Consider the following 54,741-nt stretch of genomic DNA (forward strand, 5'->3'; position numbering starts at 1 on the left):
GACAGCAAAGAGAAAACCAGCTAAAAAGACAGCTAAATCAAAAAGAAAAACTAGGCGCCGATAGGCTCAAAATTTGCCAAATTATTTAACGAATTTATGTCCAATTTAGTGTGAGTATCCATGAGTAAGCTAGATTCAGTATTTTCCAAGGCATGTAGTGAAATCACGCAAAATCTACTAACAATTAGTGAGCCTAGTAAAAAACAAGTAAAAGAAGAGATTAAGAAAATATGTGCAAAATATTCACTAGAAAGAATTCCAAGAAATCATGAAATACTTTCAATGGCAAAAGAATCAGATTTTGACAAGCTAAGAAAAGTTTTGCTAAAAAAACCTGCAAAGACAGCATCAGGAGTTGCAGTGGTCGCACTAATGCCAAAACCATACGCATGTCCACATGGAAGATGTACGTATTGTCCAGGAGGAATTGAATTTAATTCTCCAAATAGCTATACAGGAAATGAACCATCAACACTAAATGCAATTGAAAATGATTATGATCCAAAATTACAAATCACTACAAAAATTGATAAACTAATTGCATTTGGACATGACCCATCAAAGATGGAAATAGTTATTGTTGGAGGAACGTTTCTCTTTATGCCAAAAGATTACCAAGAGAATTTTATCAAATCATGTTATGATGCACTAAATGGAACAAATTCAAAAGATTTGCAAGAAGCAAAATCAAACAATGAACATGCTTCAATTAGAAATGTAGGGTTTACAATTGAAACAAAACCAGACTTTTGTAAAAAAGAGCATGTCAACTGGATGTTAGATTATGGAGTAACAAGAATAGAGATTGGTGTTCAATCATTACAAGAAAGAGTTTACGATATTGTTAACAGAGGTCATAACTATAATGATGTTCTAGAATCATTTCAAATTTCAAAAGATGCAGGTTACAAAATTGTTGCACATATGATGCCAGGATTACCAACAATGACTCCAAAAGAAGATATTGAAGATTTTAAGAAATTATTTTCAGATTCTAAACTACGCCCAGATATGCTCAAAATATACCCATCATTGGTAATTGAAAATACTCCAATGTATCAAGAATACAAAGATGGAAAATATGCACCATACTCAGATGAGGATATGATTCAAGTGCTAACTGAAGCAAAGAAAAACATTCCAAAATGGGTCAGAATTATGCGTGTTCAAAGAGAAATATCCCCCAATGAGATCATTGCAGGGCCAAAATCAGGTAATCTAAGACAGATTGTACATCAAAACTTAGCAAAACAAGGAATGAGATGTAAATGCATCAGATGTAGAGAAGTAGGATTAAACAAAAAATCAGACCACGAAGATATCAAACTAAACAGAATCAATTATGATTCTTCAGGAGGAAAAGAAGTGTTCTTGTCTTATGAAGACAAAAATGAGTCAATCTATGGATTTTTGAGATTAAGAAAACCAAGTAAAGATGCACATAGAGATGAAGTTGGAAATGACTCTTGTATCGTAAGAGAACTTCACGTTTATGGAAAATCAATAAAGATTGGTGAAAAAGAAGAAAATGAGATACAACATTCAGGATTAGGAAAAAATTTGATGAAAGAAGCAGAGAAAATTTCAAAAGAAGAATTTGATGCAAAGAAATTATTGGTAATCAGTGCAATTGGAACAAGGGAATATTATCAAAAGTTGGGGTATTCGTTATATGGGCCATATATGTCCAAAAAATTGGATTAGTGAGAAGATATGTCAGAACAAGAAATTATTGGTAAAGGAACTTGGATTGACAAGTTAGCTTCAGAATTACTTGAACGTGAAAAATCACTTGGAAGAAATTTAGAACTTCTTAGAGTAGAAAGTGGACTAGGGGCATCAGGAATTCCACATATTGGAAGTTTAGGAGATGCAGTAAGAGCATACGGAGTAAAATTAGCATTAGAGAACTTGGATTACAAATCAGAACTTATTGCTTATTCAGATGATTTAGACGGATTACGAAAAATTCCAGAAGGGATGCAAGAGTTTGGATTAGAAGAACATTTGGCAAAACCAGTATCACTGATTCCAGATCCATATGGATGTCATGATTCATACGGAATGCACATGAGCAGTATTCTTTTAGACGGTCTTGACAAGGTCGGAATAAAATATGAATTTCGAAGAGCAGTTGACACGTACAAACAAGGATTGCTCAAAGATAACATACATACCATTTTACAAAATAGCACAAAGATTGGAGATAAAATATCAGAATTGGTGGGACAAGAAAAATATCAAAAATATCTCCCATATTTTCCAGTTTGTGCAAACTGTAATCGTCTTTACACAGCAGAGGCAACAGAATACATCACAGACGAAAAGAAGGTCAAATACAGATGTCATGATGCAGAAATTGGCTCACAGATGATCAAGGGTTGTGGTCATGAGGGAGAAGCAGACATTGGAAAAGACCTTGGAAAATTAGCATGGAAAGTAGAATTTGCAGCAAGATGGGCAGCATTTGACATTAGATTTGAAGCATATGGAAAAGACATTATGGATTCTGTCAAAGTAAATGATTGGGTAGCAGATGAGATTTTAGATTTCCCACATCCTCACCATGTAAAATATGAAATGTTCTTAGATAAAGGAGGGAAAAAGATTTCAAAATCATTGGGAAATGTACTAACTGCACAAAGATGGTTAGAATTTGGTAGTCCAAAATCAATTCTTTTATTACTTTACAAAAGAATTACTGGTGCACGTGAGCTTGGAGTAGAAGACATACCATCTTTGATGAATGAATATAACGAATTGGAAGACATTAACTTTGGAAGAATTAAAATAGACAATCAAGCAAAACTTGTAAAATCAAAGGGACTGTATGAATATGTTAATCTTCTAAACCCTCCAAAACAAGCAAGTACTCATGTAAACTATAGACTATTAATTGAACTTGCAAAAATATTCAAAGAAAATAGAAATGAAAGAGTGATGAAAAAATTACTTGATTACGGAGTAATAAAAAAGCCAGAACCAGAAATAGAAAAACTTATTGAACTTGCAGGAAATTTTTCAGATGAATTTGACAAACAAGAGAAAACCCAAATCGATTTAGATGAAACAACAAAAAAAGCATTAAAGATTCTGTCAGAGGCACTTGGAGCAGATGAAGAGCCAGAAGATATTCAAAATACAATCTACCAAATTGCAAAATCAAATGATGTACAACCAAAAGATTTCTTCAAGATATTGTATCAAATCATTTTAGGTACATCTAGAGGACCAAAGATCGGACCATTCATTTCAGACATAGGAAGAAAACAAGTAGCAAAAACACTATCAGAGTATACGTAGAAAATGGTCCATTCTGAGCACAACAAATCAAAAAACAGTGGAGGATTTGCATTAATCATTATGGGAGCATTGTTGTTAATTATAGGCCCACAAGAGGCAATTATTCCAAAAAGCATGAGTGTGATAACATGGATTGCAGGTCTACTAATTGGAGGATTTGGATTCTACCTCAAATTCATCAGACATAGAACAAAACAACAATAAAGAAAGATTCATCTTTTAGAGAAAGACGGTGAGAAATGAAATGGGGCTTTTTGGTAAAAAAGAAGACACAGTATCAGAAAATAGTGATGAATATATTCTAAAGGAAGAATTAGAAACAGAAGTTGAAAACCTCCAAAACGAGTTTAGAGCAAAGCAAGATGAACTAAACAATATTCAACAAAAAATTGATTCAGTTAAAGAAGAATATGAAACAGCAGTGAGTAATTTAATGCTAGTAAAAAAAGAACTTAATCAAAAAAGAATGGATCTTGACATCGTTATTAGAGAACACAAAGAAATCAAAGAAAAAATAAAAAATTCAGAACAAACCAAAGATTCAAAATCATTTGAAGAGTTTGGTAAAACAGAAGGAAATCTATCAAAAATAAAAGAAGAGTTAGAAGAAATTACAAAAGAATATGAAGAAACAAAAGAAAAAATTTCAATAGAGCAATCAAAATTATCCCAAATCAGAAAACAACAAGTCGAGGCAGAAAAAGAACTAGATGAAGCAAATTCAAGATTATACAATGCAAAAGAAGAACTAAACAAAAAAGATGAATTTCAAGATACAAGTATTCTTACACCAAAAGAAAAGGAATTCATTCAAGGAGACAACAAAAGTTCTGCAGGAGTGATTGAGGCAGCAAGTGCTGTTGTAGGCTCGTTAAAATCAAAACTAAGTATGACACAAAAGGAGTTAGAAGCAATTCAGTCACTTTTGGAAAAAGAAAGAGAAGCGCATGAAGAGACAAAAAAAGAATTAAACAAACTCAAATCAAAAGATCAAGAATCATAAACTATCAAAATGTTTTTTCCATTTTGATTTAATTTCTTCTTCAGTAATGCCCATATCATACAATGGTGATGTTACTTCAGAAATTTCAGTTACATCAACTAATACAATTGAGTTAATTGTACTCTTGATGCCATTGTCACGATAATGTTTTAAAATGTCATCATAAAGAGGAGTTTTTTCAAGTATTTTAGCAAGGCCTTTGAACAAGAATCCTTTTCGCAATAATGGATCAATTACATTAATTTCCACATTAGGATTGTTCTTCAAATTTTTCATGGTATCTGGAGAACGAATGTCTGCAAATGCCAGTTGATTTTTGGACCACCCAATTATAGTTCCCTTTGGAGAAATGTTTGGGGTTCCATCAGTGGAAACTGTTGCGACATAACCTAACTTTTGTGAATTCAAAAAGTTTTTGATTTTTTCAGTAATTTCAGACAATGTTTTTAGAAATTATTAGGATGTAATTAATTTTTGAGAGTTATCGCATAAATTCTGCAGCTTCGATAGAAAAGAAGAAGAATCCTATTCCTCCCCCAATAATTCCAATCCAAATAGCAATTTGTTTAATTCTAGACATATGAGATGAATTATTCAATCTCATTATTGAATCTAATCAAAATCATTTAGACAATTATAATTAGAATGAATACAGTAGAGCATCATTGGCAAGCATAAAGGATGTGGGCAAATTTTTTGTATTTATCGTTGGAGGCCTAGTAGCCATCATTGTAGGCTCTTTTATGATAAGAGGAACCATGCACATGTGGGACAACCCAGAAGATGCCAATGATGAGAAAAAGGACTAAAAAACAAGTATTCTAAACAAACTATAATTGCTACAAGATTCAACAATAAGAAAATCACTTGATCAATACATAAAAAACAGGATTTTAGAAATTGACTCAGAAATCAAACAGACATTTCCAAACATCAAAAAAATTTGGAAGTGTGAAAATGAAATAGATTTTTTGTACGGGTATTATATTGGGAAAATTGAAGAAGGTGCATTACATTATTTACTAAAAGCAACTCGTGCATCAGCAGGAGGATATGTGGATTCATTTGAGATAAGAGGAATCATTGAAGAGCACAAAAAGGAATTACTCAACACAATAGAATCTGCAATAAATCAGTGAACTAGAAATACTACATCATACATCCAAAATTATGGTAGGCCCACAAGACGGAGGTTTTGGATTTGACCAATCAAAAAAATACACATCTGTTGAAAACATCGAGGAGATTTGTGTTCAGTGTCAAGCAGGTCAACACAAAAACTGTTTGAAAAAAGCAAAGAAACAAGATGAGTGTGAATGCGAACATTGTATGATTTATGGATAAATCAACCAAAAACCAGGAAATTTTTTAATAATATTATGTTTCAGAGTTATTCTTGTCAAATGAGTACACATTTCATTGTAAGTTTTGCGGGAAGGATTTTGGCAGTAGTGTAATTGACCTTGCCACCCATATTGGCAAAGACCATGACGAGTCAAAGTAATTTCTAATTTGAGAAACCAAAATGAAGTGCAATAATAGCGTAGTTGGATGTTACCACGATAATTCAATTCATATGGATGGTAATGGAAAATGTCTAGTTAAAGGCTGTAAATGTGAAAAATATCAATCTTAGAGTGCAGATAATTTGTTTTCAAGTTCTGTGATTTCTTTTTGATAAGAATCAGCAACATTTTTTGCAAATTCTTTGTGTGCAGAAATAATTGCAGTAAGTGCAGCCTTGTATTCAGGATGACCATTCTTTAGAACATCACAAGAATCCAAAGAAGTTACATGTCCGGTAACTGTTGCAATTGCATTTTTTTGATTAAATTTTACAATTCCACCAAAGGCTTCAATCAACATGTAAGCTGATTCTGCTTTGCATTTGTAAGTAACACGACCAGTATCAGTATTGAATAGTTGTGTTACTCCACCAGGTTTTCGTGTAACAGTTACTGTCATGAAAGAATTGAAAACAATGGAGTATTAATTATTTTAGAAATTTTATGCCGCAGGATCTGATTCAGGAGCTGCTGCATCTGCTGCAAGAATTTTATCAATTTCATTGATTGCAATTTTATCTCTTCCTATTAGATCAAACTTTTGCAATATTGTTTCAAACTTTGTTTCTTCTTGAACTTGTTCATTTACGAACCATTCCAAGAATGCATAAGTTGAATGATCTTTTTCCTTGTGGGCAAGTTCTACCATTTTGTGAATTGCTTTAGTAACATCTTGTTCATTTTTTAGTGCAGTTTTAACAAGGCCCTCAAGAGATTTGTAAGTTCCAGAAGGAGCTTTGATTGCAGGAATTGTTGCAGTTGCACCAATATCATTAAGATAATGAATTATTTTGATCATGTGAGTTCTTTCCTCATCAGATTGTGCGTAAAAGTAATCAGCAGCACCTTTGTAGCCTGTTACTTCACACCAAGAAGCCATTGCCAAATAACTGCTTGATGCAAGTCCTTCCAAGGCAATTTGATCATTTAGTGCTTTTTTCATTTTAGTGGAAATTCTCATAAAAATAGGAATTTTTTTATTAAATTTAAAGGATTATGAAACGAATTTCATCACTAGGAAGAATATTGCAAAGCCACTAAGGAAGATTATTCCTGCAAAACTCAAAATCTTCAATATTGCGGAAGGTTGAGATTCTTTGTTTAGGAATTTACCAGTAACCAATCTAAAATTAAAGACTGCAATTATTGGAGCAATAACAAATGACAAAACAGTTGCAAAGTCAACTAGTTCCTTGAGATTATTTCCAAATTGAAATATCACAGTAAGAGAACCTACAGAAATTACCAGTAAGAAAAGGACATACAAAACTCTGAATTTTGTGCGTATTTTCTCTTCTTTTTTGGTAAAAATCAACTCTATTGTTCTTTGGAGCGAACGAGAATAGCCATCAAGAACGGCAATTATTGTTCCAAACATCACAGTGAAAGCTGAAGCTGCAATTATGATGTAGCTCCAATCACCAATGGTATTAGTATACAAAGAAACAATCTCATTTGCAAATAATGCATTATTATTTGGCAGTTCATCGCCAGAACCATAAAAGATGAAGGCTCCTAATGTGACAAACATGATTGCCAAAATACCTGTAACCAGATATGCTAGTCTAAATTCAAACAGAGTCTCTTTGAGTTTTGGTTTGTAGTCTGTTTGCTTCATTCTCTCCAATGTCCACAAGCTATTCCAACTAGAAAGATCAACTGCGGTAGGCATCCACCCCATTAGTGCAAGTAAAAAAAATATTCCAGATACATCCCAAAGATCTTTTGGTTCAAATCCTGCAATAGGTTCTATTGGACCATTATACAATGTCAACAAAAACGCAGAAACTGTAGACACTAACAAAACAATTGCAATAATCTTAATCAGACTATCAAGAACTTGGTACTTTCCAATTGCTAGAATTCCAACACATACTGCAAACAAAATGATTATTGTCCATTCCCCAAGAAAATCTAATCCAAATAAATTTTCAAAAAATCCTGCAGTAACAAATCCAACTGCACCAGTAACAAAAAACATTGATGCAATAGTAATTAGAAAATACAACCATAATGCAGGAGTTCCTAGTTTCTTGTATCCATCAATAATACTGGTTTGAGTAGAGTTTGCATATCGCGAACCATATTCAAAAAATGGATATTTCAACAAAGTAACCACAATAACAAAACCCAAAATCAGCAAACCATAATCTGCGCCTGCTCTAGTTGACTGTACAAGATGAGACACTCCTATGGCAGTACAAGCAAATAAGATTCCAGGACCAGCTGTTTTAGAAAAATGAGAGAGTTTTGAATCCATTATTCTATAATGTGTTGATATTCCAAGTGTTGTCAACCCAAACTCCGATAACTTTAGCACCAGTGTTCCAAGATGAAATTACTTCAACGCCTTTTTTGATTTGGGTTTTATGTTCTTCATCTGAAACTGGATTACCAGCACAGTCATAGTGACCTGACACTACAATTAGTTCGGATTTGTGTGCATTAATTGAAATTCCAACTTTGGTCTTAATTGATTCAAGATCAGAATTGTCTGCAACTTTTTTGTCAACACCTGGTTCTGTGATTGCATCCACATAATCAACAGAGTAGTTCTCTTTGATCCATTTTGCAAGGGGTAGTTGTATTCTACCATCCATACAAGTTACAGATGTTGCAAATTTTCCTTCTGCCATGATTTGTCAAGATTGTAGGAGAATAAAATTATTTTCCATGTAAAAAGCACTCAGACGTATGATCATTGACCATTCCTATTGCCTGCATTAATGCATAACATATTGTGGGCCCTACAAAATTAAATCCACGTTTTTTGAGGTCTTTGCTTAGTTTTTCAGATATTTCAGTAGATGCAGGCAAATCAGAGGGTTTTTTGAATTTGTTTTTGATAGGTTTACCATTTACAAAACTCCACAAGTACTTGTCAAAAGAACCAAACTCTTCTTGGATTTTGAGGAATTGTTTTGCATTATTAATTGCAGAGTTGATTTTGAGTTTATTTCGAATAATTGATTCATCTTGGAATAATTTTGAGACTTGTTTTTGAGAATATTTTGAGACTTTGAGGGCATCAAAGTTAGAAAATGCCTTTTTGTAGCCATCTCTACGCTTGAGAATAGTCAGCCATGAAAGACCAGCCTGAGCACCCTCCAATATTAGAAATTCAAATAATTTTTGATCGTCATGTTGTGGTCTCCCCCATTCTTTGTCATGATAAGTAATGTTTGGTTCTTCAGTGGCCCACTGACATCTTTTCATATTTTTTACAGACTCTAACAAAATATTAGTTATCAAATTTTTAAAAGTTCATGAAATTAAATCAGCAATTATTAAGAATCAACAGGAATTTTCTGATTTGTTTTATAATTTCAGCATCACTTTCAGCAGCATTTGCACAGATGTTAATAGATTATGACAGTTTTCTTACTACAACATTTACCATAATTTTTGGATATTTGGTATATTTTGGAATTTTTGCAATGTTGTTCTATTGGGATAACAAAGAGCGCTACAAATCGATGAAAAAAGAGTTAATCAAAAAAGAACTACTTGCACTAATTTCATCATTTGGGGTAGGAGAGATTGTTTATCTTGGAATAAGATGGCCAACGTTTTATTATTTCTTGGAAATTGGAATAGAGCCATTCTTGGCATCACTAATTTCAGAAGTAATTGCTACTGCATGCTACATGGCATCAGTTACATTGTTTCTTAGAAAAACAAAAACGTATTAGTTACTTTGCTAGTTGATTTACTAAATCAGTGGAAGTTATTATTCCAGTAATAGTGCCATTATCAGAGACGGCAAGCTTTCTTATTTTTTTAGTTGCCATTGTTTCTGCAGCTACCGAAATTGGTTCGTCCTGATTAATTGTAATTAGTGGGGAGGACATTATTTTTTTAACAGGAGTATCAAATGGAAGATTGTTTGCAGCAATCTTGGTAGCATAGTCTCTATCAGTAACAATACCCACGAGATCGTCACCATCTTTTACAATAACTGCACCTATTCCACCTTGTTCCATCATTTTTGCCACTTGTAATGTAGTAGTATTAGGATTAACAGTGATTAGTGTGCGTGTCATGATATCTTGCACTTTGAGTGATGATTGATTGAAATCTTCCCGACTCATCATAAACGTAGAATGTTATAATATTTAAGAAATTCACACCATACGAATTCTAAAAAAAGATAATAGCAGAATTTTATATTTGTAATTCAAAGAAATTGTATTCTAATGCAATTATAATGTAAGAATTATTCAAATTGAGAAACCCATTCTAAAAACAGTATTGTGATTAAGAATCCTGTACCCATAGTAATTCCACATGCAATCAAAAATTTAGTTTTCATTTGTTATTTCATTTACAACTCTGAACAAGTTAATTGGATTGTCATAGTAATTCATGGCTAATTGAGGCGAGAATCTTATTTAAGAACTGATAGAAAAACGGACCCGACCGGATTCGAACCGGCGACCTAACGCTCCGCAAGCGTTCGCACTATCCAAGCTATGCAACGAGTCCGAAAACTTTGGTGAATCTACGCTTAATTTGGATTACGATTACAAAGATTCTGCAAAAATGTATGGAGTTTCATCAGTTTCATGAAATGTCCAAACCGTCGGTAAAGAAATTGTTTGTATTTTTTGAAGTTTATTTTCTTCAATTAGAGTCCCCCAACCAGCCTCATTTTTTGGATCTGGTGCATATTTTTGAGAATAACTACCTGCAAAAACCCAACCAGTTTTATTCCAAACATCATGGGAGTGAATTTTCTCAATTACACCAGTTGCTAATGCAACACCTCCCATTTGAGCAAGTCCTCCAATGAAAAATACAGGATTATTCAGATTCAATGAGGAGTAATCAAATGTTTTTGCATTAGAACAAAACGGATGAAAATCAAGTGTAGTAATAAGTATCTTTTGAAGTTCTACTAGTTGTTCATCAAGTTCTACACTATATGCTTCCAGATCCAAAACTTTAGCACAAAAAGCAATTCTACCATCACCTGAGCCAATATCAATTACTTCAGAATACCCAAGTTCTTTGGTCATTAATGTTGCAACATATGCAGATATTATCCAAGTTGGAGAAAATGGTGCATTACTAGAGCCATATTGAATGCTGTTTAACCAGTACTTGTTAATGTCACCTTCATAGACAATACATTTTGTATTATCAATGGTTTGTTCATAAGAGTTGTAATAGATAGGATTCTTTGTGGCAAACTGATGTAATAACTCTAGATCTTGTTGTTTAATTTGAAATGATTCAGAAGTAGAAATCGGAATTACTTCTTGCATCTGACTTTTTCCATTATAGTTTTTTGCAAATTCTTTTTTTAATGAAACAAGATTTTTTGCAAGTTGTTCAATCATGCTAATCCTTTTTCATATTGTTCAACAAACTCTTTGGTACTCATTTTCTTTCTTAGTTCTTCAAACATTTGAGATTCATTTTCAATTTGTTCCTTGGTTTTTTCACCAGAACTTGACTGTAATGTCTTAGTCATTTCTTGAATAGAGTTTGAAAGATTTTCTAAAATTTTTGGGTGAGTTTCCGTGTTAAATTTTCCTAAAATGAGTTGTTCGGTTTTGTTAATTTTTTCTAGTAGGATTTTGTGATCACTAGAATCTAATTGTTGTTTGAGCATAGAAATCATTGATGTAACATTCATGACTTGATAATATGTCTCTACAATTTCAGAAATATCCATATTTTCGGATGTTTTTGAGAGAAAATTTTCAAGTTTTTGTGATTCTGTATCAAACATGGATGAGATTTCATCTGCAGAACTCATAATAGAAAAATTATTTCAAATTTTTAAAAATGTTGGGATTATGCTTCTTGTTCTGCTTGTTTGACGAAAACATAATTCATTATCAAACCAGCAATGATACCACCCAAGATTGGTGCTGCCCAATACAACCAATGGAATTCCCAGAATCCAGAGATAAGTGCAGGACCAAATGTTCTTGCAGGGTTTACTGATGCACCAGTTAATGGAACTGCAATCAAGTGAATCAAAAAGACCATACCACCGATTGTAAATCCATGCCATCCAGGAGATGCTTTCTTGTGAACTGCACTCATGAAGATTACTGTAACTAAGAAGAATGTCAAAATTGCTTCAATTGCAAATCCTGAACCAATGCTGTTATTGATTAAGTCACTTGGTCCACCTTGAGTTGCAAAGTTTACTTTGGCACCAAGTTCTGGCAAAATTGCTTTAAGTGTTGCAGCAGCTGCAACTGCACCAATTAATTGTGAAATAATATAACCAATTCCATCTGCAATCCCAATCTTTCTTGTAATCATCATAGGAATTGTAACTGCAGGATTAATGTGAGCACCAGACACATGACCAAATGCATAGATCATTAAAGCGATGGCACCACCGTGTCCAAGAGAAATGAATAGAACAGACATTGTTGTTAGTTCTTCTCCAAATGATGCAATTGCCAAAATTACTGAAAGAGGACCGAAAAATACCAATCCATATGTGGAAATTGCTTCAGCAAGGTATGCTCTTGGATTAACCATTAAGCAAAAGCCACGTCAATTTCCATATAAAAGATTCGGACTAGAATTATGATCAAGTGAGATCAAAAAGTAATTAATTACAGGCACACTCATTTTGTATATATGGTTTCAGAGGGGGATTCAGTTCCAAAATTTGAGATAAATGATGCAAACGGCAACAAAGTAAAATCTTCTGATTTCAAGGGGAAAAAACATGCCATCTATTTTTACCCAAAAGATTTCACTCCAGGATGTACCACAGAAGCAGATGAATTCTCAAAAGACTATAAAAAATTTCAAAAAGAAGGAATCGAGATTATTGGAATTAGTCCCGATGATGTAGAGTCACATAAAAAATTCTGTGAAAAGATGAAAATCAAGTACCCACTCTTAGCAGATATAGATAAAGAAGTCTCAAAGATGTTTGGGGTTTGGGGAAAGAAAAAATTCATGGGTAGAGAATACATGGGAGTTATGAGAAGTACTTTTCTTGTTAATGAAAAAGGAGAGATTTTCAAAATATATCCAAAAGTAAAACCTGCTGGACATTCAAAACAAGTGTTTGAGGATTTTAAAAATTTAGAATAAAAGAAAGTAAAAAGGTGAAAGGTTAGAAACCTTTTGGAAGTGTACCTTTTGGTTTTGGTGGTTCTGGTTCTGGTTCCGATGCGGATTCAAAACCTTTTGGTAAGCTACCCCGTGTTTGTTTAGCTCTTGATTCCACTTCGGCTTGAAGTGCTTCTTGATAAGCTTGTTCACGTTCTGCTCTTTCTTGTTCAATTCGTTGCAAGTAATCTTTTTCGTAGTCTTCTAGTTGTTCTTTTCTTGATTTTCCATCTCCACTACTTGCATTAGTTTGAGGTGCATCACCCATTCCTTTTGGAAGTGTACCAGATGGTTTTGGTGGTTCTGGTTGTGGAGGTGGAGGTGCTTGTTGTGTTTGTGCTTTTATTTCAACGCCTTCAAAACTCATGTTTACCCCACTAAAGGCTCCAAATGTTTTGTCAGGTGGATGATATGCCAATCTTGCTCTTGTTGCAAAGTATTGATTTGATGGTTGTGTGTAACCAGTAACCTTTGCTTTTTGGTCATTCCAATTTGTTGTTGGAACTTTACCAACAGGAGCAGTCAATCTAACAAAGTATCTGTTAGGAGCTGGAGAATAACCTGTTACTTTTGCTCGGTACTGATGGAAATCAGTCATTGGAGCATCATAGTATGCGGCTTCTAAAGCTTCTTTTGGAGTTGCTGGAGGTTGTGCTGTTGTTTCAGCTGGTTTTGGAGCTTCCTGAGGTTTAGGAGTTTCTGCTGGTTTTTCACCCGAACCTTTTGGCAATGTTGGTTTTGGTTTGGCTGTTTCAGCAGGTTTTGTTTCAGCTGGTTTCACTTCAGCTGGTTTTGTCTCAGCAGGTTTAGTTTCTGCTGGTTTTACCTCAGCTGGTTTCACTTCAGCTGGTTTAGCATTAATCTCAGAGGATAGTTTTGAGAGTTTTGCTTCGAGTTCTGCGATCTTCTCTTCAAGATCTTTTTTTGTACTTGCTTTTCGTTTTGCTGCCATTTCTTACAATAGATAGAGCATTGTTTATTTACATTTTGTTCGACAGTCATTCTTTGATGAAAAAAATTCGTAAAATTAATCGATAATATGTAAAAATTATAATTTCAAATAAAACAATTCAGAGTCTAGTCAGGTTCCCAAAATTGCATCACATACATGCAGTTGTTACATCTCCAAATTCTAACATGAGTTCCGTTTTCAGTGTCAGCAGCATATTGCCCACTATCTAATTTGATCACTCTAGGAAGATAACTTAGTTCTTGATTTTCAAGCCATTCATTTTGTTGACAATTTGGACATAAAATTTTTGGAGGCATGTAAAGTGTAGAATGTGATCAAAGAAAAATATTATTATTAAAAATAGAAAATAAAAGATGTTTTTGAATTAGAATCCTTTTGGAAGTGTACCTTTTGGTTTTGGTGGTTCTGGTGTTGGTGCTTGTTGTGCTTGTGCTGCAACGCCTTCAAAACTCATGTTTACCCCACTAAAACTACCAAATGTTTTGTCAGGTGGATGATATGCCAATCTTGCTCTTGTTGCAAAGTATTGATTTGATGGTTGTGTGTAACCAGTAACCTTTGCTTTTTGGTCATTCCAATTTGTTGTTGGAACTTTACCAACAGGAGCAGTCAATCTAACAAAGTATCTGTTAGGAGCTGGAGAATAACCTGTTACTTTTGCTCTGTACTGATGGAAATCAGTCATTGGAGCATCATAGTATGCGGCTTCTAAAGCATCTTGTACTGTTGTTGGAGGTTGTGCTGTTGTTTCAGCTGGTTTTGGAGCTTCCTGAGGTTTAGGAGTTTCTGCTGGTTTTTCACCCGAACCTTTTGGTAATGTTGGTTTTGGTTTGGCTGTTTCAGCAGGTTTTGTCTCAGCTGGTTTCACTTCAGCTGGTTTTGTCTCAGCAGGTTTAGTTTCTGCTGGTTTGACCTCAGCTGGTTTCACTTCAGCTGGTTTTGTCTCAGCAGGTTTAGTTTCTGCTGGTTTTGAAAGCTGAGATGAAAGTGAGTTTAGCTTTGCTTCTAATTCGGCAATCTTGTCTTCAAGATCTTTTTTAGTTTGCTTTTTAGCAGCTGCCATTAAACTGGATGGATAATCCGGGGTTTATGAGCATTTGGGTTATTACCATAGACAAGTTTGATCAAGTTTTATAAGCACAAATCACTAACTGTTTTTATGGACGACTTTGAGAAAGAATTTCCAGAATTTGACTGGAAAAACACACCTGCATACAAACACCCAGGTGGAAAAGACTGCCCATGCCCAAAACACGAGTACATTAGAGAACAGATCAATTTCACAAAGCAGGTTAACGAGAAGGGTAAGGAGCCTGCCAAAGTCACACTCAAGTTTTGTCCCGATCACTACAGAGTATACATGGATGAGGTGATTCCAGCAATGCCATTAAAGTACAAAATTCTTACAAAAATCGCACTAAAGCTTGGTGCAATCCAAGTTGAGCAATTAAAGTACATGGAATCAGAATTATGTTTCTACTGTAAATTCGGCTCTGGTGGACATGATAAAAAAACAGAACTTCCACCAATGTAAATTTAGATTTTTCAAGTGTAAGTTCATCAAACAAATCTAGTTAAGCTTATACTTGAACCAGATTCAGAATTAATGTGCCAATAGAAGACATTCATGAGTTCATTTCAGAACTTGAAAAAAATGGAGAGTTGAAGAGAGTCAAAACACAAGTAGACTCGAATTTAGAGATTGCAGAAATTATGAGAAGAGAAATGTATTCAGATGGACCTGCAATTCTTTTTGAAAATGTAAAAGATTACGACATGCCAGTTCTAGGAAATGCATTTGGTTCTATGAAAAGATTAGAGATAGGACTTGAGATGACAGACTTTACTGAAATTGGTCAACGTATTGCAGATATGACAAAGATGGATGTTCCATCAGGATTACTAAACAAAATAAAAAAACTTCCAGAACTCTCAAAGATGACAGCATCATTTCCAAAATCAGAAGTTAGTGGACCAGTTACTGAAATCACATCAACTGATGCATCATTTGAGGATTTACCAATTTTAAAATCATGGCCAAACGATGCAGGACGATTTATCACATTAGGTTTAGTTGCAACAAAACATCCAGAAACAGGAGTTAGAAATCTCGGAGTATACAGAATGCAGATTGTAGATAAAACACATGCATTAATGCACTGGCAAAAACACAAGAGGGGTGCACATCATGGAGACATTTCAAAAGAAAAAGGAGAAAAAATTCCAACTGCAATAATCATCGGAGGAGACCCTGCAACAGTGTTTTCATCAATTGCCCCAGTTCCAGAAGGACTTGACAAATACTTGTTTGCAGGAATCACAAGAAAAGAAGGTATCAAAACGGTGAAATGTAAAACAATTGATTTGGATGTTCCAGCAAATGCAGAAATTGTTTTAGAAGGATATGTAGACCCAGCAGACATTAGAGATGAAGGTCCATTTGGAGATCATACAGGATATTATACTCCAGTAGAACCATACCCAACTTTTACGTTAACAGGAATAATGAGAAGAAAAAATCCAATTTATGTTACAACAGTAGTTGGTAAACCAATACTTGAGGATGCATACATTGGAAAAGTAATTGAGCGTTCATTTTTACCACTAATTCAGATGTTCCATCCAGAGGTAGTGGATTTCAGTATGCCAGCTGCTGGGTGGTTCCAAGGATTTGCAATAATTTCAATCAAAAAGAGATACCCAGGTCAAGCAAAAAAAGTCATGATGGGATTATGGGGAATGGGGCAGTTATCACTAACAAAGATGTTTGTGGTAGTAGATGAGGACATCAATGTTCATGATATCAATGATGTGATTTGGGCAATTACAACAAGAGTTGATGCAGCAAGGGACACAACAATAATCAATAATGCTCCAACAGATACACTGGACCCAGCATCACCACTTGTTAATTTAGGTTCCAAGATGGGAATTGATGCAACACAGAAAACAAAAGAGGAAGGATATGAAAGAGAAATTCAACAACAAGTAAAAGTTGATGAAGAAACAAAGAACTTGGTTGATTCTAAATGGTCAGATTATGGGCTATGATACAGAGACAGGATTATAGAAATTATCTCTCTCTTCAACTGAATATCCAATTTGATGAATTGCATCTATGATTATCTTATCAGTAAGTTCAGTTGAGCGTGCACCAGTACAAGAAACTACTTCTTCTCCAATCAAGGTTCCACCAAAGTCATCAGCACCATACTGCAAAGCTAGTTGTGCCATACCAACACCATTTGTCAACCAAGAGGATTGGATATGAGGAATAAGTCCATCAAAGATTAATCTAGAGATTGCAATCATTTTCAAAAGTTGAATGCCACCAGTCCCATATTCAACTAGGCCTTCTTCATGCATCAAAGTATTGTTTGGCTCAAAGTTCCATGGAATAAATGCCATGAATCCTTTAGTTTTTTCTTGTAATTTTACAAGTTTGTAAAAGTGTTCAACAACGTCATTTTTGTTTTCCACATGACCATACATCATTGTTGCAGAAGATGGAATTCCAAGAGAATGAGCTTCATCCATAATTCTAATCCAATCATCACTGGAGATTTTCTTTGGACTGATAATCTCTTTAACTGAATCAGTCAAAATTTCAGCTCCAGCACCAGGCATTGATTGCAAGCCAGCATCTTTGAGTCTTGACAAAATTTCCTTTGTTGATGATTTTTCAACTCTTGCAATCATATCGATTTCTGATGTTGATAATCCATGAACTCCAACATCAGGGAATTTTTCTCTAATCATTCTAAACGCATCTTCATAATATTCAATTTTCAAATTTGGATTATGACCGCCTTGAATCAAAACTTGACGGATCTTAAACATGTCCCATGCAGTTTTGACTCGGGATTCAATTTGATCCAAAGTTAATGTGTAAGAATCATCAGCACCGGGAGATCTGTAAAACGCACAAAACTTGCAGTCAGTAATACAAACATTAGTGTAATTCAAAATAATGTTATTTACAAAAGAGGCTTTTTTTCCAAATTGTTTTCTTGTTAAATGGCCAGATACTAGTCCCATCAAATGAACATCATCAGATTCCAATAATCTCATACAATCTTCAGGTCCAGGCCTTTTTCCATTAAGAGAATTTTCTAGAATATCTTTAATGTCACTTTTTTGTAGTTGTTCAGTTGTCTGACTCAATTGCCTTTCATCCTTTGGAATTTCTATTTAATCCTTGATAGAAAAAACAATTGAGGGTTTGTGCTCAAATCTTTATGAATTTGAGATTAAGGGTTCACGTTATTTTTAAGTAGGGCACAAAAAGCAGATCCACTCATGGTATCAGGTAACGAAATTAGACTTAATCGAATTCTTAGAAAAGGAAGAATGTTATGTATTCCAATGGATCATGGTATTTCAAACGGTCCTATTGAGGGTCTTGAAGACCCAGCATCAACAATTTACAAATGTGAAGGCCACGGCCTTACAAGTGTAATAATTAACAAAGGAATTATCAAATCATTACCAAAACCACCCAAAGTTGGAGTTTTAGTTCATTTTTCAAGTAGTACTGCATTATCATTATCACCTAATCGAAAAATGCTCACAGGTACTGTAAAAGAAGCAGTTGCATTAGGAGCAGACGGAGTTTCATTACACATCAACATTGGTGGAAAAGAAGAACCAGAGATGTTAGAACAATTAGGATTAACTGCAGACCAATGTCACAGATGGGGAATGCCACTTTTAGCAATGATGTATCCAAGAGGGGAAAACATCAAAGATCCACATGATCCTGAAATTGTTGCACATGTTGCAAGAATTGGAGCAGAGTGTGGAGCAGACATTGTTAAGACATTATACACTGGAGATATTGATTCATTTTCAAAAGTTGTAAAGAGTACACCAGTCCCAATTGTAATTGCAGGTGGACCAAAAGCAAAAACAGATTTAGATATTCTTCAAATGACTGAAGATGCCATGACAGCAGGAGCAAAAGGTGTCACATATGGTAGAAACATCTTTGCACACAAAGCACCTGAAAAAATGGTTGCAGCATTAGCTGAAATAATTTTCAGAAAAGGCACAGCAAAGGAAGCAATGAAGAAAATTGAGTAAAAGTAGAGAATTAATTATTTCCCCTAAAGGTTCACAGGTACAATTATCCAAACTTTTACCACAACTAGAAGAAGAAGGTATCAAAATGGTATACCTTGATCCAAAAAAACTAGGTAAGAAAAAAACAAAATTGCAGACAGTTTATCCATCAAACAATGCCAATTATGTAGTTCTTGAAAAAGAAAATTCAACAAAACCAAAGGGTAAAAAAATTGGAAGAAAATTCCAAGTGTTATCAAATACAGATATTGAAGATATCTTAACTATTGCAAAAAAAGGTCTAGATTTTGTAGTTGTAGAAGTTAAAGACTGGAAAATAATCCCATTAGAGAACATTATTGCAAAGTTACACAAGATACACACCAAAATTTTTGCAATTGCAAGAACACCTGAGGAAGTGCGAAAAATGTTTTCAATTCTAGAGGTAGGAGTAGATGGAGTAATTTTCAGTACATCATCAATCAATGAGGTTAGAGAAGCAATGGTTTACTTGGGAACTAGAAGTTTTGACATGAAGCCTGCAAAAATTATCGATATTAAAGAAGTTGGAGACGGCGAAAGAGTTTGTGTAGATACAGCATCAATGCTTCACAAAGGAGAAGGTATGTTAATTGGAAGTAGATCAAACTTTTTGTTTTTAGTTCACAATGAATCAGTGGGTTCATCATTTACATCGCCAAGACCATTTAGAGTCAATGCAGGAGCAGTACATTGTTACACATTATCGCCAGATGGAACAACTAACTATTTGTCAGAAGTAGAAACAGGCTCAGAAGTGTTGATTCTAAATTCTAAAGGAAATGCAAGAAGAGCAACTGTAGGAAGATCAAAGATTGAAAGAAGACCAATGTTAATGATTAAAGCAAAAGCCGGAGGAGAAATTGGTGGAATCATTGCACAAGATGCAGAGACAATTCGTTTTGTAAAGCCAAACGGACAACTAGTGTCAGTTACACATCTCAAAAAAGGAGACACAGTAATGGTTCATTCAAAACCTGCAACGGGTAGACATTTTGGCATGGAAGTTTCAGATGAATATATTTTAGAAAAATAAAATGAAATACAAAACTTGTGTATCCATAGCAGAAAAAACACCTAACAAAGTCAAACAGACATTAAAAATCGCTTTAAAAAAATCAGATTTTGTTGAGATAAGATTTGATTTTCTAAAAATCGAACAAATTCCAGAGACATTAGAACTAATCAAAAAAGATTTGAACAAATCAGTTTGTACACTAAGACCAAAAACAGAAGGAGGTCAATTCACAGGAAATGAAAAAGAAAGAGTTGCAATAATTAAATTGATTGCAGAGTACAATCCATTCTTATTAGATGTAGAGTTTAACACTCTAAAAAGAAATTCGTCATTAGCAAAGTATCTAAAATCAACAAAAACAAAATTACTTGTGTCTTGGCACGATTTTAAAAAGACTCCAAGTTCTGGTGAGTTAAAAAAGAAGATGAGTCAGATGAGTAAATTTTCAAACTTTGTGAAAATTGTCAGTTCTGCAAAATCAACTGATGATTCAACAAGAATGCTTGAGCTATACAGTAAGAATGACAAAAGCAATCTAATCTCATTTGCCATGGGGGATTTTGGCAGAATTTCAAGAATTTTGTGCCTATATTTGGGCAGCCCATACACATACGTCTCACTAGGAAAACCAGTTGCTCCAGGTCAGTTTAGTGTTGACGAGGTAAATAGAATCACCAACTTGAAAAAATAATCATCATATCAATTGAGAGTTTAAATCAATCATATTACGCGAAGATATTATGGGGAAAACATTTGCTGTAATTGGAGATCCGATTAACCATTCGTTGTCTCCAAATATTCACAGTGCAGCGTTCAGAGAATTGGATATGGATTGTTCATACATTGCATATAGAATTCCAAAAGATGAATTAGAAGAAGGAATAGAAGGCTTAAAAAAAATTAAAATTGATGGATTTAATGTCACCATCCCTCACAAAGTTGAGATGATGAAATATTTAGATAAAATTGATGAATCATGTAGTCTAATTGGTGCCGTAAACACGATTGTAAACAATGATGGAGTATTGAAAGGGTACAATACAGACATGAATGGTTTTCTAGAACCACTAAAGAAAAGAAAGATAGACATTACAAATTCAAGTGTACTTTTACTAGGTGCAGGGGGAGCTGCAAGAGCCATTGTTGCAGGATTTGCAAAAGAAAAGGCAAAAAACATTACAATTGCAAATAGAACAATAGAAAAGGCAAAAAACCTAGTAGAGTTTGCACAAAAGATCAGCCTTGATGCAAATGCCATAACCATTGATGAAGTTGGAGAGTCTGCAAAAAATTACAACATTATTGTCAATGCAACATCAATAGGACTACAAAATGAATCCAGTCCAATATCACTTGAAGGGATTAATGAAAATACAGTTGTCTACGATATTGTGTACATGCCAATGAATACGGATTTTATAAAAAAAGCAAAAGAAAAAAACGCCATTATTATTTTTGGATATGAGATGTTGTTAGGTCAAGCAGTAAGAGCATTTGAGATTTGGCACGGCATGGAAGCACCTTATAATGCCATGAAAAAAGCACTGTTAGGAGGATTTTGATAGTGAAAGCAAAGGCTACCGTTCACGGAGCAGTTTCAATAGTAAATGCAATTGCAAACCAAAAAGGAGCAACATTAGGAATAGACCTAAAGGTTGAGGCCATAGTGGAAACATCCTCTGGAAAAGGCATAGTCATTCAATCAGAAAACAAGACCCTAAGTTCTCGTCTAATTAACAAGACAGTTGAAAAAATTGTTTCAAAAAAAGACCTTGAAGAGAACAAAATTACAATCACATTAGAATCAGAAATTCCTACAGGATATGGATTAAAAAGTTCTAGTGCAATATCATCAGCAGTTGCATTGGGATGTGCAAAAATTTTTAAATCAAAATTTACTGATCAGCAGATTTTACTGGCAGGTGTTGATGCATCAATTGAATCAAAAGTAAGCATCACTGGAGCATATGATGATGCATGTTCATGTTATTATGGAGGATTTAATGTTACAGATAATGCAAAAAAGAAAAGAATGAGTTTTGAAAAAGGTCCATCGAATTTGATTGCAGTTATTTTCATTCCAAAAAACAGAAAACGTGGAAATCTAAAAAAACTCAAAGTACTATCATCAGTTTTTGATCATGCTTGGAATTTAGCAAAAAAGGGAGATTACTGGGAAGCAATGATAATTAACGGATTAGCTACAGCATCTATTCTTAGTTCAAGTCCAGAAATAATAACAGAATTAATTGAAAGAGGTGCTTTAGGTGCATCAGTTTCAGGAAATGGACCTGCAATTGCTGCAATTACAAAAAAAGAAAATGAATCCAATATCAAAAAAGCATTTTCATCATTAGAGGGAAATATCATAGTTTCAAAAATCAGTAACAAAAAGGCTGAAGTTCATGAAGTGTAAAGTAGAAAAATCAAAAATTTCAGGACAAATAGTTTGCCCTGCAAACAAAAGCTATACACATAGAGCAATATTTCTTGCATCACTTGCAGGCAATAATAGCAAAGTGGATAATGTATTGTTATCAGCAGACACCCTTGCAACAATTGAAGCCTGTAAGAAATTTGGAGCAGAGATTGAAAATGAAAATTCATCAATAATTGTCAAAAATCCCATAAAATTTGATAAAACCGTGCCTGAAATTAATACTGAGAATTCAGGAACAACAATTAGAATAGCCTCAGGAATTGCAGGTTTGTTTTCTAAAGAGATTACTTTGACTGGAGATGAAAGCCTACAAAAAAGACCCATGCAGCCTCTCTTAGATGCACTATCAAGTATCGGAGCACAATGTCAATCAACTGATGGAAAACCACCAATCAAAATCAAAGGGAAAATTTTAGGAGGAGATGTTACAATTCCAGGAAATTTTTCTAGTCAGTTTATTTCTGCATTGTTAATTAGTGCACCATTAACTGAAAATGGAATTAATCTCTCAATAAAAGATAATTTAGTATCAAAACCATATCTTGATGCAACAATTGCAACAATGAGAAAATTTGGAGTTAGTGTACAAACATTAATTCCATACAAAAGATACAACATTTCACCACAAGTTTACAATCCAACAACATTTAGAGTTCCAATTGATTTCTCTAGTCTCGCATTATTATTATCAGCAGCAGTACTTAACGGAGATGAAACAACAATCAAAGGAAACATTGGAAATTTGCCTCAAGGAGATGAAGTCTTTATAGATATATTAGAACAATTAGGAGTAACAGTAAATATTGGTGAAGATGAAATTAAAATCAAATCACCTGAAAAACTAAAGGGAGGAAGATTTGATTTGAGTAACTCACCAGATCTTTTACCACCATTAGCAATACTTGCACTAAATTCAGAATCTCCAATTGAAATTGTTAATGTAAAACATGCAAGACTAAAAGAAACAGATAGAATTGCAATAACATCACGAGAATTAGTCAAACTTGGAATAAAAGTTCAAGAAAAAGAAGACGGATTAATTTTAGAGTCAACAGGAAATCTTAATGGAGCTGAATTAAATTCTGAAAATGATCATAGACTCTTCATGGCATTTTGTATTGCAGGAATGTATGTTGGAAATTGTATTGTAACAGATCCAGAATCAGTTCAAGTTTCGTATCCAAACTTCATTGAAGAGATGAGCAGGATCGGAGCAAAAATTCAACTAGAATAATTTTTCAAAAAAATCAACTTAGGGGATAAAAGGCGCGACCTTGTATAGGGTGAAAAGCATTCTCCACACCCTCAACGCTTTTGCGTAGATAACATGTCTTTTTCGCAAGGCCGCGCAAATTATGCAGTAAAATTTGCACGTTTTTCCATATATTCTATATGTTATTATTATATTTAAGAATATATTAGAATAATTTCATAAAAGAATGCTATATTATGTAAATTATAATTATACCTAAATTTTTTCAAAAAAATTATCTGAAATAACCAGAAGATTTGTAAGAATTCCGAATGAGGAATTATAAGCATCATTTAGCTTTGATATTATGTTGCCGGGAAGTTCTATTGGTCAGCGTCTTGTGTTGACAAGTTTTGGTGAAAGTCATGGAAAATCCATCGGAGCAGTTTTGGATGGGTGTCCTGCAGGATTAGAAATTGATGAAAAAGATATTCAAAAAATGTTAGACCAAAGAAAACCAGGACAAAATCTAATTTCAACTCAAAGAAAAGAAGGAGATGTAGTAGAAATTATCTCAGGAGTTTTCAGAGGACACACAACAGGTGCACCAATAACAATGGTAATTTGGAACAGTGATCAAAAATCAAAAGATTATGAAAATTTAAAAACAAAACTTAGACCAGGACATTCTGATTATCCAGCCATGATGAAATACAATCAATACAATGATCACAGAGGAGGAGGAAGATTTTCAGGAAGATTAACTGCAACACATGTGATGGGGGGTGCAATTGCAAGAAAACTTCTTAAAGTAACATTAGGAATAGAAACAAATTCTTTCACATCACAAATTGGAAAAATAAAGATGGAAAGAGAATTCAATGAGAAAATGATTAATTCAATTTATAAAAATGAAGTACGATGTCCTGAAACTAAAACAGCAAAAATGATGAGAGCAAGTATTTTGGATGCAAGAAAGAAAGGAGATTCGTTAGGAGGGATAATTGAATCAGTTACAACAAATGTTCCAGTTGGTTTGGGAGAACCAATTTTTAGTTCACTAGAATCAGAATTAAGCAAAGCAATGTTTTCCATTCCATCAGTGAAAGGAGTAGAATTCGGATCAGGGTTTAAAGGATCTGAACTTTATGGTTCTGAAAATAATGACTTGTACATCATAAAAAGAGGTAAAATTGTAACTAAGACAAATAATTCAGGAGGAATACTAGGAGGAATATCAAATGGCATGCCAATTACTATGAGAATTGCATTCAAACCAGCATCATCAATTTCACAAAAACAAAGTACAGTAGACATCAAAACCAAAAAAGAGACTACACTGCAAGTAAAAGGAAGGCATGACCCATGTGTTGTTCCAAGAGCCCCACCAGTAGTAGATTCTCTTGTAGCATTAACAATTGCAGATCATGCACTAATTTCAGGTCAAATTAAGCCTGTTTTGTAAGAAAATGTCAGATATCAACGACTTACGGAATAAAATGGACGAAGTAACTCTTCAAATGATAAAGTTACTGAAAACTAGAACAGATATTGCAAAAGAGATTGGGGAAGTAAAGAAAAACATTGGTAAAGGAGTTACGGATGAAACACGGGAAGACAATCTTCGCGGAAAAGTAATTTCAGTATGTCAAGAAATAGGATTAGATGAAAAAATTGCTACAAAGTTTTTGAATTTTTTATTAAACGAATCAATCAAGGTCCAATCATCAAATAAACAAACTCATCTTTCAATATTCCTTAAAGCAAAAGAATTGGAACAACAAGGGCAAAACATTATCCATATGGAAGTAGGAGAACCAGACTTTTTGCCACCAACAATTGTAAAAGATGCATTAGAAGAAGTGTTTGACAAAGGATTTCTAAAATACGGACAAGCAAAAGGAATGCCAGTGTTCAGAAAAGCATTAGCAAAGTATGCAAGTGAGAAATTCAATGCAAATGTATCTCAGGAAAATATCATAGTCAGTCCAGGTGCAAGATTCTCAATATTTACAGCAATAACCACTCTTCTAAATCCAGGAGATGAGATGATTGTAATTGAGCCAGCATGGCCAGCATACAAAGACTGTGCATTAAATTCAGGAATCAAAGTTAGAACAATAAACACATCTTTTGAGAACAAGTGGGAACCATCCATTGAACAAATAGAAAACACAATTAATCCAAATACAAAAATGATTGTCCTAAATTATCCCAACAATCCAACAGGCAAAATTCTTCCAGAAACATTGCAAGATCAAATTATTGAAATTGCAAAAAAGAATAACCTCTATGTATTAAGTGATGAAATTTATTCAGAATATGTAAAGTCAGAATGGAAAAGTGTTTTGAGTTACAATTACAAAAAAAGTATTGTAACACAATCATTTTCAAAATCTCATGCCATGACCGGTTTTAGAATAGGATATGCTATTGCAGATACAGAGATTATTGAAAAAATGGCAAAATTAGAAGCGTTGTGTCTAACAAATGTATCAGAACCAATCCAATACATTGCCATGAAGGCATTAGAAGCAGATACATCCAACAACAATAAAACAGTCCAAAGTAGACTAGAAGTATTGATTCAAAAAGCAAATGAGATGAATTTAGATATTGTTGTTCCAGATGGAGCAATGTACATTTTTGCTCGAGTCAACAAAGAAGGATTTGATGGAGTACAATTTGCAAATAGTACACTTGAAAGAGGTTTAGCAGTAGCACCAGGAGAAGGATTTGGAGATTACAAAAATTTCATAAGAATTTCTGCATGTCAAGACGAGAAGACACTAATTGAGGGAATGAATATACTAAAGGATATCATGAGTGAAAATCAATGAAGAAAGTTACAGTTATTGGCGCAGGTGGGCAAATGGGTCAATGGTTTGCCAAATATTTTGCAGATAAAGGGTTTGAAGTAACAGGTTTTGATTCAGAAAACAAAATTCCAGGTAAGGGAATCATACCATCAGATTCTCTAGTTGGAGCAATTCTCAAGGCAGATTATGTAGTCTTATGTACACCAACAAGAAGAACCCCAGAAATTATCAGACTAATTGCAAAAGAGATGAAAAGAGGAACATATCTTATTGAGATTTCATCAGAGAAATCCAAAGTTGTCTCATCATTATCAAAAATGCCTGCAAAAATTAATCCAATTTGTATTCATCCAATGTTTGGGCCAGGGGTAAAAACAATAAAAGGTCAAAACATAATTTCTGTTCCAATCAAAGATGCAAAAAAAGAATTGACTGTAACAAAGTCATTGTTTGAAGGAGCTAATTTTGTCACAATTGATGCAGTTGAACATGACAAAAAGATTGCAGTAATTTTAGGACTAACTCATTTAATGAATTTAGTTTTTGCAAATATTGTTTCAAAAGATGAAAAAATGCTACTTACAGAGAAGATGTCAGGTACTACTTTTAGAGTTCAGAAAACATTAGCAGAAAGTATTATGACCGAATCTCCAGAATTAATTGAAACTATAATTGCAAATCCAGAAATCCGTAGAGTTGCAGAAGAGCTATGGAAAGACATTGGAAGATTACTAACTGCCGTTCAAGAATCCAAGACAGAAGAAGTTGTAAATTACATTAAAGATTGCCAAGAGAGATTGGCTAAACATACAGACATCAATGAGTCTTACAAGAAACTAACAAAGATGGTCAAAGCCGTTGAAAAATAACGGATATGCGCTCGACAAAGATAGTTACTTCCTTTATCAAAGATAATGAAAAATTACTAATTCTAAAGCGAAGTGAAGAAGTCAAAACCATGAAAGGATTATGGGCAGGCATAAGCGGAATTATAGAAAAAAATGAAGAGCCTCTTAAAAGAGCAAAAATTGAGATTTTTGAAGAAGTAGGAATTACAGAAGATGAAATAACTTTAGTAAAATCTGCAGAAGAGATGAGAATTAACTCACCACAATATCAAAATCATGAATGGGAGATTTTTCCATTTTTATTTGAAGCAAAAAATCCAACCATCAAACTCAATTGGGAAAATTCGGATTTTAAATGGATTAAAGTAGATGAATTGAAAAATTATGAAACAGTTCCTAGTCTTGAAAAAGTATTATTCAATTTGTTGTAGATTTTCGTTTTCTTTTTCATATTTTTTTTGTTGAGGCAACATCATGTAAACACATGCTCCTCCACACATAGTACAAGGGACATTATTACCAGGATGTTGTCCGGTTCTACTGTGAATTTTTGCAGCTTCTTCAGGATCAATAGACAAAGCAAGTTGTTTTTCCCAATCTAGGGTACGACGAGCTTCTGTCATCTCTATATCCCATTTGATCGCTTTATCACGAATTTTTACAAGATCACCAGCATGTGCTGCAATTCTATATGCAATTAATCCAGCTTTTACTTCATCAGCATTAGGTAATGCAAGATGTTCTGAAGGAGTAAGATAACACAAAAGATCAACACCTTCACTTGCAGATACAGCTGCACCAATTGCACTTGCAATATGATCATGTCCAGATGCAACATCAGTTACTAATGGACCTAGAACATAATATGGAACATCGCCAATCAAAGATTTTGCTAGTCTAACATTTGCTGCAACTTCATTTAGTGGAACATGTCCAGGACCTTCAACCATTACTTGAACATCTTGTTCATGTGCACGTTTAGTCAATTGTGATATGTTAATCATTTCTTGAACTTGTAATTCATCATGAGAGTCTAAAATAGAGCCAGGTCTAAGTGCATCTCCAAGGCTAAAAGTAACATCATACTTCTTAGCCATCTCTACAAGATAATCGTAATGAGTCAAGTATGGGTTTTCTTTATCATGTTTTAACATCCATGCTGCAGTAATAGTACCACCTTTACTGACAACACCGCCATATCTTTGAACTTTTAGAATTCTCTTTGCAATGTCTTTGGTGATTCCACAATGGATAGTTGTGTAATCAACACCATCCTTTGCATTGTTTTCAAATGCATTTAGGTAATCATCTTCAGTAAGATTCAAAGGGTTTTTGTGGACTTCAACGCCATAATTGTATGCTTCATAGATTGGAACAGTACCGAAAGTTATTGGTGCAGTTTCTAACAAAGTTTTTCTAATATGTTTTACATCACCACCATCACTAAGATCCATCATAGTATCTGCATGATATTTTACTGCAACTTTTGCTTTTTCAATCTCTTCTTCAAGATTTACGTTTAATGTAGAAGTTCCAATGTTTACATTAACTTTAGTTTTCAAACCTTTACCAATCCCAACGTTATGAATTTTTTGAGGTCTGCAATTATTACTTGGAATAATAATAGAGCCCTTTGCAATTTTGGGGATTAGCCAATCAAGAGTTACATCTTCATCTTTTGCAACTTGTTTCATCTCATCAGTTGCAACACCACGTCGTGCTGCAGTCATTTGCGTTGCCATAAAGTAATCTAGGCTTTTGCCTGATTTAAACAATCATAAAGATACAGAAATTTGTTGATCGCAGGAAATTTGTTCAATACTATATTAAGAAAATAGATCGGCTTTAAATGGAATAATATGATATTAGATCTTGTGAGAACAGTTAGGGAATGCAGACATTGTGGAAAAGAATTTTACAGTATGAAAGATGAATTTTGTTCATTTGATTGTGTAACTCAATCATCATAAATTCAGTTTAGATTAAGCTCTTTTTGTAGAGTTAATTTTTCAGATTGAATTTTAGAAATTCTATCTAAAATGGGTTTAATTATACGCTCAGAATCAGGAGAATTTACAAAATTTTGCTTTATCTCAGAAACTCTTTGAGACAATTCCAATTCAGCATTAATTAATGAAACATATTCTCGGAGTTTTTGATTTTCAGATTGCAGAGAATCTATTTCAGTCATTTTATCTTGGAGGACTCCAACTTTCTTCTACAGAATCATCAGCATTTCCAGGAACAAGATATTGCTTACCGCATTTGAAACATTGCCACAAGAATTTTCCATCTTTTTTTGTTTGATATTGCATTGGCAACAAACATGCAGTACACAATAATTCTTCAGGAGTAGAATCATCAATCATTGGAATTTCAGTCATTATCGTGAAATAAACTTCAAACTATAAAACAAATATCATAAAAATTGAAGAATTCAAAAAGAAAAATAGATTAGTGTTCAAAATAAGAAAACAGTGTGAATATAATTTCTATTGGAGGATCAGATCCATCATCAGGTGCAGGGATTCAAAGCGATATCAGAGTATTTACAAAATTAGGGGTACATACATTAACTGCAGTTACTGCAATTACAAGTCAAAATACTTCAAAATTTGGAATTGTTGAACCAGTATCATCCAATATGTTAAAAAAACAACTAGAGTCATTGTTTTCAGATTTTAAAATTGACGGAATTAAAATTGGAATGGTGTATAATTCAAAAATTATCAAAGTAATACACCAACAATTAAAAAAATTAAAAATTCCAATTGTAGTTGATCCAGTAATAAAATCAACAACAGGGGGGAATCTAATAGAAAATAATGCAAAAAAAGATTTTCAAAAGTACATCATACCACTTGCAACAATAATTACACCAAACAAATTAGAAGCAGAGTTTCTTACAGAAACAAAAATTTCAGCAAAAAACACGCCTGAAAAAATAGCAAAAATAATTCAAAATATGGGAGCAAAAAATGTTGCAATCACAGGATTTGAAGAAAAGAAAAACAAAGTGTCAGATTTTGTTCTAGAAAAAAATAGAAAATACATCATTTCAGGAGAGAGAATTCCAAAAATTAACCACGGTAGTGGATGTAATCACTCCGCTGCAATAGTATATTCACTTGCAAAAAAGAAAAGCATCAAAGAGTCATTATATTTTGCAAAGAAATTCACACATAATTCAATAAAAAATGCAAAAAAAATTGGAAAGGGGATTGTAATTACAGATATACAAAATAACAAAGGAGTTGAAGAAGAGTTATCATCAGCAATAACTAAATTTACAAACATGAAAGGAATTTACAAAAACATTCCAGAGTGCCAAACAAACTTTGTATTCTCAAAACAAAAACCAAAATCTATCAAAGATGTTTTAGGAATTTCAGGTAGAATTGTAAAAGCAGGAAAAAATGTACTTGTGGCAGGAGATTTGAAATATGGAGGTTCAAAACATGTTGCAACTGCATTATTATCAATGAATAAAAAATATCCAGAGATTTGTTCTGCAATTAATTTAAAATATCAAAGTACAACATTATCAAAAATTAAAAAATCAAAACTAATAGTGAGCAGTTACGATCGTAGTAAAGAACCCAAGAATGTAAAAATTCAAGGTTCTACAATTAGATGGGGAATAAATTCTGCAATTAAAAATTCAAAAATAATTCCAGACATCATTTATCATAAAGGAGATTTTGGAAAAGAACCAATGATTATTGTTTTTGGAAAAACACCAGAAAATGTTTTAGAAAAAATATCAAAAATTAAAGGGTAAAATTCCAATATCAAATCATCCTTGAACATAAATACTCAAATACAAAATGATATTTGTGAAGGCAGTAATTTTAGCAGGTGGTTTAGGTACAAGATTACGTCCACTGACACTCAAAACCCCAAAACCTATGTTGCCATTAGGAAAAAAACCAATTCTAGAGCATCTAATAGACTGGAATAAAAAAAATGGTGTAAAGTCAATAGTATTATGTGTAAGTTATCGTAAAGAAAAAATTCAAAATTATTTTAAAGATGGAAAAAAATTTGGAGTAAATATAGAATATGCAATTTCAAAAAAACCACTAGATACTGCAGGTCAACTCAAAACAGCTGAAGAATTTATCGATGACACTTTTGTTTGCGTGTATGGAGATTCAATTTTTGATTTTAGTCTTAGAAACATGATAAAACAACACAAAGTAAAAAAAGCATTTACAACCATGAGTCTATACGAATACAAAACCAATTTGGAATACGGAGTAATCAGTACTTCAAAGACAGGTAAAGTAACAAGTTGGGAAGAAAAACCAGAAATTAAAGCAAATATCAACATGGGCTGTTATGTGATGGAGCCAGGTATTTTGAAATACATTCCAAAAAACAAACCATACGGAATGGATGATGTAATCAAAAAAGCAATGAAGAATAAAAAATTAGTTAGTAGTTTTGTTACAAAAAAAGGCTTTATGGATATTGGGAATAAAGAATCATACAAACAGGCAAATGAAGAATATGCAAAGAAATCTAAAAAGAGGTAAAAAATGAACGAACCCATAATAAGAAAACTAGGAATTGATGATTTACAAAATGGGTTTCTCACTACACTTGATTCATTAAGAAAAGCAAGTGATATTGATAAAAGTAAGGCAGAAGAGATTTTCAAGAAACTTGATTCAAATCCAGACTATACCATAGCAGTTGCAGAGATAGATGGAAAGATAGTGGGTTCAACTACATTGCTAATTGAACAAAAGTTCATCCATAATGGAGGATTAGTAGGTCATATTGAGGATGTAGTGGTGGATAAGAATTTTCAAGGACAAAAGATAGGAGAGAAAATTATGAAATATCTTCTTGAAATTGCTAAAAATCAAGGCTGCTACAAGACAATTTTAGATTGTACTGATGATGTAAAGCCCTTTTATGAAAAATTAGGCTTTAAACAAGTTGCAAATGAATTAAGATTTGATCACGTTTAGAAATATTCTTTTTTTGGACGGGGTTTTCTAACTTTCATCAAACGTATTCCAAAATAGATTACAAGTGCAGATAATACCATAAACAAAGGTGGCATAATCAAAACAGTGTCTGTAATGTATGGTTCAGCAATTTTATCAATTAGAGTTTGAGAAAATGCCATTCCACCAAGTAAGATGAGTCCATCTACAATGAGCATTGCACCTATTTTTTTAGAACCATAGTACTTTGACAAAATGAATGCAACTGCAGCTAAAATTCCTCCAGGGGCAATAGTTATTGAAATGAATTGGAGTAGTTTTGGATTTGCAAAATTATCAGGATCAATTGGAAGATCAGAAGTGTTTGGATCATCAAACATAAAGATGTAAAGCGAACAAACTACGAGAACAAACAGTACAAAAAATGCAATGCTGCCAAGTCCTAACCAGTTTTCAAGTTGCATAATTCATCAAATATTTAGTTGAATAATAAACTATACAGAATCATACAATTCCAACTAGATTAGCTAGTTCTTTTCTACAGGAAGCACCAAGTTTCTCTGCTGCCTCTTCAGGAGAAATATCATTTAAGAAAATTCCATATCCACGTTCTAAACCAGACCAGGATTTTGTGATTGGGTAAATTTCAATATGCCAATGAATCTGTCTACTATTTTTCTTCTCAGGGGACAGATGAAAGACCAGGTTATATGATACATTTTTGATAGTTTGGGATAATCCTCCCAGGGTTGCTCTTAGAATCAGGGACAAATCATTGATTTCTTTTTGAGTGATTTTTGAGAAACTTGTAGTGTGTTTCTTTGGTGCAATCCAAAACTCATACGGATATGATGGGGACCAAGGGCAAAATGCGATAAAGCCTTCAGTTTGAAGAACCTGCCTAGGACCGCTAATTTCCTCATTAACAGTCTGACACATTGGGCACACACCCTTTTCATTTAGAATTTTGTGGGATGCCTCTGCCTCCTCTTCAATGATTGGAGGAATTGTAGAGAAGGTCAATAGGTTAAGATGAGGATGAGGAGTGGTACTACCAGAGAGTTCTCCCTGATCAGCATAAATTGAAACGTATGTAACTCCTTTTTGAGTATAAAGCCATCTTAATCGGTCTTGAACAACTACTAAAATGTTGGACCATTGTTCAGTGTCAATTGTTGCAAAAGTATCTTTTTGATTTGGAGAAGCAACAACAATGTAATGATATCCATATGCAGGTTCGCTGTAAAATGGCCTATCACTGTAAGAGTTCTCAGTATCAACAGATACAATTGGATTTTTACTTTCAAAAACTCGGATTGACCATCCTTCAACAAATTCATCATCACTGTCTTGTAATCTTTGTAGCATTCCATCTTTTGCAACAAGAGACAAAACAGAAGGATTTGTCATAGATTCATTTCCAGGAGCAAAAGGAGATTTTTTTGAGTCTTTAACTTTGTCGTCTTTTTTTGAGACAATCATAAAACGCTCAGAAACATAATCTTTGCGCATATCTCCCATAATTGTAATTTGAAGTAAATGTCTGTTAAAACGTTTACTAAGATCCAATGACATCCCAAATTAGAAAATATTTTTGGAAAAAAATTTCTAAAAAATAATAAAATACGAATTTCATCAAAAAATACTTCGTTTTAGAAATGAAAAAACAGAAAATTAGAAAGTTCAATGTTTTTTGATCGCAAAATTTGTTGCAAGCTTTAAAGGAGAGCATCAGGTCTGGATTAATCAGGGGAAGATATGGATAATTCTGATGTTCATATGATTTACGTTCTTTTAGATGGTGTAGGAGACCTTCCACATCCAGATTTAGATGGAAAAACACCATTAGAGGCTGCAAATACCCCAATTTTAGACAAAATTGCAAGTAATGGGGCAATTGGCGAAGTAATTTCTGTAGGAAAAGGCATTGCACCTGAATCAGATATCGCAGTATTCAACATGTTAGGATACAAATTCAAACATGAAGATTATGCAGGTAGAGGAGTAATTGAGGCAATAGGGATTGGAATTGATTTTAAAAATGGAGATCTTGCATTAAGAGGAAATTATTCCACATTAGATGATCAAGGAGTTATCATAGATAGAAGAGCAGGACGACATATTGAAAAAGATGATGCAGATGGAATAGCAAAAGAGATTGAAGAGAAGATAAAGTTCTCAAATCCAGACACATCTGTTGTAGTATCACCAACAATTGGTCACAGAGTAACTGTTAGAATTAGAAACAATTCAAAAAAATTATCATCAAAGATTACAAACACAGACCCAGCATATAGTAACATTGGAGGTATGGGAGTGGCAAAAGCTGTTGGGGATTTTTTGAAGATTGAAAAATGTTTACCTTTAGAAGATGTTGAAGATGCAAAATCAACTGCAAATACAGTAAATGAATTTTCAGAACAAACAATCAAGATTTGCAAAGAAAGTCAAATTAACAAAAAACGAGAGGAACAAGGAAAAAAGAAACTCAGTTGTATTTTACTTAGAGATGCAGGAAACAAGTATCCAGATGTAATACCAATTAATGAAAAATACGGTATGAATTTTTCATGCATTGTAGATATGCCAGTGGAGTTAGGAATTTCAGAAGTACTAAAGATGAAAGCCTTTGAAGCTGGAGGATTAACTGATTATGAAGAAAAAGCAAGAGTTGCGGCAAAAGCAATGGAAACTCAAAATTCAATCTACGTTCATCTTAAAGGCCCTGATGAGTTTGGACACGATGGCGACGCCATAGGTAAAATGAAAAACATAGAAGAGATTGACCAAAGATTCTTCAAGACACTTGTTGAAAACATAGATACTAACAAAGTAGCAATAGTAATTTCAGCAGACCACTCAACACCATGTATTAACAAAGGACATAGTGATGATCCAGTTCCAGTATTAGTCTCAGGAGACTTTATCAAAAAAGATGGAACAACAAGAATGACTGAAGAGCAAGCAAAAAAAGGAAGTATTGGACTTCTTCAGGGCGCAGAAGTAGTTACAAAATCTTTAGAATTAATCAAATCTCAAACGTAGTTAACTTATTTTCTTGTTGCATTTCTATTGCTTTAGTTCTAATCATATCTACATCAATAGAATGATACGTAGAAGGAGATGTTCCTAATTTCTCTAAGACTCTACGAAGCATTCCAATTCCAATGCTTAATTCATCTTTTTGAGCATGTGCAAAAGCAACAGCCATTAATATAATTCCTTGAACAATTTCTTTTTCTCGGCCAAAACATTTTTTCCAAACACCTTCAAATGCTTCATGGCTTTCCCAGAATCTTTCATTGTTAAAATAGAATATTCCATCAGCAATTCCTTTTTCTTTGTCTATTTCTTCTTCAAAGACATGACGAATATTATCGATAGGACCAATTGGAGAGAGTTTTTCAATTAATTTTTCAAGATCTTCTTTTTCAACTGAGACATCTAATTCAACAAATTTTTTAGCAATTCTGGCAACTCTAATTGAAGCATTCATGTCAGATGCAAGATCTCTTGCTTTGTAAACGACTTCACGGGAATTTTCAGGTCCATAACCAGTGTTTTTTAGATGAAGCATATAGCGTTCCATAGTAAGATTTACCTAAGATTTTCTTAAATTTCTTATCTATTTCAATCAAGGTTTATATGAAATATCTAAAGGATTTTGGGTACATGTCCATAATTGAGACTATTACAGACGTAGATAACACCTTCCTATCCAGAAGAGAGCTTACATGTAATTTTGCAGGATTGGCAGGAAAACTCAAAAAACTTGAGGCAGTAGATATGATTACTAAAGAATTCAAACTGGATGGTAAAGTGATAATTCCAATGAGATTAAAAACTCATGTGGGAAAACCAGTTGTAACAGGAACTTTCTTTGTTTATGAAGATGAAGGATTGGCTAAAAAACACATCAACCCAACAATTTTCTCACGATTAGAAAAATCAAAAGCAAAACTTGCAGAAGCTGAAGCAGCAGCACAAGAAGCTACTGTAGAAGAAGCTAAAGAAGAAACACCATCTGAAGAAGATCCTGTAGAAGAAAAAGCAGTAGAAGCTCCTGCAGAAGAAGCTAAAGAAGAGGAGAAATCTGAATAATGGCAGGCAAGAAAGGTTCCAGTCCAAATGTATATGCATACTACAAAGTAGACGGCGATAAAGTTTCAAGAATTAAAAAAATATGTTCAAGATGTGGTAAAGGAGTTTTCATGTCTGAACACAAAGATAGACACACATGTGGAAAATGTGGTTTAACAGAATTTAATCAATAAAATATTTTCAAATCAATACAATTTCTTTTTACGAATTTTAGAACTCTTTTCTTCTAGTTGTTCAATTTTAGAAACAAACGCAGGATCAAGCTTAATTTTTGAAAGAGCATCTGCAGGTAATTTTACAGTGTTTGAATCTAAAGAAATGTTAGTTTTAGGAAGGTTTCGGTCAATCCAAAATTTCGTAACCTTATCTTCAAGTTTATAGTCACGAAATCCAGCTGGAAATTTTTTTGTGATATGATTTAGCAATGTTCGATCTTTGAATACAACTCTAGGTTCAAACAATCGTGTTTCATCACTATACACATTTTCAAATAAATTTCCAGAGATTTCATCAGATAGCAATTCCATCTTTGAAATTTTTCGTATTAATTCTAGAAAATGTAAAAATTCATGTGCCAAAATTGCATGTATTGTGCCTTTGAGACCATATGCTACCAGAGGAGCAGAAATTTGAATTACAACCTGGAATTTATCCTCAAACACAACAGGGATTGTTCTTGCAAATAAAATTCCATATTCATAAGAATTTGGATTGGGTGAAGATATTACAAGTGATGGCTCCACATATGCAACAGGATAACGTATTCCTGATGCTTTTTCAATTCTATTAATTCCCGCAATAGTGATTGGAAAACGTTTGAGTGCAAGATCATACACATCATCAGGAACTATCCCTTTAGAGTGTGCATCTTTGAAGCGTACTAGTGGATCCAACACCATCCCTCGACAATTTTGAATGTAAAAAGGTTGATTTGATTAAGACCTAGGTTTTCCAGACTTTGCCTTCTTTTTTCTTCGTGTATCTGCTCTTTGATCAGCATGTCTTTGATGTTTACCTTTTTTTCTTATTGGCATGACATTTTGAAATATTCAGAGCTAGTTAATTGTTATCATTTTACTTCAACATCATGAAAATCAAATTCAAGACACTTGCATGGAATGCCAAGAGTCTGACTAATTCCAGGAGAAACATCATCACCAGTAACAAAACGTTTTACAGGCAAACCACCTTCAAACTTGAAAAATAGTGTGAAAGAAGTATCATCGTGTTTCTTGTGTTTTATGGAAAATACTCTTTTCTCAGAACGTTTTCCAGATTTTTCATAAACAGTAATCGGTTTTTTGGTAAGATTTTTTAATTTACGTAAAAGTTTTGGATTAATCTTTGAGGATGTAGAAATTTTTGCTTCAACTAATGAATTGAATTTTAGAGGCTTTTTTGGAGAATCTGGAACAATTTTAAAATTATTAACTTTGATATGTTCTAAATTAGCAGAAGATATTCTCAGACTTCGTTTATGAGGATTTTGAATTTTCACAAAAAATGGTCGTCCCGTGCCCAGAATTAAGCTTGATTTATCCTCACCACCAATCCATGTGAATTTAGCAGTGGTTCCACCTAATTTTTTGAAAAGAAATTGAGATATTTCTCCTTCAACACTATCATGTTCAGTGATTCCATGAAAATCACAAATTCTACATCCTTTACCAGAACAATTTGAACAAGATTTTTGTTTTTGTGGAAAACCTCGTATTGATTTAACATATCTTCCAGATAGAGTCAAAGATTTGGATCGAATATCACAATAATCATCCTTTAGATTTACAGTAAAAACAAGCTCAGGATCTAAATAATCAAATCTTTTCTTGGTTTTTTTGGAAAATAGTTTTCCCAATTCTTTAGTTATGTCGGCCTTTATTCCATCAATTCCTTTTAGTTTGTATTTAGAGCGTACAGTGTCATCTCTATCTATTATTGATGGTTTGATTATTACACCAACACTAAATGAAGAATAAGAATAAGGTGATGCAGAGTCAAGCATCATATTCAAAAAATAATTTAGGTTATCAAACAGGTTTTTACAAATATAGCATCTTTGAGCAGATTTTGAATTTTTCTTTAGTTTTTTTCCAAGGAATTTATTTGATGAAAGATAGAGTTGCTTTGAGAACAATCGTCCAAGACAATTTTCACATAAATCATATTTTTTTAATATTTGATTTGCAATGGGAATAATTTTCTGATAAGTAGTCATTTTAGAAGGAAGGGTGTTTTTACTATTAACCTAATCCCATTCTTCTAAGAGTACCTTGCATCTGTCTTCCTTTTGATGCCTTCATCATATTCTTAGAATTTTTGTAATTTTTCATTAATTCTTTAACTTCACCCTCAGGCCAACCTGAACCACGTGCAATTCTTTTGATTCTAGAGGAATTCAATAATCCTTCAGGATCTGCTTTTTCTTGAGTAGTCATACTTTGAATAATGTATCTCCATTTTGAAACTCGGTCCTCCATTTGATTTACTTGATCATCTTTTACCATTCCAGAAAGACCAGGCATGCTTTCAAGAATTCCTTGCAATGAACCCATTTTAGTTACTTCTTCTAACTGAGAAAGAAAGTCTTCCATGTTCATTTTTCCACTAGAGATTCTTTTCATTCTATCATCATCACTTTCACTTTCCAAACGTTTTGCTAAATCCAAGACAGCTTGAATGTCACCCATTCCCAACAGACGTCCAACAAATCTTGTTGGAGAGAATTTTTCTAAATCATCAATTCTTTCACCAGTACCAATGTACATAATTTGTGCACCAGTTGCAGCAGATGCAGCTAATGCACCACCACCCTTTGCAGAACTATCTAGTTTTGTAATTATGACACCACCAACAGGGATTGTTTTATGAAATGCTTCAGCTTGATTGAAACATTGTTGTCCAATTGTTCCATCAATGACAAGTAGTGCTAAATCTGGATCAGTAACTTTGTTAATTCTATCCATTTCATCAAGAAGATCTTGTTCTTCTTTGTGACGTCCAGCAGTATCAATTAAAATAACATCTAAGGGTTGGTCTTCAAAATGTTTCAGACCATTTTTTACAATACTAGGAGAATCTTTGTTGTTTTCTTCACCATATACCTCAACATTTGATTTTTCACACATTGTTTTGAGTTGTACCAATGCACCAGGTCGATAGGTATCAGCCCCAATAACACCAACTTTGTACCCTTGTCTAGTCAGGAATTTAGCAAGTTTGGATGCAACTGTGGTTTTACCACTTCCTTGAATTCCTAGTAAGATGATTTTGTTTTGTTTTCCTGGTTTGAAATCAAATTCAGACTCGTTTCCAAGCAGGTTTGCAAGTTCATCATATAGAATTTTGACAATGTGATCTTTCCTAGATAGGCCTGGTGGAGGAGTCTCATTGAGAGCACGTTCTTCCAAATGTTTTGTGATTTCAAGTACCAGTCTCACATTAACGTCAGATTGTAATAATGCTCTTTGAACATCCTTTGATAGTTCTTTGATTAACTCCTCATCTATTCCTGAGGATTTTACAATCTTCTTGATTGCATCACCTAAACTACTCTTAAGTCCATCAAGCATTGTAATTCAATTCGGCATCCACTATTTCAAACCTTCCTCTATAGCCATCCCATTTTTTTTCGGCTTGGTTAATTTTGATCGAGTTTGAAAATAAAGGACAATCAAGTACAAATGTTTCAGCTTCACCACCTTCAAAATTTAGATTAAATCCAAACTTGTCAGAAAATTTTCTCAAAGTTTCAATTTCAGAATGATCAATTATTTTTCCTAACCAGGAATCATCTAGCCCATCAGAGGATACAGTAATCATAATAAATGTAAAATTTGCATCAAGTAAATCATTCATGTATTGTTCAGGATCTAAACCCCACAATGGTGTAACTACAGATAAACCATATTTTGAACAAACGTTTTCAAATTTTTCTTTTTGAAAATTGCTTTTGATTCCACCATGCACGATTCCTTCAATGTTATACTCATCTTTGGCAGTCAGTATTAGATTTTCCAATAAAGAAAGTTCATCTTTTGTCTGATCAGAATTAGAATCAATTGTAAGTTGTGGAATTTGCATTGATTTTGCTTGTAATTTTGTCCATTGTATATTTGGATGATGAAGCAAATGACTTTCTTCAGATTTTGTAAATACACTTAGAAGACATTTGATTTCATGGCCTTGTTTTTGTGCCAAGTGTATAGCATAAGTACTATCTTTTCCACCTGAGAACAGAGAAGCAAGTTTCATTTTATAAAAAAATCAATCCAACAATTGTTTAAGTTTATTCAAAGGACGCTTCAACACTCATAATCGTCATCATAAATCAGACGGCTTTTCCGATAATCATCAGCATCCAGACTATGTCTTAATGCGCATGATTTTAGTTTTGTCCATTACAACCCAATATTCCACATTTTGTCCGTTTTCTAATTTTCCTTTAACTTCATCATCAATCAATGTAACATCAATTGTTTCAAAAGTTTCAGAATCCATTAGTTGAACAGTATCACCAGTCATGGAGATAATTTGTCCTACTTTTTTGTTGATCATAGGTACATGGATTTGCATGCTGACTGGTCCTACGTGTGGTCTTTTTTGGCCATCAAAAATACCCTCAGCGACAATTCTTGCTTTTGCTGCACCGTGTTTTCCTGGTTTTGAAGTATCATATTCTACAATTCTACATGGTTCGCCACTTGGTTGATCTGAATGTGGCAGTAAAATGTAAGAACCGATTTTTAATGAACCAAGATCAGAAGGTTTGCTCATGCAAAAACAGTTTTTGGTCGAATATTTAACTTTTCTACTTTAGTTGTTCTAAAATTGAAAGACTCATCAAATTTGTCATTGACAGACCTTTTCTGTTAGCATCACGTCTTGTTTGCTCACAGTATTTTTTAACACTTTGATGACTCTTTTCACTTGCAACTTCAATTACTATAATATTTTCAGAGTATGGGAATGTAAATTTGGAAGGATTTTTACAAAATGTTTCCATGTTTCCCATTCCTGCAGACTCAATTTGGTCTTTTTTTACCAATAAATGAGCAATTTCAGAAACATCTTCATCTTCACCATATTCCAAATAATAGACAGATACAAAATTTACATCTCCTAGAACTTCGTGTTGAAATAGATCGTCTTTTACATTAAAGACAAAAGATGTTTTTTCTTGATTATGATCAACAAGATCATCTGTAATCTTTGCACTGTCTTTGAACTTAGCTAAAAGATAATGATTTGTAGAATCTGAAAAATAGGGTTTGCTTTCAGATGAAAATGTGCCAGTAACAAAATACAACCTTTCAATGTTTTTTGAGTTCAACCATGATTCTTTTAGTTCAATTGACTCATGGGTGTGAAGATAAGGTGCACAAACATAACCAGAATAAGATAATTTCAGTTTGGACATTAATCAATGAACATTTTTGAAGACTATTTATGCTTATATTGATCAGTCGATCAAATCTCTACGATAGTTTTTTAATAGCAGTAAACTTCGTTTTTCTTGTCCCGTGGTAGCTCAGCCTGGTAGAGCTTCCGGCTGTAGTTGTTGGCTTTAGATGGCTGACCGAATAACAGCATATCAGGCATACAGAAACCGGGTTGTCGGTGGTTCAACTCCGCCCCGCGGGACCACATAATACTCTCTGAAAAAATAATTGTAAAAATAATAAAAAGATAGACTAGGTTAAGAAAACATAAGATGAAATCTTAAATTAAAAATTCATTGTCTACTCTGTTTTTTTGACTTTTTGTGCTGCTGGGCCTTTTTTGCCTTCACCGATTTCAAACTCGACTTTATCGCCTTCGTTGATGAATCCGTCTACATCTGTTTTGTGAACAAATAGATCGTCTCCACCTTCTCTTTCAATAAAACCAAAGCCCTTAGTACGGTTAAACCATTTTACGGTACCTTGTTCCATTTGGTTTTGAAATAATTTCTTCACTATATTAACTAAGATGTTTAATTAGAAATCTTTTGGAATATGTCCATTTTCCTTTAGCCATTCAACTTGAGGAAGTGTAAATCTCCAAACAATATCGCCTTTTTCAGCTTCGTTAAAGTCCCAAGGTGCAATAATTACAATATCATTATCTCTGATCCAAACTCTTCTCTTTAATTTTCCTCGAATTCTACCGCGTCTTGTGACATTGTCAGTACATTTGATTAAGACATTTTCGCCACCAAGCATCTTGAGAACTCTACCAAATAGTTCACCTTCTTCAGGAAGACGAATTTCTTTTAGTGCACTTTCACTTTTGACTTGGCGCTTACCCATAATAGTAATTTACATTATTAGCATATAACTGATAGGTTTTTGATTTTTACAATAAGTTTTATGCATTAAAATCCAAAAGAAATTATGGAATTCCGGTGTATTGATGAGTGTTCTCAATGCTGTATTGAAAGAGAATACTATCCAAGTAAAAAATTTGGAAAGATTGGAGTTTTGATATTACCAGATGAAAAAGAAAGAATTGAAAAATTAGCAAAGGAGAATAATCTAGATATCAAAATTTTACCCAGAATAGGAATTTCAAATGAGAGAGATGCAATTCCGACTAAAGTTTTAGCATATCAAATGATGGGAATTGAAAAAAATGGAAATACTTGTCCATTCTTAGATACAAAAAGTGGAAATAAGTCACCTCATAATGGATTCCCATGTAAAATTTATGAGGACAGACCTCTTGCATGCAGAACATATCCACTAATTGAATCAGATCCAATTACACTTGATGAAAAATGTAAATTTTGTAAAGAACATAAAACAGCAGATGAGAATCTAAATTCTGAAATAGAATCCTTGTTGAAAATCAAAGAACAGATGAGTACAGAGATGCCATTTATTTGGAGATTTGCTACAGAAGTTGGAGAAGCCCAAGACAGCAATCTGTTTGAAGCAGGTTGGTTCTTAGAAGAATAAGAACTCATGATACAAGTATAGAATTAGACAAAAATTCAATAGGCATTAGAATCTATAACAAGTATGAGTGAAGACGCTTGGTCTAATTTAGACAAAGTAGATCAGAAAATTATTGAAATTCTTAATAACAATGCAAGAACCCCGTCAAAGGAAATTGCGGCAGAATTAGAAAAGTCAGGACATGATGTTTCAGACAGAACAATCAGAAAAAGAATTGAACGATTGGAAAAAAGCGGAATCATCAAAGGATACAAAGCAGTTCTAACAGATGTTTCTGGAATTAACAAGTATCAATCAGTTTTGATGAAACTAAAACCATCAAAGTCACTTGAAACAGTTAGGGATTCTATTACAGAATTTGTTAAAAAATTGAATAATTATGTTCTTGTTGCAAATATGGAAGGAGAGTGGAACATGCAAATAATTGTTCAAATTGAATCTGAAAAAGATAACACATCAGAAAAAATTGTGGAAAAATTCTCTGAAGAATTAATTGATTATAGAATAAACGAAATAGACATTAGAGATGTAAACATTCTCAACATGTCATTGTTGTTATTGTAATAGAGTGTATTCAGACTCTGCTACATCTATTGCCTTTTTGACTTCATCAAGTGTGAAAGGTTTCTGTATAAATGCAGACACGCCAGAACTTAGTGTTTTGTTTACACGTTCAGTAGTTTTTTCATCAGCAGTAATCACCACAATTTGTAAATCTAATTTTTCCTTAAGTAATTTTTCTGCAACAGCATCACCTTCAAGATCAGGCAATCCCATATCTAAAAGAAGTATAGGATGTTTTCCTTCAGAAAATAAATTTTTACATCCTTTAACACCAGTTTTACCATTTTCAAAAACATGAATGTCAGAGTATCCTAATTTTTCAACATAAGTTTGTAATTTTAGTGCTATAGCTTTACTGTCATCAATAATTACAATAGGTCTTGTAACTTGAATAGGATCTAAGAACATTGTTTTTGCTTGTTGATAGGTATCTCTTGCTTTGTCAAATTCACCCAAACTCAAAAAACATTTGGAAGCACAAAGTAATGCACCTTTTACATTATTTGCATCCTTTTGATTAGAATATTTCAAAAATAAATTTCCAGCTTCTGTGATTTCATTTTCAGATTCTTTTCCATGTTGTTTTTTACATTCAGCAGCTAACAAATACAATAATGCAGATTTTACAGGTTCTGATTTTTTTACAGACTCAGCTTGATTTGTGAATAAAGTATGAGCAGTAATGAATTGTTTATTTTTTAGATGGGCTAATGCAACCTCGCTGCCAGTTTTAATATCCAATATTTGTTATGGAATTTTTTGATTTAATAAGATTTACAATAATCGGTTATGGATTGATAACTGCACGTCCAAGAATCTTACGTGCTTTAAGATCTTCTAATGCTGTATTTGCTTCATCCAAAGAATATCTTTTTGAGATAACCGGATTAATTGTTCCTTTTCTTGCAAGTCCAAGAAGTTCTACCATGTCATTATAATTTCCAGTGTATGCACCTTGAATTGTAATTGATTTGAGAGGAATAGTTACAAGAGACAACTCCAAAGAGCCGCCAAATAATCCAACTAGAACAAGGTTTCCTCTTTTTCTTAATACTGCCAAACCAGTTTTTACAGTTGGGGGAGCATTAACAAAATCAACAACACTATCTGCACCTTTATCATTACATATCGACATAATTTTTTGAACAGTGTCAGGATTTTTGGAATTTACAGTGAAATGAGCACCCATTTCTTTTGCAGTTTCTAATTTTGCATCATCTAAATCAACACAGATAATTTTTGCATCAGTGATCTCACTAGCAATTTGAACACCCATCAGTCCCAATCCGCCAGCCCCAACAATTACAATGAATTCTGGATAATTTTGATTTGCTTTTTTGATAGCTGTATATGCAGTAAGTCCAGAACATGCAAGTGAAGTTGCAGCATCAGGATCAACACCATCAAGTTTTGCTAAATATTTAGAATTTGGAACTAATACATAATCAGAATAACCACCATTTTGAAATAATCCCATTGATTTTGGAGTGTCACATAGATTTTCATTTCCAACTTTACATGCAGGGCATTCACCACAACCCATCCATGGAAAAACTAGTACATCATCGCCTACAGAAACATTAGAAACATTTTCTCCAATTTCTTCAATAGTTCCAACAATTTCATGACCAGGTGTTACAGGATATTTTACACCACGATCAGTAACTTTCAAAAATTGACCATCTCCTAGGTCATATCCACCCTCCCACAGATGCAAGTCACTATGACATACACCTTCAGACTTTACCTTAAGTAAAACCTGAGTTCCAGAAGGTTTTGGATTTTCAGATTCAGATATCATAAGAGGTTCATTTGGACCTGGAATCCTAGCAGATTTCATAAAATCACTTTTGGTATTAACAATATAAGAGTTGACTGGAAATGAGAAAAAAATAGAGCCCTTAGATATTATTGAATAGGAAGAAAAGATTTGCGTGAGTGAATCACCTACACCTAACAGTATTTCTCAGGAACCAGTAAACATTCTGTTCAGTCCTCAATCAGTTGTCAAAAAAGACGTGTGGGAGATTGATTTAATCCAAATTTTGAATTTATTGATAAAAATTCTTGAAAAATCAGGTAAGAAAGACCTCAAAGTAGCAGGGATGGCAGCATTATCATCATCATTAATTTACAGAATGAAAGTTGAAAGTATTTTTGCATTACAACGAGCAGCGATGGAGAAAAAACCAATGCATCAAAGAACCGATGTAGACATCGATTTAATCGATATGCCATACAGACACGAATCCACATATCCAGTATCATTGGATGATTTGCTAGGGTTATTACAAAATCTCATTGGCACAATTGCAAATCCACAATCAAGAAGAAATAGACAGGTGGAGATTGAACCAATCGAAGCGCCTGACTTTCAAGAATATTTTATTTCACTAGAGAGTATAATTGGAAAATATGAAGACTTGGTTATGAAAAAAATTGCTGATACAGGATATGGATTACTTCAAAATATAATTGCAGAATTAGATCCAGTAGATTCAATCAGATGCTTCTTTGCAATATTGTTTTTGGCAAGAGACCAAAAAGTGGATTTAGAACAGGTTGAAGAAGATATCAAAATTACAATAATAAAAGAAGAATTAACAAACTGATCAAAAATGAAGAAAGGATTTCTTTAACTATATTTTGGAGGAATGGACAAATAATTGACTAAAATTGAAAATATGGACGAGGCAACTGCTAGAGTAGAAGCCGCACTTTATTCAGCAGGTAGACCACTACGAGTAGAAGACATTATCAGAGCCTCAGGCACAGAATCAAGAACAAAGACACTAGATATTCTTCAAAATATTATGAAAAAGACAAAGTCTGCCTTCAAAGCACTCGAAGTAGTCATACTTCCAGATGGATCCTATGTGATGCAACTAAAACCAGAATATAGCTCAACAGTCAAAAGATACGCTTCAAAACCAGTTCTTCCAAATGCCACCCTTAAGACATTATCATACATTGCATATCAACAGCCAATATCATCAAAACAACTTGTAGAGGTTAGAGGTTCTGGAGTGTATGCACATTTGAAAGAACTCAGACAATTAGATTACATAAGTCATCAAAATGTTGGAAGAATCAAAATTTTTACTACAACAGAAAAGTTCCAAAAATATTTTGGAATTCAAGGAGATGTAGAGGATCTAAAACAAAGGTTATTCTCAAAAGTAAGAAAGACTGCAAGTGCAAGACACACAAATCCGGCACCTCAGATGACAACAGAAGTAAACTAAGTGAATTTTTTACTTTAAGGCTAATTTTTTGCGTTTTGTATAAATTAGAGTGATTCAGACAAGTTTTCGTGAGAAAATCAGTAGAGAATTTAGCAACCAGTAAAACAACTGGAGGAAGAAGACATCCACTTAGAATTAGACGAAAATATGAAACTGATAGATATCCAAATGAAGCTGTAACAGGAGCTCAAGTAACAGTAACAAGACATGTTCGTGGAAAGAATAGAAAAACAGCTGTTAAGACAATTGATTTTGTTAATCTTGCAACAGGAGATGCAAAAGTAAAGAAAACAAAAATTCTCAAAGTATTAGACAATGCAACAAACAATGATTACAAAAGACGTGGCATAATTACAAAAGGTGCAATACTTGAAACACAAGAAGGTAAATGCAGAGTTGTTTCAAAACCAGGACAAAACGGAATCGTTAACGCAATTTTAGTTAAGGAATAAAATGAAGGATTACGAACATATCGTAATCTGGTTGGATTATTTCAACAAGAATTTAAAAAAATCAAAAGGCAGAAGATTAGGATTAGAGAAATGTGTTTTTGATCCTTCGTTAAAAGAATTAATGGATGCAACAAAATCAGCAGGATTTGAAATCACAGAATCAGATGACAAAGTAAGATTTCCTAAAAGACCATTTGTCAGGTCAGGGTACGTTGTTTTACCAAAAGGATCCTCCAAGACAAAAATTCTTAACAAAATTTCCGAAAAACTTGTTGCAAAAAGGTCCAAACAATCAAAATAAAATCAAATCTAGCTCTTAGCTAAAGTAAAGTTGACAGAAGTCTATGATAAGAATATCATGATTAGTGTTTTTAATTGCAGGAGGTAGGCGAAATAATGCACCTAGCCGGTAGTGGCAGGGTAATCATTCAACTATCTAACAAGTTAGTTGAAGGACAGATACTCTGCGACGAGAAGGGAACTAGAGTTGCAAAAGTAATGGAATTGATTGGTCCGGTAAGGAGACCATTTGCATCCGCAACCCCATTAACAAACAACATCAAAAAATACATTGGCAAAAGTGTTTTCGCAACAGAACATTCTCCTGACAATTCAAAGAAAAAATTTAGGAGAAAAAGAAAATGAACATACTAGAAAAACAAAACTGTCCTGAATGTCAAGCAACAGTAGTTAGTGACATGCAGAACGGAGAAATAATCTGCTCTGGTTGTGGCGTAGTAGTTGATGATCAAGTAGCAGATTATGGTCCAGAAACAATAAGTTCGAATCTAGAAGACAAAATGAAGTTAGCAAGAGCAACCGGACAAACAACTTATTCCCAACATGATTTGGGAATTACAACTGAGATAGCAATTAGTACAAAGGACTTTAGTGGAAAAACAATTAACCACGAAGTTGCAAACCAAATGCACAATCTCAGAAAGTGGCAACAAAGAGTAAGAGTATCCACACCAAAAGAAAGACGACTTGCAAATGTTTTAACAAAAATGGGAGAAACATGCGATGGTCTAGGTCTTTCAAAAAATGTGTTGGAAACTGCTTCTATGATATACAGAAACTTGGATGGACATGTTGATGTGAAGGGAAAATCAGTAGTAAGCATTACAGCAGCTACAATTTACATGGCATGCAAACAATGTGACGTAGTAAGATCACTAGAAGAAATTATTCGTGGAATATGTCCACCAAAAGACGTTAAATCAAAAACAAAACTTGCAGCAAGATACTATAGAACCATGGTAATGGAAATGGGACAATTAACTGCCCCAGTGGTAACCATGGACAAATACATCTCAAAGATAGCAAACATGACACAAACTGAGGTCAGAGTCGAGAGACTAGCCTTAGAAATAGCAGAAAAAACAAAAGACAGCAGTATTGCAGATGGAAAAGCTCCAAACGGAATTGCTGCAGCATATCTCTATGTGTCATCAGTCCTGCTTGGTCAAAACGTACTACAAAGAGACGTTTCAAGTATTGCAGGAGTAACTGAAGTTACTATCAGAAATAGATGTAAAGAGATTCTAACAAATTACAAACTCAAAATTACTTTGAGACCATCTCTGGCCAAATATTAACACCCCCCCCCCCTCTTTTCATTTTATTATCAAAACTACACGTTAGGATTAGCTAAATTTCGTCGGTATTATATATAGAAACAAAACATTGCGCAACATGGCAGTTCTTGAAATCAAAGATCTTCATGTAAAAAGAGAAGGAAAAGAAATTCTCAAAGGAGTTAATTTGAAAACAGGACCTGGAGAAGTTCATGCCATTATGGGACCTAACGGTTCAGGAAAAAGTACACTAGCTTACACATTACTTGCACACCCAAAATATGAAGTAACACAAGGAGATATTTTGTTAGACGGTGAAAGCATTTTAGAATTAGGTGCAGATGAAAGAGCAAAGAAAGGATTGTTCTTAGGATTTCAATATCCAACAGAAGTTTCAGGTGTAGGATTTTCTCACTTTCTTAGAACAGCGTACAACTCTTTAAGTAAAGCACTAGAAGGTGACGATAGAGAAGTATTCATCACAGTAAGAGAATTTCAAAAATATCTTAAAGAGAATTTAGAAAAAGTTGGATTAAAAGAAGAGTTTCTTTCAAGATATCTTAACGAAGGTTTCTCAGGAGGAGAGAAAAAAAGAGCAGAAGTTTTACAAATGGCAGTATTAAAACCAAAAATTTCAATTTTAGATGAACCAGATTCTGGTTTAGATATAGATGCAGTTCAAGCAGTTGCAAAAGCAATCAGTAAGGTTTCAGGTAAAGATGCAACAGTAATAGTCATTACTCACTATGCAAGAATTCTAAAATTCTTAGACAAATTAGATTTCGTTCATGTATTTGCAAGAGGCCAAGTTCTCAAAACAGGGGATGCATCTCTTGCAGACAAACTCGAATCAGAAGGATATGATTGGGTTTTAGAACAAACTGCATAATCCGATTTTAGAAATTTCATAACAGAAAATCTAGTTTTTATTTAAATAGGGTTTTTGAATTGTACAGAACATGTCAGAGAATGATGAACAATATTATTTTAATTTCTCATTTTTCAAAGTTGATCCAAAATGGCGATGGATGGCAGACTTGGCAAAAGAAGAGTCTGCAAAAGAAGTTGAGAATATTTTAAAAAATTCAGGAATAAGATATAGATCATATTCTAATTTAGGGTTAAGAGACGATGCAGATTTTCTATTATGGTTTGTTGCAAATTCTGTAGAAGAAATACAAACAGCAATAGAAAAATTATACAAAACAGTTTTTGGGAAATACATCATTCCATCAAGAACATATCTATCATGTTCAAGACCATCAATCTATGTTAAAGGACAAGGGAAAGAACACGGATTCATTACTGGAATGGAACCAAAGAAACATGTCATAGTTTACCCATTTACAAAGACACGAGAGTGGTACCTATTACCTCAAGAAAAAAGACAAGAAATAATGGATGAACACATTGAAGTCAGTAAAAAATATCCACAAATTATCCTAAACACAACTTATTCATTTGGAATACATGATGAAGACTTTATGTTAGCATTTGAAGTAGACAACATTAGAGACTTTCAAGACTTGATCATGGATTTAAGAGAAACACAAGTTTCAACATATGTAAAAAATGATATTCCAATGATTGTATGTGTCAAAAAGGATATTGTCCCATTGATTTCTAGTTTAGGTTAGAAAATTCTTAAAAAAGCAAATATCACGTATGCAAATCTTGGATAAACATAAATGATGAAATCAAAAATTTTGAGATAGTTAAAGGATCAGATGAAAATGAATTACAATAAACTAGGAAAATCAGGAATCAAAGTATCAGAACTAGGTTTTGGTGCATGGTCTATTGCACTTGATTGGTGGGGCAAAAAAATTGAAGAAGATGAGGCTAAGAGAATGTTGAAAAAAGCATATGATCTTGGAATTAATTTTTTCGAAACAGGAGATATGTATGGAAAAGGAAAAAGTGAAAAGATAATTGGAGAAGTTTTCAAAGACATGAGAGATGAGGTAGTACTATCAACAAAATATGGGTATGATTTTTCGGAAGTGGAACAAATAGGACATAGTGAATTACCACAAAAATTTGATGAGGATTTCACAAGAAATGCATTAAGAAATAGTTTAGAGAGATTACAAACTGATCATTTGGATATGTATGGATTACACAATCCAAAATTAAATCATATTAAAGATGATAAAATTTTCAATGTTTTAGATAGTTTTATTCAAGATGAGTCCATCAAAACATACCAAGTTGCATTAGGACCAGCAATTGGGTGGACACGTGAAGGGCTAGAGGCAATGGACAGGGACAACGTCAGTGCAGTTCAAACAGTATACAATATTTTAGAACAAACTCCTGGTAATGAGTTAATGAAAAAAGCTGTTGAAAAGGATGTAGGTATTTTAGTTAGAGTTCCAGAAGCATCAGGAATCTTAACTGGAAAAGTAAATGCAGATACAAAGATAGATGAAAAAGATCATAGATCAGTAAGAAAAGGAGAATGGATTAAAGCATCGTTACAAAAAGTTGAGCAATTAAGACCTATTGCAGACAGAAATGGTTTAACAATTACAGAATTAGCAATGAAATTCATTATGAGTAAGGAAGGATTTGGATCAGTGTTTCCAACAGTAGTAAGTGAAGAAGAAATTGTAAACTATGTTGAGATGACAAAAGGATCATACATATCATCATCAGATATGAAAGAAATTGATGATTTGTACAATACATGGCCAGAGTACGAATTAAAAGCAACACCACAAGCAAGTTAATTTGCAAATGGATTTTCCGATAGATTCTCAAAAAACACTAGAAGTTATTGAAAGAATGAAGCTTGCCAAAATAGGAGAATACAAGAAATGGGAAACAATAATTAAAAAAATAAAAAAAGATGTGCCTCTAAACCAAGGAGAACTAGAATATTATACTAATTTAACACGAATTTACAAAGATTCTGCCATTTCAAGTAGAAGTAAGATTTACCACACAAAACTATCAGAACAGGATGAAAAACCACCATGTAAAGAATGTGGAGAAAATTCATCATTTTATTGCAACATGAATGATCAGTATTTTTGTACAACTCATGTCGTAGGACATGATGAAAATGAGGTTTAGGAAACAGGGACTGTTTCTTCTAAAGAGAAGGAGTTTTCTACAAAATACTCTACACGGGTCTTTTTGAATTCACGTGAACTAAAGAGAATCTTATAATCATCTACATGAATTTGATCCTGAATTGTCTTTGCCATTTCATTTGCTTCATCATGGGTTTTACAATGAATCATTGAAAACACATTGTAAGGCCAGTCAGGATACGTAGGGCGTTCATAACAATGACTTACTTGAGGGAAAGCACCAAGTTGTGCACCAACATCAGAAATTTTATCTTCAGGAACTTTCCATACAATCATTCCATTTGCAGTAAACCCAACTTGTCTGTGTCTTAAAATGGCAGCAAATCTTCTCATTACTCCAATTTCTTCATAGTATTTCATCTTTTCAAATAATTCATTTTCAGTTATTCCAAGATTGTTTGCAGCTTTGAGAAATGGTTCATCAATGATATCCATGTCTTTTTGCAATTCACGGATAAAGTCTTTATCTTCTTCAGTTGGAAGAAATTTTACATTTTTGATTTCTTTCTTTTCTTCAGTTGGAGCAACTTCATGTTTTTTTTCATCAACCATGTCTAGTTTTACACCAATTTTGAAGAGTTGTAAAGTAGGAAGCATTCGTACTTTTTTAATTCCTTTTAACACATTGAATTTATCCAGTTCTGTTTTCAAATCAGAACCAGGTGGGACTGCTAAAGTAAACCAAAGATTGAATTGATGATCACGTTCATAGTTATGGCTAACACCAGGATGCCGATTAATTTGACTTGCAACAGATTCTAGCTTGTCATGTTCAATTTCCATAGCAACCAAAGAACTAGTATAACCAAGTTTTCGAGTATCAAAAATTGCACTGAGTTGTCGTAAAACGCCAATTTCTTTAAGTTGTTTTAGTCGCTCTTTTACAATTTCAGGAGTAGTATCAAATTTCTTTGCAATTTCATCAAAGGGTCTAGTAACAAGAGGAAATGTCCATTGAATTTCGTTTAGAAGTTCTTTGTCTAATTCATCCATAGAGGTCATATGACAAAGACTCTTCCATTCAATTAAAAATGTAGCTGGGTGTACGGGTAGAAATTTTAATACATAAATAGAAAATGAAGGGTTTTTGATCGATGATAGTAGACCTGAATCTTCAAGAAAAATCAGTAATTGTAATTGGAGGAGGAAACGAAGCACAAAAAAGAATCAATTCTTTGATGAGACAAGGTTGCAATATTACAATAATTAGCGATAAAGTAATCCCACAAATCACAAAACTTGTCAAATCAAAAAAAATTCAATTAAAAAAACAAAAAATTCAAGATACTAAATTCATCTCAAAATTTAAACCAGACATTATAATTACAACAACCAATGATAAAAAACTAAATCAAAAAATCATCAATGAAGGAAAAAAGAAAAAAATCATTACATATAGTTCAGATAATCCTGAAGAAAGTGATTTCTCAAATCCTGCCATAATTGATTTTGAAAAAATGATTCAAATTGCTATTTTTACTGGAGGTAAAAGTCCTGCAATGTCAAAAAAACTGAAGGAAAAATCAGAAGAAGTGTTTAAGAAAATCATTACAAAAGAAGACATTGGCCAGATCAAAATTCAAAAGATCGCAAGAGATATTGCAAAAGAAAAGATTACAGCCACAACAGAAAGAAAAGCATGTCTTCGTAGCATCATGACCGATAATGAGATTGATCAGTTAATAAAAGACGGTCAGATGAAAAAAGCTGAGAAAAGAGCCATTACAATAGTGAGGAATTGGAAATGAATCAAAATATCATTAATGCACGTATAACTTTTCGTAATTCACCAATCCATATTTTAGAACAATTCACAATAAAAGACATTGAAGAAGCATATGAGCAATTTAAGAAACATTCAGGATTAGATGAATGTGTTATAATTCAAACATGTAACAGAATTGAATTATTTGGAAAATCAAAGAATCAACAAGTAGACAAGATAAAGAAAACATGGGCATCATTAGCAGGATTAGAAGAACAAGTTTTTGATGAAAACATGGAAGTTGAAGAGAATCAAAATGCTTTGCATCATTTATTGAAACTAACGTCAGGTTTGGATTCCATGGTATTAGGTGAAGAGCAAATTCTAGGTCAAATAAAAAATTCTATCACTTCAGCAAGAGAGCAAAAAGCATCAGGTCAACATCTTAATACATTATTTGACAAAGCAATTAGAATAGGCACCAGAATCAGAAACTCCAGTGGGATTGGCAAGGGTGGAATATCAGTAGGATCAATGGCAGTAAAACTTGCAGAAGAAAACATTGATGAATTAAAAACAAAAAAAACATTATTGATTGGAACAGGTGAAGTTTCTACACTAGTTGCAAAATCATTACAAAGACGAGGATATGCATTTGATGTTACAAGTAGAACACTTAGCAGATCAAAGACATTTTGTGAAACTATGGGAGGAAGCCCAGTCAAATTTGAAGAAGTTCTTTCAGGATTTGAT

The 54,741-nt window shown here is 33.4% G+C and carries 72 protein-coding genes and 2 tRNA genes (1 of these 74 only partly in view); 42 read left to right on the forward strand and 32 right to left on the reverse strand.

Annotation, left to right across the window (positions count from 1 at the left end; all coding sequences use genetic code 11):
• Positions 1-120 precede the first annotated feature (120 nt).
• Genes ACX12B_RS06855 through ACX12B_RS06870 form a run of 4 tightly spaced genes read left to right on the forward strand, consistent with a single transcriptional unit; the run spans position 121 to position 4,306 of the window.
• A complete protein-coding gene (locus ACX12B_RS06855) occupies positions 121-1,704 on the forward strand; it encodes an elongator complex protein 3 (RefSeq protein ID WP_459353292.1) in 1,584 nt (527 codons plus the stop codon).
• Between the two features lie 9 nt (positions 1,705-1,713).
• On the forward strand, positions 1,714-3,303 hold the full coding sequence (lysS, locus tag ACX12B_RS06860; protein WP_459353293.1) for a lysine--tRNA ligase: 1,590 nt from the start codon (positions 1,714-1,716) through the stop codon (positions 3,301-3,303).
• A gap of 3 nt (positions 3,304-3,306) precedes the next feature.
• On the forward strand, positions 3,307-3,507 hold the full coding sequence (locus ACX12B_RS06865) for a hypothetical protein (RefSeq protein ID WP_459353294.1): 201 nt from the start codon (positions 3,307-3,309) through the stop codon (positions 3,505-3,507).
• A gap of 40 nt (positions 3,508-3,547) precedes the next feature.
• Positions 3,548-4,306, forward strand: coding sequence for a DNA repair protein (locus ACX12B_RS06870; protein ID WP_459353295.1), 759 nt, complete (start codon positions 3,548-3,550; stop codon positions 4,304-4,306).
• Here the strand turns inward: ACX12B_RS06870 and ACX12B_RS06875 are convergent.
• Positions 4,301-4,747 (reverse strand): pyridoxamine 5'-phosphate oxidase family protein, encoded by a 447-nt coding sequence (locus ACX12B_RS06875; RefSeq protein WP_459353296.1) that lies wholly within the window; start codon positions 4,745-4,747, stop codon positions 4,301-4,303. The two genes, ACX12B_RS06870 and ACX12B_RS06875, sit on opposite strands and share 6 nt — an antisense overlap.
• A 224-nt stretch (positions 4,748-4,971) precedes the next feature.
• Here ACX12B_RS06875 and ACX12B_RS06880 point away from each other — a divergent pair, with 224 nt between their 5' ends.
• Genes ACX12B_RS06880 through ACX12B_RS06890 form a run of 3 tightly spaced genes read left to right on the forward strand, consistent with a single transcriptional unit; the run spans position 4,972 to position 5,650 of the window.
• Positions 4,972-5,115: a hypothetical protein gene (locus ACX12B_RS06880; RefSeq protein ID WP_187146557.1), complete on the forward strand. Its 144-nt coding sequence runs from the start codon at positions 4,972-4,974 to the stop codon at positions 5,113-5,115.
• A gap of 27 nt (positions 5,116-5,142) precedes the next feature.
• Positions 5,143-5,445: a hypothetical protein gene (locus ACX12B_RS06885; protein ID WP_459353297.1), complete on the forward strand. Its 303-nt coding sequence runs from the start codon at positions 5,143-5,145 to the stop codon at positions 5,443-5,445.
• Between the two features lie 31 nt (positions 5,446-5,476).
• On the forward strand, positions 5,477-5,650 hold the full coding sequence (locus ACX12B_RS06890) for a hypothetical protein (protein ID WP_459353298.1): 174 nt from the start codon (positions 5,477-5,479) through the stop codon (positions 5,648-5,650).
• A gap of 288 nt (positions 5,651-5,938) precedes the next feature.
• Here ACX12B_RS06890 and ACX12B_RS06895 read toward each other — a convergent pair whose 3' ends face one another.
• The 5 genes from ACX12B_RS06895 to ACX12B_RS06915 are packed head-to-tail and all read right to left on the reverse strand — an operon-like array spanning position 5,939 to position 9,087.
• On the reverse strand, positions 5,939-6,271 hold the full coding sequence (locus tag ACX12B_RS06895) for a hypothetical protein (protein ID WP_459353299.1): 333 nt from the start codon (positions 6,269-6,271) through the stop codon (positions 5,939-5,941).
• 42 nt (positions 6,272-6,313) lie between these two features.
• Complete coding sequence (locus tag ACX12B_RS06900; protein WP_459353300.1) at positions 6,314-6,832, reverse strand: ferritin; 519 nt, start codon at positions 6,830-6,832, stop codon at positions 6,314-6,316.
• 33 nt (positions 6,833-6,865) lie between these two features.
• Positions 6,866-8,167 carry an NRAMP family divalent metal transporter gene (locus ACX12B_RS06905; RefSeq protein WP_459353301.1) on the reverse strand — a complete coding sequence of 434 codons (1,302 nt, stop codon included), beginning with the start codon at positions 8,165-8,167 and terminating at the stop codon, positions 6,866-6,868.
• Positions 8,136-8,507, reverse strand: a complete 372-nt coding sequence (locus ACX12B_RS06910; RefSeq protein ID WP_459353302.1) for a carbonic anhydrase — start codon at positions 8,505-8,507, stop codon at positions 8,136-8,138. Before ACX12B_RS06910 ends, ACX12B_RS06905 begins: the two co-directional genes overlap by 32 nt.
• Before the next feature lie 28 nt (positions 8,508-8,535).
• The gene (locus ACX12B_RS06915; protein WP_459353358.1) at positions 8,536-9,087 is read right to left on the reverse strand and encodes a DNA-3-methyladenine glycosylase I; all 552 of its coding nucleotides are present in this window, start codon (positions 9,085-9,087) and stop codon (positions 8,536-8,538) included.
• Positions 9,088-9,137: 50 nt separating this feature from the next.
• Between ACX12B_RS06915 and ACX12B_RS06920 the strand changes: the two genes are divergently transcribed.
• Positions 9,138-9,563, forward strand: coding sequence for a hypothetical protein (locus tag ACX12B_RS06920; RefSeq protein ID WP_459353303.1), 426 nt, complete (start codon positions 9,138-9,140; stop codon positions 9,561-9,563).
• On the opposite strand, the gene ACX12B_RS06925 is transcribed toward ACX12B_RS06920, so the two are convergent.
• From ACX12B_RS06925 to ACX12B_RS06945, 5 genes are all read right to left on the reverse strand, one after another.
• A complete protein-coding gene (locus ACX12B_RS06925) occupies positions 9,564-9,962 on the reverse strand; it encodes a CBS domain-containing protein (RefSeq protein ID WP_459353304.1) in 399 nt (132 codons plus the stop codon). It lies immediately after the preceding gene.
• 319 nt (positions 9,963-10,281) lie between these two features.
• Positions 10,282-10,356, reverse strand: a tRNA-Arg gene (locus ACX12B_RS06930).
• 38 nt (positions 10,357-10,394) lie between these two features.
• Positions 10,395-11,213 carry a hypothetical protein gene (locus ACX12B_RS06935; RefSeq protein ID WP_459353305.1) on the reverse strand — a complete coding sequence of 273 codons (819 nt, stop codon included), beginning with the start codon at positions 11,211-11,213 and terminating at the stop codon, positions 10,395-10,397.
• Positions 11,210-11,635: a hypothetical protein gene (locus ACX12B_RS06940; protein ID WP_459353306.1), complete on the reverse strand. Its 426-nt coding sequence runs from the start codon at positions 11,633-11,635 to the stop codon at positions 11,210-11,212. Before ACX12B_RS06940 ends, ACX12B_RS06935 begins: the two co-directional genes overlap by 4 nt.
• 38 nt (positions 11,636-11,673) lie before the next feature.
• Complete coding sequence (locus ACX12B_RS06945; protein WP_014962863.1) at positions 11,674-12,378, reverse strand: MIP/aquaporin family protein; 705 nt, start codon at positions 12,376-12,378, stop codon at positions 11,674-11,676.
• A 102-nt stretch (positions 12,379-12,480) separates the two neighbouring features.
• On the opposite strand from ACX12B_RS06945, the gene bcp reads away from it, so the two are divergent.
• Entirely contained in the window at positions 12,481-12,945 is a 465-nt protein-coding gene (gene bcp / locus ACX12B_RS06950; protein ID WP_459353307.1) for a thioredoxin-dependent thiol peroxidase, read from the forward strand.
• Positions 12,946-12,967: 22 nt separating this feature from the next.
• On the opposite strand, the gene ACX12B_RS06955 is transcribed toward bcp, so the two are convergent.
• The 3 genes from ACX12B_RS06955 to ACX12B_RS06965 all read right to left on the reverse strand — a co-directional run bounded on the left by ACX12B_RS06955 (position 12,968) and on the right by ACX12B_RS06965 (position 14,999).
• Positions 12,968-13,915: a trans-sialidase gene (locus ACX12B_RS06955; RefSeq protein WP_459353308.1), complete on the reverse strand. Its 948-nt coding sequence runs from the start codon at positions 13,913-13,915 to the stop codon at positions 12,968-12,970.
• Positions 13,916-14,040: 125 nt separating this feature from the next.
• Complete coding sequence (locus ACX12B_RS06960; RefSeq protein WP_459353309.1) at positions 14,041-14,232, reverse strand: hypothetical protein; 192 nt, start codon at positions 14,230-14,232, stop codon at positions 14,041-14,043.
• 68 nt (positions 14,233-14,300) lie between these two features.
• On the reverse strand, positions 14,301-14,999 hold the full coding sequence (locus ACX12B_RS06965) for a trans-sialidase (protein WP_459353310.1): 699 nt from the start codon (positions 14,997-14,999) through the stop codon (positions 14,301-14,303).
• Positions 15,000-15,095: 96 nt separating this feature from the next.
• Here ACX12B_RS06965 and ACX12B_RS06970 point away from each other — a divergent pair, with 96 nt between their 5' ends.
• Both ACX12B_RS06970 and ACX12B_RS06975 read left to right on the forward strand, forming a co-directional pair.
• Positions 15,096-15,470: a hypothetical protein gene (locus ACX12B_RS06970; RefSeq protein ID WP_014962859.1), complete on the forward strand. Its 375-nt coding sequence runs from the start codon at positions 15,096-15,098 to the stop codon at positions 15,468-15,470.
• Positions 15,471-15,544: 74 nt separating this feature from the next.
• A complete protein-coding gene (locus tag ACX12B_RS06975; RefSeq protein WP_459353311.1) occupies positions 15,545-16,987 on the forward strand; it encodes a menaquinone biosynthesis decarboxylase in 1,443 nt (480 codons plus the stop codon).
• On the opposite strand, the gene mqnC is transcribed toward ACX12B_RS06975, so the two are convergent.
• A complete protein-coding gene (mqnC, locus tag ACX12B_RS06980; protein ID WP_459353312.1) occupies positions 16,982-18,100 on the reverse strand; it encodes a cyclic dehypoxanthinyl futalosine synthase in 1,119 nt (372 codons plus the stop codon). The genes ACX12B_RS06975 and mqnC overlap by 6 nt on opposite strands.
• Before the next feature lie 135 nt (positions 18,101-18,235).
• Between mqnC and ACX12B_RS06985 the strand changes: the two genes are divergently transcribed.
• The 10 genes from ACX12B_RS06985 to ACX12B_RS07030 all read left to right on the forward strand — a co-directional run bounded on the left by ACX12B_RS06985 (position 18,236) and on the right by ACX12B_RS07030 (position 27,784).
• Complete coding sequence (locus tag ACX12B_RS06985) at positions 18,236-19,018, forward strand: 2-amino-3,7-dideoxy-D-threo-hept-6-ulosonate synthase (protein ID WP_459353313.1); 783 nt, start codon at positions 18,236-18,238, stop codon at positions 19,016-19,018.
• On the forward strand, positions 19,011-20,072 hold the full coding sequence (locus tag ACX12B_RS06990) for a 3-dehydroquinate synthase II (RefSeq protein ID WP_459353314.1): 1,062 nt from the start codon (positions 19,011-19,013) through the stop codon (positions 20,070-20,072). Before ACX12B_RS06985 ends, ACX12B_RS06990 begins: the two co-directional genes overlap by 8 nt.
• Position 20,073: 1 nt before the next feature.
• Positions 20,074-20,745: a type I 3-dehydroquinate dehydratase gene (gene aroD / locus ACX12B_RS06995; RefSeq protein ID WP_459353315.1), complete on the forward strand. Its 672-nt coding sequence runs from the start codon at positions 20,074-20,076 to the stop codon at positions 20,743-20,745.
• A gap of 49 nt (positions 20,746-20,794) precedes the next feature.
• Positions 20,795-21,616, forward strand: a complete 822-nt coding sequence (gene aroE / locus ACX12B_RS07000; protein WP_459353316.1) for a shikimate dehydrogenase — start codon at positions 20,795-20,797, stop codon at positions 21,614-21,616.
• 2 nt (positions 21,617-21,618) lie between these two features.
• Complete coding sequence (locus tag ACX12B_RS07005) at positions 21,619-22,470, forward strand: shikimate kinase (protein ID WP_459353317.1); 852 nt, start codon at positions 21,619-21,621, stop codon at positions 22,468-22,470.
• Complete coding sequence (aroA, locus tag ACX12B_RS07010; RefSeq protein WP_459353318.1) at positions 22,460-23,728, forward strand: 3-phosphoshikimate 1-carboxyvinyltransferase; 1,269 nt, start codon at positions 22,460-22,462, stop codon at positions 23,726-23,728. Before ACX12B_RS07005 ends, aroA begins: the two co-directional genes overlap by 11 nt.
• A 325-nt stretch (positions 23,729-24,053) precedes the next feature.
• Positions 24,054-25,151 carry a chorismate synthase gene (aroC, locus tag ACX12B_RS07015; protein ID WP_459353319.1) on the forward strand — a complete coding sequence of 366 codons (1,098 nt, stop codon included), beginning with the start codon at positions 24,054-24,056 and terminating at the stop codon, positions 25,149-25,151.
• A 4-nt stretch (positions 25,152-25,155) separates the two neighbouring features.
• Positions 25,156-26,526, forward strand: coding sequence for an aminotransferase class I/II-fold pyridoxal phosphate-dependent enzyme (locus ACX12B_RS07020; protein WP_459353320.1), 1,371 nt, complete (start codon positions 25,156-25,158; stop codon positions 26,524-26,526).
• Positions 26,523-27,374, forward strand: a complete 852-nt coding sequence (locus tag ACX12B_RS07025; RefSeq protein WP_459353321.1) for a prephenate dehydrogenase/arogenate dehydrogenase family protein — start codon at positions 26,523-26,525, stop codon at positions 27,372-27,374. Before ACX12B_RS07020 ends, ACX12B_RS07025 begins: the two co-directional genes overlap by 4 nt.
• Before the next feature lie 5 nt (positions 27,375-27,379).
• Positions 27,380-27,784 (forward strand): NUDIX domain-containing protein, encoded by a 405-nt coding sequence (locus tag ACX12B_RS07030; protein ID WP_459353322.1) that lies wholly within the window; start codon positions 27,380-27,382, stop codon positions 27,782-27,784.
• Here ACX12B_RS07030 and thiC read toward each other — a convergent pair.
• The 3 genes from thiC to ACX12B_RS07045 form a co-directional block, all read right to left on the reverse strand.
• On the reverse strand, positions 27,767-29,095 hold the full coding sequence (thiC, locus tag ACX12B_RS07035) for a phosphomethylpyrimidine synthase ThiC (protein ID WP_459353323.1): 1,329 nt from the start codon (positions 29,093-29,095) through the stop codon (positions 27,767-27,769). The genes ACX12B_RS07030 and thiC overlap by 18 nt on opposite strands.
• A gap of 230 nt (positions 29,096-29,325) precedes the next feature.
• On the reverse strand, positions 29,326-29,544 hold the full coding sequence (locus ACX12B_RS07040) for a hypothetical protein (protein WP_459353324.1): 219 nt from the start codon (positions 29,542-29,544) through the stop codon (positions 29,326-29,328).
• Between the two features lies 1 nt (position 29,545).
• Positions 29,546-29,737 (reverse strand): hypothetical protein, encoded by a 192-nt coding sequence (locus ACX12B_RS07045; protein ID WP_459353325.1) that lies wholly within the window; start codon positions 29,735-29,737, stop codon positions 29,546-29,548.
• Between the two features lie 95 nt (positions 29,738-29,832).
• On the opposite strand from ACX12B_RS07045, the gene thiD reads away from it, so the two are divergent.
• Genes thiD through ACX12B_RS07060 form a run of 3 tightly spaced genes read left to right on the forward strand, consistent with a single transcriptional unit; the run spans position 29,833 to position 32,332 of the window.
• Positions 29,833-31,134 (forward strand): bifunctional hydroxymethylpyrimidine kinase/phosphomethylpyrimidine kinase, encoded by a 1,302-nt coding sequence (thiD, locus tag ACX12B_RS07050; protein ID WP_459353326.1) that lies wholly within the window; start codon positions 29,833-29,835, stop codon positions 31,132-31,134.
• A gap of 55 nt (positions 31,135-31,189) precedes the next feature.
• The gene (locus ACX12B_RS07055) at positions 31,190-31,891 is read left to right on the forward strand and encodes a nucleotidyltransferase family protein (RefSeq protein ID WP_459353327.1); all 702 of its coding nucleotides are present in this window, start codon (positions 31,190-31,192) and stop codon (positions 31,889-31,891) included.
• Between the two features lie 3 nt (positions 31,892-31,894).
• Entirely contained in the window at positions 31,895-32,332 is a 438-nt protein-coding gene (locus tag ACX12B_RS07060; protein ID WP_459353328.1) for a GNAT family N-acetyltransferase, read from the forward strand.
• Here the strand turns inward: ACX12B_RS07060 and ACX12B_RS07065 are convergent.
• Entirely contained in the window at positions 32,329-32,775 is a 447-nt protein-coding gene (locus ACX12B_RS07065) for a hypothetical protein (protein WP_459353329.1), read from the reverse strand. The two genes, ACX12B_RS07060 and ACX12B_RS07065, sit on opposite strands and share 4 nt — an antisense overlap.
• Before the next feature lie 40 nt (positions 32,776-32,815).
• Positions 32,816-33,832, reverse strand: a complete 1,017-nt coding sequence (locus tag ACX12B_RS07070; protein ID WP_459353359.1) for a galactose-1-phosphate uridylyltransferase — start codon at positions 33,830-33,832, stop codon at positions 32,816-32,818.
• Positions 33,833-34,069: 237 nt separating this feature from the next.
• On the opposite strand from ACX12B_RS07070, the gene ACX12B_RS07075 reads away from it, so the two are divergent.
• Complete coding sequence (locus ACX12B_RS07075) at positions 34,070-35,356, forward strand: alkaline phosphatase family protein (protein WP_459353330.1); 1,287 nt, start codon at positions 34,070-34,072, stop codon at positions 35,354-35,356.
• Here the strand turns inward: ACX12B_RS07075 and ACX12B_RS07080 are convergent.
• Positions 35,340-35,900: a DUF309 domain-containing protein gene (locus ACX12B_RS07080; protein ID WP_459353331.1), complete on the reverse strand. Its 561-nt coding sequence runs from the start codon at positions 35,898-35,900 to the stop codon at positions 35,340-35,342. The two genes, ACX12B_RS07075 and ACX12B_RS07080, sit on opposite strands and share 17 nt — an antisense overlap.
• An 83-nt stretch (positions 35,901-35,983) precedes the next feature.
• On the opposite strand from ACX12B_RS07080, the gene ACX12B_RS07085 reads away from it, so the two are divergent.
• Positions 35,984-36,412, forward strand: a complete 429-nt coding sequence (locus ACX12B_RS07085; protein ID WP_459353332.1) for an eS24 family ribosomal protein — start codon at positions 35,984-35,986, stop codon at positions 36,410-36,412.
• On the forward strand, positions 36,412-36,585 hold the full coding sequence (locus tag ACX12B_RS07090; protein WP_014962835.1) for a 30S ribosomal protein S27ae: 174 nt from the start codon (positions 36,412-36,414) through the stop codon (positions 36,583-36,585). Before ACX12B_RS07085 ends, ACX12B_RS07090 begins: the two co-directional genes overlap by 1 nt.
• Before the next feature lie 12 nt (positions 36,586-36,597).
• Here the strand turns inward: ACX12B_RS07090 and ACX12B_RS07095 are convergent, their stop codons facing one another.
• The 6 genes from ACX12B_RS07095 to ACX12B_RS07120 all read right to left on the reverse strand — a co-directional run bounded on the left by ACX12B_RS07095 (position 36,598) and on the right by ACX12B_RS07120 (position 41,828).
• On the reverse strand, positions 36,598-37,311 hold the full coding sequence (locus ACX12B_RS07095) for a hypothetical protein (RefSeq protein WP_459353333.1): 714 nt from the start codon (positions 37,309-37,311) through the stop codon (positions 36,598-36,600).
• Positions 37,312-37,481: 170 nt separating this feature from the next.
• Complete coding sequence (locus ACX12B_RS07100) at positions 37,482-38,627, reverse strand: tRNA pseudouridine(54/55) synthase Pus10 (RefSeq protein WP_459353334.1); 1,146 nt, start codon at positions 38,625-38,627, stop codon at positions 37,482-37,484.
• A 25-nt stretch (positions 38,628-38,652) separates the two neighbouring features.
• Positions 38,653-39,981: a signal recognition particle receptor subunit alpha gene (locus tag ACX12B_RS07105; RefSeq protein ID WP_459353335.1), complete on the reverse strand. Its 1,329-nt coding sequence runs from the start codon at positions 39,979-39,981 to the stop codon at positions 38,653-38,655.
• Positions 39,974-40,663 (reverse strand): diphthine--ammonia ligase, encoded by a 690-nt coding sequence (locus tag ACX12B_RS07110; RefSeq protein ID WP_459353336.1) that lies wholly within the window; start codon positions 40,661-40,663, stop codon positions 39,974-39,976. Before ACX12B_RS07110 ends, ACX12B_RS07105 begins: the two co-directional genes overlap by 8 nt.
• A gap of 111 nt (positions 40,664-40,774) precedes the next feature.
• On the reverse strand, positions 40,775-41,185 hold the full coding sequence (locus tag ACX12B_RS07115; RefSeq protein ID WP_014962830.1) for a translation initiation factor IF-5A: 411 nt from the start codon (positions 41,183-41,185) through the stop codon (positions 40,775-40,777).
• A gap of 34 nt (positions 41,186-41,219) precedes the next feature.
• Entirely contained in the window at positions 41,220-41,828 is a 609-nt protein-coding gene (locus tag ACX12B_RS07120; RefSeq protein WP_459353337.1) for a hypothetical protein, read from the reverse strand.
• A gap of 100 nt (positions 41,829-41,928) precedes the next feature.
• Here ACX12B_RS07120 and ACX12B_RS07125 point away from each other — a divergent pair.
• A tRNA-Tyr gene (locus ACX12B_RS07125) sits at positions 41,929-42,055 on the forward strand.
• Between the two features lie 95 nt (positions 42,056-42,150).
• Here the strand turns inward: ACX12B_RS07125 and ACX12B_RS07130 are convergent.
• Both ACX12B_RS07130 and ACX12B_RS07135 read right to left on the reverse strand, forming a co-directional pair.
• Positions 42,151-42,342 carry a cold-shock protein gene (locus ACX12B_RS07130; RefSeq protein ID WP_014962828.1) on the reverse strand — a complete coding sequence of 64 codons (192 nt, stop codon included), beginning with the start codon at positions 42,340-42,342 and terminating at the stop codon, positions 42,151-42,153.
• A gap of 45 nt (positions 42,343-42,387) precedes the next feature.
• Positions 42,388-42,699 carry a translation initiation factor eIF-1A gene (locus ACX12B_RS07135; protein WP_012214909.1) on the reverse strand — a complete coding sequence of 104 codons (312 nt, stop codon included), beginning with the start codon at positions 42,697-42,699 and terminating at the stop codon, positions 42,388-42,390.
• Between the two features lie 84 nt (positions 42,700-42,783).
• Between ACX12B_RS07135 and ACX12B_RS07140 the strand changes: the two genes are divergently transcribed.
• Together ACX12B_RS07140 and ACX12B_RS07145 are read left to right on the forward strand one after the other, a co-directional pair.
• Complete coding sequence (locus tag ACX12B_RS07140; protein WP_459353338.1) at positions 42,784-43,347, forward strand: YkgJ family cysteine cluster protein; 564 nt, start codon at positions 42,784-42,786, stop codon at positions 43,345-43,347.
• 63 nt (positions 43,348-43,410) lie between these two features.
• Positions 43,411-43,911, forward strand: a complete 501-nt coding sequence (locus ACX12B_RS07145; RefSeq protein ID WP_459353339.1) for an Lrp/AsnC family transcriptional regulator — start codon at positions 43,411-43,413, stop codon at positions 43,909-43,911.
• On the opposite strand, the gene ACX12B_RS07150 is transcribed toward ACX12B_RS07145, so the two are convergent.
• Together ACX12B_RS07150 and ACX12B_RS07155 are read right to left on the reverse strand one after the other, a co-directional pair.
• Positions 43,903-44,652, reverse strand: a complete 750-nt coding sequence (locus ACX12B_RS07150; RefSeq protein WP_459353340.1) for a response regulator — start codon at positions 44,650-44,652, stop codon at positions 43,903-43,905. The two genes, ACX12B_RS07145 and ACX12B_RS07150, sit on opposite strands and share 9 nt — an antisense overlap.
• 46 nt (positions 44,653-44,698) lie before the next feature.
• On the reverse strand, positions 44,699-45,751 hold the full coding sequence (locus tag ACX12B_RS07155; RefSeq protein ID WP_459353341.1) for an alcohol dehydrogenase: 1,053 nt from the start codon (positions 45,749-45,751) through the stop codon (positions 44,699-44,701).
• 94 nt (positions 45,752-45,845) lie between these two features.
• Between ACX12B_RS07155 and ACX12B_RS07160 the strand changes: the two genes are divergently transcribed.
• From ACX12B_RS07160 to ACX12B_RS07205, 10 genes are all read left to right on the forward strand, one after another.
• Positions 45,846-46,523, forward strand: coding sequence for a chromosome segregation protein ScpA (locus ACX12B_RS07160; protein WP_459353342.1), 678 nt, complete (start codon positions 45,846-45,848; stop codon positions 46,521-46,523).
• Positions 46,524-46,577: 54 nt separating this feature from the next.
• Positions 46,578-47,156 carry an SMC-Scp complex subunit ScpB gene (gene scpB / locus ACX12B_RS07165; RefSeq protein WP_459353343.1) on the forward strand — a complete coding sequence of 193 codons (579 nt, stop codon included), beginning with the start codon at positions 46,578-46,580 and terminating at the stop codon, positions 47,154-47,156.
• Between the two features lie 68 nt (positions 47,157-47,224).
• Complete coding sequence (locus tag ACX12B_RS07170) at positions 47,225-47,608, forward strand: 30S ribosomal protein S8e (protein ID WP_141976156.1); 384 nt, start codon at positions 47,225-47,227, stop codon at positions 47,606-47,608.
• Position 47,609: 1 nt separating this feature from the next.
• A complete protein-coding gene (locus tag ACX12B_RS07175) occupies positions 47,610-47,909 on the forward strand; it encodes a signal recognition particle subunit SRP19/SEC65 family protein (RefSeq protein WP_459353344.1) in 300 nt (99 codons plus the stop codon).
• Positions 47,910-47,983: 74 nt separating this feature from the next.
• On the forward strand, positions 47,984-48,253 hold the full coding sequence (locus ACX12B_RS07180; protein ID WP_459353345.1) for an H/ACA ribonucleoprotein complex subunit GAR1: 270 nt from the start codon (positions 47,984-47,986) through the stop codon (positions 48,251-48,253).
• Positions 48,250-49,206, forward strand: a complete 957-nt coding sequence (locus ACX12B_RS07185; protein WP_459353346.1) for a transcription initiation factor IIB — start codon at positions 48,250-48,252, stop codon at positions 49,204-49,206. The genes ACX12B_RS07180 and ACX12B_RS07185 overlap by 4 nt, the downstream gene beginning before the upstream one ends.
• 97 nt (positions 49,207-49,303) lie before the next feature.
• The gene (gene sufC, locus ACX12B_RS07190; protein ID WP_459353347.1) at positions 49,304-50,074 is read left to right on the forward strand and encodes a Fe-S cluster assembly ATPase SufC; all 771 of its coding nucleotides are present in this window, start codon (positions 49,304-49,306) and stop codon (positions 50,072-50,074) included.
• Between the two features lie 70 nt (positions 50,075-50,144).
• The gene (locus tag ACX12B_RS07195) at positions 50,145-50,822 is read left to right on the forward strand and encodes a chlorite dismutase family protein (protein ID WP_459353348.1); all 678 of its coding nucleotides are present in this window, start codon (positions 50,145-50,147) and stop codon (positions 50,820-50,822) included.
• Between the two features lie 96 nt (positions 50,823-50,918).
• The gene (locus ACX12B_RS07200) at positions 50,919-51,917 is read left to right on the forward strand and encodes an aldo/keto reductase (protein ID WP_459353349.1); all 999 of its coding nucleotides are present in this window, start codon (positions 50,919-50,921) and stop codon (positions 51,915-51,917) included.
• A gap of 7 nt (positions 51,918-51,924) precedes the next feature.
• Complete coding sequence (locus ACX12B_RS07205) at positions 51,925-52,263, forward strand: hypothetical protein (RefSeq protein ID WP_459353350.1); 339 nt, start codon at positions 51,925-51,927, stop codon at positions 52,261-52,263.
• On the opposite strand, the gene ahbA is transcribed toward ACX12B_RS07205, so the two are convergent.
• Positions 52,260-53,276, reverse strand: coding sequence for a siroheme decarboxylase subunit alpha (gene ahbA / locus ACX12B_RS07210; protein ID WP_459353360.1), 1,017 nt, complete (start codon positions 53,274-53,276; stop codon positions 52,260-52,262). The genes ACX12B_RS07205 and ahbA overlap by 4 nt on opposite strands.
• 101 nt (positions 53,277-53,377) lie before the next feature.
• On the opposite strand from ahbA, the gene ACX12B_RS07215 reads away from it, so the two are divergent.
• Positions 53,378-54,031, forward strand: a complete 654-nt coding sequence (locus ACX12B_RS07215) for a precorrin-2 dehydrogenase/sirohydrochlorin ferrochelatase family protein (protein WP_459353351.1) — start codon at positions 53,378-53,380, stop codon at positions 54,029-54,031.
• Positions 54,028-54,741 carry the 5' portion of a glutamyl-tRNA reductase gene (gene hemA / locus ACX12B_RS07220; RefSeq protein WP_459353352.1) on the forward strand. It continues 552 nt past the right edge of the window, so only the first 714 of its 1,266 coding nucleotides appear in the window; the start codon lies at positions 54,028-54,030; its stop codon lies off the right edge, out of view. Before ACX12B_RS07215 ends, hemA begins: the two co-directional genes overlap by 4 nt.

This window comes from Nitrosopumilus sp. S6 (assembly GCF_054515815.1).

Excerpts from the sequence above, each read along its gene's own strand:
- ACX12B_RS06855 (WP_459353292.1), top strand. The coding sequence starts at position 121 with ATGAGTAAGCTAGATTCAGTATTTTCCAAGGCATGTAGTGAAATCACG.
- lysS (WP_459353293.1), top strand. The coding sequence starts at position 1,714 with ATGTCAGAACAAGAAATTATTGGTAAAGGAACTTGGATTGACAAGTTA.
- ACX12B_RS06865 (WP_459353294.1), top strand. The coding sequence starts at position 3,307 with ATGGTCCATTCTGAGCACAACAAATCAAAAAACAGTGGAGGATTTGCA.
- ACX12B_RS06870 (WP_459353295.1), top strand. The coding sequence starts at position 3,548 with ATGGGGCTTTTTGGTAAAAAAGAAGACACAGTATCAGAAAATAGTGAT.
- ACX12B_RS06890 (WP_459353298.1), top strand. The coding sequence starts at position 5,477 with ATGGTAGGCCCACAAGACGGAGGTTTTGGATTTGACCAATCAAAAAAA.
- ACX12B_RS06895 (WP_459353299.1), bottom strand. The coding sequence starts at position 6,271 with ATGACAGTAACTGTTACACGAAAACCTGGTGGAGTAACACAACTATTC.
- ACX12B_RS06900 (WP_459353300.1), bottom strand. The coding sequence starts at position 6,832 with ATGAGAATTTCCACTAAAATGAAAAAAGCACTAAATGATCAAATTGCC.
- ACX12B_RS06910 (WP_459353302.1), bottom strand. The coding sequence starts at position 8,507 with ATGGCAGAAGGAAAATTTGCAACATCTGTAACTTGTATGGATGGTAGA.
- ACX12B_RS06915 (WP_459353358.1), bottom strand. The coding sequence starts at position 9,087 with ATGAAAAGATGTCAGTGGGCCACTGAAGAACCAAACATTACTTATCAT.
- ACX12B_RS06920 (WP_459353303.1), top strand. The coding sequence starts at position 9,138 with ATGAAATTAAATCAGCAATTATTAAGAATCAACAGGAATTTTCTGATT.
- ACX12B_RS06925 (WP_459353304.1), bottom strand. The coding sequence starts at position 9,962 with ATGAGTCGGGAAGATTTCAATCAATCATCACTCAAAGTGCAAGATATC.
- ACX12B_RS06935 (WP_459353305.1), bottom strand. The coding sequence starts at position 11,213 with ATGATTGAACAACTTGCAAAAAATCTTGTTTCATTAAAAAAAGAATTT.
- ACX12B_RS06940 (WP_459353306.1), bottom strand. The coding sequence starts at position 11,635 with ATGAGTTCTGCAGATGAAATCTCATCCATGTTTGATACAGAATCACAA.
- ACX12B_RS06945 (WP_014962863.1), bottom strand. The coding sequence starts at position 12,378 with ATGGTTAATCCAAGAGCATACCTTGCTGAAGCAATTTCCACATATGGA.
- bcp (WP_459353307.1), top strand. The coding sequence starts at position 12,481 with ATGGTTTCAGAGGGGGATTCAGTTCCAAAATTTGAGATAAATGATGCA.
- ACX12B_RS06955 (WP_459353308.1), bottom strand. The coding sequence starts at position 13,915 with ATGGCAGCAAAACGAAAAGCAAGTACAAAAAAAGATCTTGAAGAGAAG.
- ACX12B_RS06960 (WP_459353309.1), bottom strand. The coding sequence starts at position 14,232 with ATGCCTCCAAAAATTTTATGTCCAAATTGTCAACAAAATGAATGGCTT.
- ACX12B_RS06965 (WP_459353310.1), bottom strand. The coding sequence starts at position 14,999 with ATGGCAGCTGCTAAAAAGCAAACTAAAAAAGATCTTGAAGACAAGATT.
- ACX12B_RS06970 (WP_014962859.1), top strand. The coding sequence starts at position 15,096 with ATGGACGACTTTGAGAAAGAATTTCCAGAATTTGACTGGAAAAACACA.
- ACX12B_RS06985 (WP_459353313.1), top strand. The coding sequence starts at position 18,236 with ATGGTATCAGGTAACGAAATTAGACTTAATCGAATTCTTAGAAAAGGA.
- aroD (WP_459353315.1), top strand. The coding sequence starts at position 20,074 with ATGAAATACAAAACTTGTGTATCCATAGCAGAAAAAACACCTAACAAA.
- aroE (WP_459353316.1), top strand. The coding sequence starts at position 20,795 with ATGGGGAAAACATTTGCTGTAATTGGAGATCCGATTAACCATTCGTTG.
- aroA (WP_459353318.1), top strand. The coding sequence starts at position 22,460 with ATGAAGTGTAAAGTAGAAAAATCAAAAATTTCAGGACAAATAGTTTGC.
- aroC (WP_459353319.1), top strand. The coding sequence starts at position 24,054 with ATGTTGCCGGGAAGTTCTATTGGTCAGCGTCTTGTGTTGACAAGTTTT.
- ACX12B_RS07020 (WP_459353320.1), top strand. The coding sequence starts at position 25,156 with ATGTCAGATATCAACGACTTACGGAATAAAATGGACGAAGTAACTCTT.
- ACX12B_RS07025 (WP_459353321.1), top strand. The coding sequence starts at position 26,523 with ATGAAGAAAGTTACAGTTATTGGCGCAGGTGGGCAAATGGGTCAATGG.
- ACX12B_RS07030 (WP_459353322.1), top strand. The coding sequence starts at position 27,380 with ATGCGCTCGACAAAGATAGTTACTTCCTTTATCAAAGATAATGAAAAA.
- thiC (WP_459353323.1), bottom strand. The coding sequence starts at position 29,095 with ATGGCAACGCAAATGACTGCAGCACGACGTGGTGTTGCAACTGATGAG.
- ACX12B_RS07040 (WP_459353324.1), bottom strand. The coding sequence starts at position 29,544 with ATGACTGAAATAGATTCTCTGCAATCTGAAAATCAAAAACTCCGAGAA.
- ACX12B_RS07045 (WP_459353325.1), bottom strand. The coding sequence starts at position 29,737 with ATGACTGAAATTCCAATGATTGATGATTCTACTCCTGAAGAATTATTG.
- ACX12B_RS07060 (WP_459353328.1), top strand. The coding sequence starts at position 31,895 with ATGAACGAACCCATAATAAGAAAACTAGGAATTGATGATTTACAAAAT.
- ACX12B_RS07065 (WP_459353329.1), bottom strand. The coding sequence starts at position 32,775 with ATGCAACTTGAAAACTGGTTAGGACTTGGCAGCATTGCATTTTTTGTA.
- ACX12B_RS07070 (WP_459353359.1), bottom strand. The coding sequence starts at position 33,832 with ATGGGAGATATGCGCAAAGATTATGTTTCTGAGCGTTTTATGATTGTC.
- ACX12B_RS07075 (WP_459353330.1), top strand. The coding sequence starts at position 34,070 with ATGGATAATTCTGATGTTCATATGATTTACGTTCTTTTAGATGGTGTA.
- ACX12B_RS07080 (WP_459353331.1), bottom strand. The coding sequence starts at position 35,900 with ATGGAACGCTATATGCTTCATCTAAAAAACACTGGTTATGGACCTGAA.
- ACX12B_RS07085 (WP_459353332.1), top strand. The coding sequence starts at position 35,984 with ATGTCCATAATTGAGACTATTACAGACGTAGATAACACCTTCCTATCC.
- ACX12B_RS07090 (WP_014962835.1), top strand. The coding sequence starts at position 36,412 with ATGGCAGGCAAGAAAGGTTCCAGTCCAAATGTATATGCATACTACAAA.
- ACX12B_RS07095 (WP_459353333.1), bottom strand. The coding sequence starts at position 37,311 with ATGGTGTTGGATCCACTAGTACGCTTCAAAGATGCACACTCTAAAGGG.
- ACX12B_RS07100 (WP_459353334.1), bottom strand. The coding sequence starts at position 38,627 with ATGACTACTTATCAGAAAATTATTCCCATTGCAAATCAAATATTAAAA.
- ACX12B_RS07105 (WP_459353335.1), bottom strand. The coding sequence starts at position 39,981 with ATGCTTGATGGACTTAAGAGTAGTTTAGGTGATGCAATCAAGAAGATT.
- ACX12B_RS07110 (WP_459353336.1), bottom strand. The coding sequence starts at position 40,663 with ATGAAACTTGCTTCTCTGTTCTCAGGTGGAAAAGATAGTACTTATGCT.
- ACX12B_RS07115 (WP_014962830.1), bottom strand. The coding sequence starts at position 41,185 with ATGAGCAAACCTTCTGATCTTGGTTCATTAAAAATCGGTTCTTACATT.
- ACX12B_RS07120 (WP_459353337.1), bottom strand. The coding sequence starts at position 41,828 with ATGTCCAAACTGAAATTATCTTATTCTGGTTATGTTTGTGCACCTTAT.
- ACX12B_RS07130 (WP_014962828.1), bottom strand. The coding sequence starts at position 42,342 with ATGGAACAAGGTACCGTAAAATGGTTTAACCGTACTAAGGGCTTTGGT.
- ACX12B_RS07135 (WP_012214909.1), bottom strand. The coding sequence starts at position 42,699 with ATGGGTAAGCGCCAAGTCAAAAGTGAAAGTGCACTAAAAGAAATTCGT.
- ACX12B_RS07140 (WP_459353338.1), top strand. The coding sequence starts at position 42,784 with ATGGAATTCCGGTGTATTGATGAGTGTTCTCAATGCTGTATTGAAAGA.
- ACX12B_RS07145 (WP_459353339.1), top strand. The coding sequence starts at position 43,411 with ATGAGTGAAGACGCTTGGTCTAATTTAGACAAAGTAGATCAGAAAATT.
- ACX12B_RS07155 (WP_459353341.1), bottom strand. The coding sequence starts at position 45,751 with ATGAAATCTGCTAGGATTCCAGGTCCAAATGAACCTCTTATGATATCT.
- ACX12B_RS07175 (WP_459353344.1), top strand. The coding sequence starts at position 47,610 with ATGAAGGATTACGAACATATCGTAATCTGGTTGGATTATTTCAACAAG.
- ACX12B_RS07185 (WP_459353346.1), top strand. The coding sequence starts at position 48,250 with ATGAACATACTAGAAAAACAAAACTGTCCTGAATGTCAAGCAACAGTA.
- sufC (WP_459353347.1), top strand. The coding sequence starts at position 49,304 with ATGGCAGTTCTTGAAATCAAAGATCTTCATGTAAAAAGAGAAGGAAAA.
- ACX12B_RS07195 (WP_459353348.1), top strand. The coding sequence starts at position 50,145 with ATGTCAGAGAATGATGAACAATATTATTTTAATTTCTCATTTTTCAAA.
- ACX12B_RS07200 (WP_459353349.1), top strand. The coding sequence starts at position 50,919 with ATGAATTACAATAAACTAGGAAAATCAGGAATCAAAGTATCAGAACTA.
- ACX12B_RS07205 (WP_459353350.1), top strand. The coding sequence starts at position 51,925 with ATGGATTTTCCGATAGATTCTCAAAAAACACTAGAAGTTATTGAAAGA.
- ahbA (WP_459353360.1), bottom strand. The coding sequence starts at position 53,276 with ATGGATGAATTAGACAAAGAACTTCTAAACGAAATTCAATGGACATTT.
- ACX12B_RS07215 (WP_459353351.1), top strand. The coding sequence starts at position 53,378 with ATGATAGTAGACCTGAATCTTCAAGAAAAATCAGTAATTGTAATTGGA.